This window comes from Lutibacter sp. B1 (assembly GCF_012524075.1).
In the GTDB taxonomy this organism is placed as follows: Bacteria; Bacteroidota; Bacteroidia; order Flavobacteriales; family Flavobacteriaceae; genus Lutibacter.
Genome location: NZ_JAAZUI010000014.1, coordinates 1 through 57671, shown reverse-complemented (window position 1 = coordinate 57671; position 57671 = coordinate 1). Strand labels below are relative to the sequence as shown.

Annotated in this window: 64 protein-coding genes and 1 pseudogene (1 of these 65 running past the window's edge); 30 read left to right on the top strand and 35 right to left on the bottom strand. The window is 29.6% G+C overall.

Annotation, left to right across the window (positions count from 1 at the left end; all coding sequences use genetic code 11):
* The 11 genes from HGB55_RS09645 to HGB55_RS15585 all read right to left on the bottom strand — a co-directional run.
* Positions 1–1654, bottom strand: the 5' portion of a protein-coding gene (locus HGB55_RS09645) for an efflux RND transporter permease subunit (protein ID WP_168816688.1). The gene continues 1538 nt to the left of window position 1, outside the view; 1654 of the gene's 3192 nt are visible here — the first part of the coding sequence; its start codon is at positions 1652–1654; its stop codon lies beyond the left edge, outside the window.
* A gap of 4 nt (positions 1655–1658) precedes the next feature.
* Entirely contained in the window at positions 1659–2729 is a 1071-nt protein-coding gene (locus HGB55_RS09640) for an efflux RND transporter periplasmic adaptor subunit (RefSeq protein WP_168816687.1), read from the bottom strand.
* 12 nt (positions 2730–2741) lie between these two features.
* Entirely contained in the window at positions 2742–4052 is a 1311-nt protein-coding gene (locus tag HGB55_RS09635; protein ID WP_168816686.1) for a TolC family protein, read from the bottom strand.
* A gap of 135 nt (positions 4053–4187) precedes the next feature.
* Positions 4188–5042 (bottom strand): TerC family protein, encoded by an 855-nt coding sequence (locus HGB55_RS09630; protein ID WP_168816685.1) that lies wholly within the window; start codon positions 5040–5042, stop codon positions 4188–4190.
* Positions 5043–5045: 3 nt separating this feature from the next.
* A complete protein-coding gene (locus HGB55_RS09625; protein WP_168816684.1) occupies positions 5046–5417 on the bottom strand; it encodes a hypothetical protein in 372 nt (123 codons plus the stop codon).
* Positions 5417–6760, bottom strand: coding sequence for an adenylosuccinate lyase (gene purB, locus HGB55_RS09620; RefSeq protein WP_168816683.1), 1344 nt, complete (start codon positions 6758–6760; stop codon positions 5417–5419). Before purB ends, HGB55_RS09625 begins: the two co-directional genes overlap by 1 nt.
* 57 nt (positions 6761–6817) lie before the next feature.
* Positions 6818–7387, bottom strand: coding sequence for an adenylosuccinate lyase (locus tag HGB55_RS09615; RefSeq protein ID WP_168816682.1), 570 nt, complete (start codon positions 7385–7387; stop codon positions 6818–6820).
* A gap of 48 nt (positions 7388–7435) precedes the next feature.
* Positions 7436–8329 (bottom strand): sulfite exporter TauE/SafE family protein, encoded by an 894-nt coding sequence (locus HGB55_RS09610; protein WP_168816681.1) that lies wholly within the window; start codon positions 8327–8329, stop codon positions 7436–7438.
* Between the two features lie 4 nt (positions 8330–8333).
* The gene (locus HGB55_RS09605; protein ID WP_168816680.1) at positions 8334–9053 is read right to left on the bottom strand and encodes a DUF2490 domain-containing protein; all 720 of its coding nucleotides are present in this window, start codon (positions 9051–9053) and stop codon (positions 8334–8336) included.
* Between the two features lie 79 nt (positions 9054–9132).
* A complete protein-coding gene (locus HGB55_RS09600) occupies positions 9133–9543 on the bottom strand; it encodes an Rrf2 family transcriptional regulator (RefSeq protein ID WP_168816679.1) in 411 nt (136 codons plus the stop codon).
* 126 nt (positions 9544–9669) lie between these two features.
* Entirely contained in the window at positions 9670–9795 is a 126-nt protein-coding gene (locus tag HGB55_RS15585; RefSeq protein WP_256368422.1) for a hypothetical protein, read from the bottom strand.
* Between the two features lie 66 nt (positions 9796–9861).
* Here HGB55_RS15585 and HGB55_RS09595 point away from each other — a divergent pair, with 66 nt between their 5' ends.
* The 6 genes from HGB55_RS09595 (at position 9862) to HGB55_RS09570 (ending at position 15043) form a co-directional block, all read left to right on the top strand.
* A complete protein-coding gene (locus HGB55_RS09595) occupies positions 9862–10848 on the top strand; it encodes a DUF1028 domain-containing protein (protein ID WP_168816678.1) in 987 nt (328 codons plus the stop codon).
* 3 nt (positions 10849–10851) lie between these two features.
* The gene (locus HGB55_RS09590) at positions 10852–11283 is read left to right on the top strand and encodes a heme-binding domain-containing protein (RefSeq protein WP_168816677.1); all 432 of its coding nucleotides are present in this window, start codon (positions 10852–10854) and stop codon (positions 11281–11283) included.
* Positions 11283–11936, top strand: coding sequence for a toxin-antitoxin system YwqK family antitoxin (locus HGB55_RS09585; protein ID WP_168816676.1), 654 nt, complete (start codon positions 11283–11285; stop codon positions 11934–11936). Before HGB55_RS09590 ends, HGB55_RS09585 begins: the two co-directional genes overlap by 1 nt.
* 172 nt (positions 11937–12108) lie before the next feature.
* Positions 12109–12300, top strand: a complete 192-nt coding sequence (locus tag HGB55_RS09580) for a cold-shock protein (protein ID WP_168816675.1) — start codon at positions 12109–12111, stop codon at positions 12298–12300.
* 156 nt (positions 12301–12456) lie between these two features.
* Positions 12457–13410 carry a YitT family protein gene (locus HGB55_RS09575; protein ID WP_168816674.1) on the top strand — a complete coding sequence of 318 codons (954 nt, stop codon included), beginning with the start codon at positions 12457–12459 and terminating at the stop codon, positions 13408–13410.
* A 199-nt stretch (positions 13411–13609) separates the two neighbouring features.
* On the top strand, positions 13610–15043 hold the full coding sequence (locus tag HGB55_RS09570; protein ID WP_168816673.1) for a glycosyl hydrolase family 8: 1434 nt from the start codon (positions 13610–13612) through the stop codon (positions 15041–15043).
* Between the two features lie 98 nt (positions 15044–15141).
* Here HGB55_RS09570 and HGB55_RS09565 read toward each other — a convergent pair whose 3' ends face one another.
* Entirely contained in the window at positions 15142–15810 is a 669-nt protein-coding gene (locus HGB55_RS09565; protein WP_168816672.1) for a M15 family metallopeptidase, read from the bottom strand.
* Between the two features lie 151 nt (positions 15811–15961).
* Between HGB55_RS09565 and HGB55_RS09560 the strand changes: the two genes are divergently transcribed.
* The 6 genes from HGB55_RS09560 to HGB55_RS09535 all read left to right on the top strand — a co-directional run bounded on the left by HGB55_RS09560 (position 15962) and on the right by HGB55_RS09535 (position 22626).
* Positions 15962–16861, top strand: coding sequence for a lysophospholipid acyltransferase family protein (locus tag HGB55_RS09560; protein WP_168816671.1), 900 nt, complete (start codon positions 15962–15964; stop codon positions 16859–16861).
* A 27-nt stretch (positions 16862–16888) separates the two neighbouring features.
* Entirely contained in the window at positions 16889–18112 is a 1224-nt protein-coding gene (locus HGB55_RS09555) for a DUF6051 family protein (RefSeq protein WP_168816670.1), read from the top strand.
* A 68-nt stretch (positions 18113–18180) separates the two neighbouring features.
* Positions 18181–19368 (top strand): tRNA 2-thiouridine(34) synthase MnmA, encoded by a 1188-nt coding sequence (mnmA, locus tag HGB55_RS09550; RefSeq protein WP_168816669.1) that lies wholly within the window; start codon positions 18181–18183, stop codon positions 19366–19368.
* 67 nt (positions 19369–19435) lie between these two features.
* Positions 19436–21061, top strand: a complete 1626-nt coding sequence (locus HGB55_RS09545) for a S8 family serine peptidase (protein ID WP_371807812.1) — start codon at positions 19436–19438, stop codon at positions 21059–21061.
* The gene (locus tag HGB55_RS09540; protein WP_168816668.1) at positions 21062–21997 is read left to right on the top strand and encodes a nitronate monooxygenase family protein; all 936 of its coding nucleotides are present in this window, start codon (positions 21062–21064) and stop codon (positions 21995–21997) included.
* The gene (locus HGB55_RS09535) at positions 21991–22626 is read left to right on the top strand and encodes a vancomycin high temperature exclusion protein (protein WP_168816667.1); all 636 of its coding nucleotides are present in this window, start codon (positions 21991–21993) and stop codon (positions 22624–22626) included. The genes HGB55_RS09540 and HGB55_RS09535 overlap by 7 nt, the downstream gene beginning before the upstream one ends.
* A 3-nt stretch (positions 22627–22629) precedes the next feature.
* On the opposite strand, the gene HGB55_RS09530 is transcribed toward HGB55_RS09535, so the two are convergent.
* The 7 genes from HGB55_RS09530 to mtaB form a co-directional block, all read right to left on the bottom strand.
* A complete protein-coding gene (locus HGB55_RS09530; RefSeq protein ID WP_168816666.1) occupies positions 22630–22896 on the bottom strand; it encodes a DUF1456 family protein in 267 nt (88 codons plus the stop codon).
* Between the two features lie 48 nt (positions 22897–22944).
* Positions 22945–23868, bottom strand: coding sequence for a sterol desaturase family protein (locus HGB55_RS09525; protein ID WP_168816665.1), 924 nt, complete (start codon positions 23866–23868; stop codon positions 22945–22947).
* Between the two features lie 99 nt (positions 23869–23967).
* On the bottom strand, positions 23968–24351 hold the full coding sequence (locus HGB55_RS09520) for a TSUP family transporter (RefSeq protein WP_371807811.1): 384 nt from the start codon (positions 24349–24351) through the stop codon (positions 23968–23970).
* Between the two features lie 6 nt (positions 24352–24357).
* Positions 24358–25278, bottom strand: coding sequence for a lytic transglycosylase domain-containing protein (locus tag HGB55_RS09515; protein ID WP_168816664.1), 921 nt, complete (start codon positions 25276–25278; stop codon positions 24358–24360).
* Between the two features lie 76 nt (positions 25279–25354).
* On the bottom strand, positions 25355–26014 hold the full coding sequence (locus HGB55_RS09510; protein WP_168816663.1) for an alpha/beta hydrolase: 660 nt from the start codon (positions 26012–26014) through the stop codon (positions 25355–25357).
* On the bottom strand, positions 26014–26655 hold the full coding sequence (locus HGB55_RS09505) for a MarC family protein (protein WP_168816662.1): 642 nt from the start codon (positions 26653–26655) through the stop codon (positions 26014–26016). Before HGB55_RS09505 ends, HGB55_RS09510 begins: the two co-directional genes overlap by 1 nt.
* Before the next feature lie 24 nt (positions 26656–26679).
* The gene (mtaB, locus tag HGB55_RS09500; protein WP_168816661.1) at positions 26680–28014 is read right to left on the bottom strand and encodes a tRNA (N(6)-L-threonylcarbamoyladenosine(37)-C(2))-methylthiotransferase MtaB; all 1335 of its coding nucleotides are present in this window, start codon (positions 28012–28014) and stop codon (positions 26680–26682) included.
* Positions 28015–28067: 53 nt separating this feature from the next.
* Between mtaB and HGB55_RS09495 the strand changes: the two genes are divergently transcribed.
* The 5 genes from HGB55_RS09495 (at position 28068) to HGB55_RS09475 (ending at position 32150) form a co-directional block, all read left to right on the top strand.
* Positions 28068–28574: a GNAT family N-acetyltransferase gene (locus HGB55_RS09495; protein ID WP_168816660.1), complete on the top strand. Its 507-nt coding sequence runs from the start codon at positions 28068–28070 to the stop codon at positions 28572–28574.
* Positions 28571–28888: an antibiotic biosynthesis monooxygenase gene (locus tag HGB55_RS09490; RefSeq protein ID WP_168816659.1), complete on the top strand. Its 318-nt coding sequence runs from the start codon at positions 28571–28573 to the stop codon at positions 28886–28888. The genes HGB55_RS09495 and HGB55_RS09490 overlap by 4 nt, the downstream gene beginning before the upstream one ends.
* Positions 28872–30473 carry an ABC transporter substrate-binding protein gene (locus tag HGB55_RS09485; RefSeq protein WP_168816658.1) on the top strand — a complete coding sequence of 534 codons (1602 nt, stop codon included), beginning with the start codon at positions 28872–28874 and terminating at the stop codon, positions 30471–30473. Before HGB55_RS09490 ends, HGB55_RS09485 begins: the two co-directional genes overlap by 17 nt.
* A gap of 126 nt (positions 30474–30599) precedes the next feature.
* The gene (locus tag HGB55_RS09480; protein WP_168816657.1) at positions 30600–30896 is read left to right on the top strand and encodes a hypothetical protein; all 297 of its coding nucleotides are present in this window, start codon (positions 30600–30602) and stop codon (positions 30894–30896) included.
* Between the two features lie 120 nt (positions 30897–31016).
* Positions 31017–32150 (top strand): carbohydrate-binding domain-containing protein, encoded by a 1134-nt coding sequence (locus HGB55_RS09475; protein WP_168816656.1) that lies wholly within the window; start codon positions 31017–31019, stop codon positions 32148–32150.
* A 74-nt stretch (positions 32151–32224) separates the two neighbouring features.
* Here the strand turns inward: HGB55_RS09475 and HGB55_RS09470 are convergent, their stop codons facing one another.
* Genes HGB55_RS09470 through HGB55_RS09430 form a run of 9 tightly spaced genes read right to left on the bottom strand, consistent with a single transcriptional unit; the run spans position 32225 to position 41229 of the window.
* Entirely contained in the window at positions 32225–33022 is a 798-nt protein-coding gene (locus HGB55_RS09470) for an aldose 1-epimerase (RefSeq protein ID WP_168816655.1), read from the bottom strand.
* A 4-nt stretch (positions 33023–33026) separates the two neighbouring features.
* A complete protein-coding gene (locus HGB55_RS09465; RefSeq protein WP_168816654.1) occupies positions 33027–35153 on the bottom strand; it encodes a DPP IV N-terminal domain-containing protein in 2127 nt (708 codons plus the stop codon).
* 19 nt (positions 35154–35172) lie between these two features.
* The gene (locus tag HGB55_RS09460; protein ID WP_168816653.1) at positions 35173–36186 is read right to left on the bottom strand and encodes an endonuclease/exonuclease/phosphatase family protein; all 1014 of its coding nucleotides are present in this window, start codon (positions 36184–36186) and stop codon (positions 35173–35175) included.
* Between the two features lie 17 nt (positions 36187–36203).
* On the bottom strand, positions 36204–37037 hold the full coding sequence (locus tag HGB55_RS09455) for a rhomboid family intramembrane serine protease (protein WP_168816652.1): 834 nt from the start codon (positions 37035–37037) through the stop codon (positions 36204–36206).
* 1 nt (position 37038) lies between these two features.
* Positions 37039–37773: a rhomboid family intramembrane serine protease gene (locus HGB55_RS09450; RefSeq protein ID WP_168816651.1), complete on the bottom strand. Its 735-nt coding sequence runs from the start codon at positions 37771–37773 to the stop codon at positions 37039–37041.
* Positions 37774–37797: 24 nt separating this feature from the next.
* Complete coding sequence (gene mutL / locus HGB55_RS09445; protein ID WP_168816650.1) at positions 37798–39612, bottom strand: DNA mismatch repair endonuclease MutL; 1815 nt, start codon at positions 39610–39612, stop codon at positions 37798–37800.
* Positions 39612–39929 carry a hypothetical protein gene (locus tag HGB55_RS09440; RefSeq protein WP_168816649.1) on the bottom strand — a complete coding sequence of 106 codons (318 nt, stop codon included), beginning with the start codon at positions 39927–39929 and terminating at the stop codon, positions 39612–39614. Before HGB55_RS09440 ends, mutL begins: the two co-directional genes overlap by 1 nt.
* Positions 39930–39978: 49 nt before the next feature.
* The gene (ribH, locus tag HGB55_RS09435; protein WP_168816648.1) at positions 39979–40458 is read right to left on the bottom strand and encodes a 6,7-dimethyl-8-ribityllumazine synthase; all 480 of its coding nucleotides are present in this window, start codon (positions 40456–40458) and stop codon (positions 39979–39981) included.
* A gap of 6 nt (positions 40459–40464) precedes the next feature.
* Positions 40465–41229 (bottom strand): tetratricopeptide repeat protein, encoded by a 765-nt coding sequence (locus tag HGB55_RS09430; RefSeq protein WP_168816647.1) that lies wholly within the window; start codon positions 41227–41229, stop codon positions 40465–40467.
* 111 nt (positions 41230–41340) lie between these two features.
* Here HGB55_RS09430 and HGB55_RS09425 point away from each other — a divergent pair, with 111 nt between their 5' ends.
* Entirely contained in the window at positions 41341–42420 is a 1080-nt protein-coding gene (locus HGB55_RS09425) for a DNA replication/repair protein RecF (protein ID WP_168816646.1), read from the top strand.
* Entirely contained in the window at positions 42420–42716 is a 297-nt protein-coding gene (locus HGB55_RS09420; RefSeq protein ID WP_168816645.1) for a DUF721 domain-containing protein, read from the top strand. Before HGB55_RS09425 ends, HGB55_RS09420 begins: the two co-directional genes overlap by 1 nt.
* A 52-nt stretch (positions 42717–42768) precedes the next feature.
* Here the strand turns inward: HGB55_RS09420 and HGB55_RS09415 are convergent, their stop codons facing one another.
* Together HGB55_RS09415 and HGB55_RS09410 are read right to left on the bottom strand one after the other, a co-directional pair.
* On the bottom strand, positions 42769–43188 hold the full coding sequence (locus tag HGB55_RS09415) for a nucleoside-diphosphate kinase (protein WP_168816644.1): 420 nt from the start codon (positions 43186–43188) through the stop codon (positions 42769–42771).
* A gap of 60 nt (positions 43189–43248) precedes the next feature.
* A complete protein-coding gene (locus tag HGB55_RS09410; RefSeq protein ID WP_168816643.1) occupies positions 43249–44295 on the bottom strand; it encodes an alkaline phosphatase D family protein in 1047 nt (348 codons plus the stop codon).
* A gap of 84 nt (positions 44296–44379) precedes the next feature.
* Here HGB55_RS09410 and HGB55_RS09405 point away from each other — a divergent pair, with 84 nt between their 5' ends.
* From HGB55_RS09405 to HGB55_RS09385, 5 genes are read left to right on the top strand one after another with little or no spacing between them, the layout of a single operon-like run.
* Positions 44380–45411 carry a bifunctional oligoribonuclease/PAP phosphatase NrnA gene (locus HGB55_RS09405; protein WP_168816642.1) on the top strand — a complete coding sequence of 344 codons (1032 nt, stop codon included), beginning with the start codon at positions 44380–44382 and terminating at the stop codon, positions 45409–45411.
* The gene (gldI, locus tag HGB55_RS09400; RefSeq protein ID WP_168816641.1) at positions 45401–45946 is read left to right on the top strand and encodes a gliding motility-associated peptidyl-prolyl isomerase GldI; all 546 of its coding nucleotides are present in this window, start codon (positions 45401–45403) and stop codon (positions 45944–45946) included. The genes HGB55_RS09405 and gldI overlap by 11 nt, the downstream gene beginning before the upstream one ends.
* Entirely contained in the window at positions 45933–46664 is a 732-nt protein-coding gene (locus HGB55_RS09395; RefSeq protein ID WP_168816640.1) for an FKBP-type peptidyl-prolyl cis-trans isomerase, read from the top strand. The genes gldI and HGB55_RS09395 overlap by 14 nt, the downstream gene beginning before the upstream one ends.
* Positions 46665–46692: 28 nt before the next feature.
* Positions 46693–47787: a peptidylprolyl isomerase gene (locus HGB55_RS09390; RefSeq protein WP_168816639.1), complete on the top strand. Its 1095-nt coding sequence runs from the start codon at positions 46693–46695 to the stop codon at positions 47785–47787.
* A gap of 14 nt (positions 47788–47801) precedes the next feature.
* Positions 47802–48371 carry a phosphatase PAP2 family protein gene (locus HGB55_RS09385; RefSeq protein ID WP_168816638.1) on the top strand — a complete coding sequence of 190 codons (570 nt, stop codon included), beginning with the start codon at positions 47802–47804 and terminating at the stop codon, positions 48369–48371.
* Here the strand turns inward: HGB55_RS09385 and HGB55_RS09380 are convergent.
* From HGB55_RS09380 to HGB55_RS09365, 4 genes are read right to left on the bottom strand one after another with little or no spacing between them, the layout of a single operon-like run.
* Positions 48368–49039: a hypothetical protein gene (locus HGB55_RS09380; RefSeq protein ID WP_168816637.1), complete on the bottom strand. Its 672-nt coding sequence runs from the start codon at positions 49037–49039 to the stop codon at positions 48368–48370. The genes HGB55_RS09385 and HGB55_RS09380 overlap by 4 nt on opposite strands.
* A gap of 12 nt (positions 49040–49051) precedes the next feature.
* On the bottom strand, positions 49052–50677 hold the full coding sequence (locus tag HGB55_RS09375; protein WP_168816636.1) for a glycosyltransferase family 39 protein: 1626 nt from the start codon (positions 50675–50677) through the stop codon (positions 49052–49054).
* Between the two features lie 34 nt (positions 50678–50711).
* Entirely contained in the window at positions 50712–51332 is a 621-nt protein-coding gene (locus HGB55_RS09370; RefSeq protein WP_168816635.1) for a lipid-A-disaccharide synthase N-terminal domain-containing protein, read from the bottom strand.
* Positions 51332–52045, bottom strand: a complete 714-nt coding sequence (locus HGB55_RS09365; protein WP_168816634.1) for a glycosyltransferase — start codon at positions 52043–52045, stop codon at positions 51332–51334. The genes HGB55_RS09370 and HGB55_RS09365 overlap by 1 nt, the downstream gene beginning before the upstream one ends.
* A gap of 126 nt (positions 52046–52171) precedes the next feature.
* Here HGB55_RS09365 and HGB55_RS09360 point away from each other — a divergent pair, with 126 nt between their 5' ends.
* From HGB55_RS09360 to lgt, 6 genes are all read left to right on the top strand, one after another.
* Positions 52172–52720, top strand: a complete 549-nt coding sequence (locus HGB55_RS09360) for an RNA polymerase sigma factor (RefSeq protein WP_168816633.1) — start codon at positions 52172–52174, stop codon at positions 52718–52720.
* A complete protein-coding gene (locus HGB55_RS09355; RefSeq protein ID WP_168816632.1) occupies positions 52713–53270 on the top strand; it encodes a hypothetical protein in 558 nt (185 codons plus the stop codon). Before HGB55_RS09360 ends, HGB55_RS09355 begins: the two co-directional genes overlap by 8 nt.
* The gene (locus HGB55_RS09350) at positions 53251–54675 is read left to right on the top strand and encodes a hypothetical protein (RefSeq protein WP_168816631.1); all 1425 of its coding nucleotides are present in this window, start codon (positions 53251–53253) and stop codon (positions 54673–54675) included. Before HGB55_RS09355 ends, HGB55_RS09350 begins: the two co-directional genes overlap by 20 nt.
* Before the next feature lie 107 nt (positions 54676–54782).
* Positions 54783–56261, top strand: a complete 1479-nt coding sequence (gene cysS / locus HGB55_RS09345; protein ID WP_168816630.1) for a cysteine--tRNA ligase — start codon at positions 54783–54785, stop codon at positions 56259–56261.
* 10 nt (positions 56262–56271) lie between these two features.
* Positions 56272–56520 carry a membrane protein insertion efficiency factor YidD gene (yidD, locus tag HGB55_RS09340; RefSeq protein WP_168816716.1) on the top strand — a complete coding sequence of 83 codons (249 nt, stop codon included), beginning with the start codon at positions 56272–56274 and terminating at the stop codon, positions 56518–56520.
* Positions 56521–56565: 45 nt separating this feature from the next.
* Complete coding sequence (lgt, locus tag HGB55_RS09335) at positions 56566–57375, top strand: prolipoprotein diacylglyceryl transferase (protein WP_168816629.1); 810 nt, start codon at positions 56566–56568, stop codon at positions 57373–57375.
* Between the two features lie 51 nt (positions 57376–57426).
* Here the strand turns inward: lgt and HGB55_RS09330 are convergent.
* Positions 57427–57671, bottom strand: a pseudogene (locus HGB55_RS09330) (M1 family peptidase); the annotation flags it as partial.

The window sequence follows — 57671 nt, the reverse complement described above, 5'->3', positions numbered from 1 at the left end:
TTGTAAGTCCTAAGAAAGTCCAACGTTTTGTTTTATTTTCAATTAAAGGCTTTTCAAGTTTGTTGTAGATTCTATAAATTAATGAAGTTTCTAAACCTTTTTCTTCTTTATCTTCTTGTTTGTCTTTTTCTCTTAAAATATAATATCCTAAATAAGGTGTTATAGTTAACGCTACAAATAATGAAATAATCATAGCTATTGAAGCTCCAATTGGCATCGGACTCATATAAGGTCCCATTAAACCGGATACAAACGCCATTGGCAATACTGATGCTATTACAGTAAATGTTGCCAAAATGGTTGGGTTTCCAACTTCATTTATGGCATATAAAGCTGCTTGTTTAAATGGCAATCGCTTCATTTTAAAATGCCTGTGCATATTTTCGGCAATAATAATAGAGTCATCAACTACAATACCGGTAACAAAAACTAAAGCAAAAAGTGTGATTCGGTTTAAGGTATAATCCAGCATGTAATAACTGAACAATGTCATTGCAAAAGTGATTGGTACAGATAAGAAAACTACCAAACCACCACGCCAACCCATAGCCAACATAACAACTATGGTTACTGCCAGTATTGAGCCTATTAAGTGCATTAAAAGTTCAGAAACTTTGTGTGAAGCTGTTTCACCGTAATTACGTGTTACAGTAATATGAACATCATCAGGAATTAGATTTTGTTTCAAATGCTCAACTTTATCTAATATTTTTTCTGATATTTTCATTGCATCAGCACCTTTTCTTTTACCTATTGAAATGGTTACTGCAGGATATTCTGAGTTATATGTTGAGGATAATTCATTTGCTTTTCCATAACCAAAAGAAACATATTCTTTTGGTATTTCAGGACCATCAGTAATAGCTGCAATTTGTTTAAGATATATTGGCTTATTTTGTTGTACGCCTACAACCAAGTTTTCAACGTCATCAACAGAAGTTAAAAAATTACCTGTATTTACAAGGTATTCAGTATTGTTATTATCAAAACTGCCGGAAGTTAATTGTTGGTTATTGGCTTGTATTTTTTGAGTGATACTTAACATATCTAACCCGCTTTCAGCCATTTTATCTTTATCTAAAACAACACGAACTTGTCTGTTTCTTCCACCAATTTTTTTAGTGATTGCCACATCAGTAATCTTTTCAATTTCACTGGTTAATTCACTTGCAACTTGCTTTAATTGGTAATCGTCATAATTTTCGCTCCATAATGTTAATGCTAGCATTGGAACATCATCAATAGCTCTTGTTTTTACCAATGGCATTGAAACACCTTTCGGCATTTCATCCATATGTTTCATAATTTCATTATAAAGCTTTACAAATGAGCGCTCTATATCTTCACCTACATAAAACTGAACAATAACCATAGCTTGTTCATTCATAGAGGTTGAGTACACGTATTCAACACCTTTAATATTAGAAACAATTTTTTCTAAAGGTTTAACAACTCTTGATTCTACCTCTTGAGGGCTTGCACCCGGATATCCTACAAAAATATCGGCCATTGGCACATCAATCTGAGGCTCTTCTTCTCTTGGAATTAAAAACGAACTGTACACACCAATAACCAAAAACATAATCATCAGTAAAACAGTAAGTTTAGAGTTTATAAATACTTTGGCAATACTACCGGCTAATCCTTCTTTCATAATTTTATTGAATTTGTAGTTTAGCTCCGTTAAATAATTTGCTTTCAGCAGATATTATATATTCTTCGTTTGCTGATAAACCTGATAAAACTTCTACCTGATCACCAAATTCTCTACCTAAACGCAACCAACGTAATAAAGCGGTGTTATTTTGACTTACCACATAAACACCCACTAATTCACCTCTTTTTACCAAAGCGGAGGCAGGAATTAATACTGATGTAGTTTCTGATGTTTTTTCAATAGGAAATTGTACAGAAGTATACATACCTGATAATAATTTTACATCTGTTTTATCTAAAATAACTTTCACTAAATATTGTCCTCCCGTATTTTTTGTTGAAGTACTTACTTCAGTAACTTTTCCTTTTACAATTTCATTGGTAGATTTTATTAAAACATCAACAGGAGTTCCGTTTTTAATGTTTGTAATTTCTGATTCCGGAACCATAGCTATAACTTGGAATTTATCTGGATTTTCAATACTTACCAAAGGCATTCCGGGATTGGCCATATCTCCTTTATTTACAAATTTACCTGTAACAATACCGCTAAAAGGTGCGGTAATATTTGAATAGGATAATTGTGCGTTTACCTGATTTTTCATTTGTTTTGCAGCTTCTAAACGTGCTTTAGCCATCTGGTAGTTAGCAGTTATATCATCCATTTCCTTTTGTGAAGCACTATTATCTTCAAATAAAGATTTATAGCGGTTGTAATCTTTTTCAGCACTATTAAAAGCGGCTGTAGCTTCAGTAATTGAAGCATTTGCTTGTGCTTTTTGAGCCGAAATATCAGCACTGTTTATGCTCACTAATAATTGACCTTTATAAACTTTATCGCCAACTTTTACAGGGATATTATTTACATAACCCATCATACGCGTACTTATATTTGCATTTTGTACAGCTTCAATTTTTCCGCTGGCTGTAATAAATTTACTGTTTTCTGATGATGGTGTACTAACTTTAACCGCAACAGTTGGTCTGTTATCTACAGTTTCAGTTTTATCTTTTCCACAACTTACAACAAAAACTAAAGTTGCGATTGCTAATAATTGTATAATATTTTTCATTTTCTTAGTTAATTATTTGGTTAAAAATGCTACGTAAGCTTTTGTATAATTGTAATTAAAAACTGTTTGCAGGTATTCTAATTGTTTTTGCAAAAATTGTGTTTCAGCATTTAATAAATCTGACGATTTTTCTAAGCCTTGTTTAAATCGGTTTGTTCTTATTCTTAATGCTTCTTCAGATTGTTCAACTGCTAAACTTGTTAAATTCAATGTATTTTCAGCATCTTTTAATTGGCGTTTAGCTTTACTGTATTCAAGCTGACTTTGATTTTTATATTGATCTAAGCTAATTTCTGCTTTATCTAACTCGGCTTTACTTTTTTGGGCTTTACCAAACTTTTTATAACCCTCAAAAATGTTCCAAGAAAGTTCTGCACCAAAAACATAACCTTTAGCATCGGTTCCAAATAATTTATCGTCATACAACTCGTAACTTCCAAAAGCGTTTAAACGAGGTAAAAAATTCATTTTGGAGGCTTTATACATATTGTTGTATGCTTCAGTACTTTTTTCCATTGCTTCAATGTCGGCTCTGTTATTAGAAAGTACAGAATTATAGATTGCTAAATCTACTTCAGCATTTAATTCAGATGAAGGTTTAAAAGTAGTATTTGTAGTTTCACCCATTAAAAATTGTAAATAATCTGATGCGTTATTGATATTGCTTTTGGCATTTTGCAGTTGATTTTCTACTTCAGTAACATGTACTTCAACTAATAATAAGTCAGATTTTTGCATGTAACCTTGTTTGTAGCTGTTTTCTGCAATTTTTTTATTTTCCAAAGCGGCTTCTTTTGCTTTTTCAAGAACTTCAACAGCTTTATAAGCTAATTGTAATTGCATATATGCTTTTTTTACTTCAAGATTTACATACTCTTTTGTTCTTATTGATTGAAGTTCAAATGCATTCATTTTAGATTTTGCAGCTTTACGCATATACAAACCATCGCCATTAAAAATAGGTTGTTGTACTTCTATTTTAGTAGCAAAGTTTTTAATTTCATCCGGATCATTTAAAAGTGCAGGGTTAAAATCGGCTTGCGTTAATATTTCCTGATTTAATTTAGAACCAAATGCCATTAGCGGATTTGTAGTGGCTATTCCTGTGTGTGAAATAGATATATTAGGCAGTAAAACAGCATTTGTTTGGTTAAAATCACCTTTTGCAGCATTATAGTCCTGCTCAGACATTTTAATGGTATGATTGTTTTCTTCAACCTTACTTAAAACATCATCAAGAGAAATTAAAGTTTCTTGTTGTGCATTAATAATTAACAGGTTGAAAAACAAAAAAGTAATTGATAACAAATATTTACTTTGCATAGTTTTGTTTTTTTAGTTTGAGGCAAAAATAGGCGAGGTGATATGGTTTAACAGTAATAAATATTACAGAGATATGTAACATTTATAACATAATGTTTAAAATATAAAAATCCCGTTTAACACGGGATTTTTAATTTATTTTTCTAAGAACTTATCGTCTTTTAATTTATCGTCAACAATTGTTGAATTGTGTAAATGGACGGGGTCTTTTGCTTTTTTCATTTTCAAATTTAAAAACTCAACAAATAGTGAGAAGAAAATTGCAAAATATAAATAACCTTTTGGTATGCTATGTACTGCATTTCCAAGTAATTCTACGTGTGCTAAATGAGAACCTTCTGCCAATAACATTACGCCAATTAAAATTAAGAATGAAAGTCCTAATATTTGAATTGTAGGATGTTCGTTCACAAATTTGCTTACCGGTCCTGCAAATGCCATCATAATTATGATTGAAAGCACTATTGAAATAATCATAATTATCATACCTCCGGTATATCCAAAACCGGCAGGTGGATTGTCTAAACTAACCAATCCAATTGCTGTTAAAATACTGTCGAATGAAAAAACCAAGTTTAAAATAGCAATCTGTGTTATAGCATTTGTTAAAGTTGTACTTGCTTTACCTGAAGTGCTTTCTTCTTCTCCTTCTAATTTATGGTGAATTTCCGTAACACTTTTGTATAACAAAAATAAACCACCGGCTATAATTATTAAACTTTGTCCTGTTATACCGGCTTTTATCCACGAAGTTTCAAAATGGAATAGAACATCTTGTAATTTTAATACCCAAGTTATACCAAATAATAGTAAAATTCTAAAAATCATAGCAAGTATTAAACCAATGTTTCTTGCTTTAGGCTGATCTTTTTTATCAAGTTTATTTGAAACAATAGAAATAAATACAATGTTGTCTATTCCTAAAACTATTTCTAAAAAAGTAAGTGTTAAAAGAGCAATCCACGCATCAGGTTGTAATAATATTTCCATAGGTTATTTAGATTTTTTTATAATTGTTCCTTTTTGCACAAAATTAGAATGCCCAATAACAGCTTCAAAATCGTACGAATCTTTTTTAAGATTTGTAATTTTCACATGAATAGGATCTTCATCAATAGCTGTTTTTGGATTGATCATTTTAAGGGTATAATTAAAATTGTTTTCCCAACTAATTGATAGTGTGTCAATTCTATCAACATATTTTTCAATTTGAATAGAATCTTGTCGAATAATTATTGTTTTTTCATATCCTTTACCTTCAGGAATTTCAAATGTTCCGGTTTTAAATCTGTCAGGATTCAATTCGTCACTCTTACAAGAAATTATAAGTGCAAACAGTACAAGCGTTAGGATATGTTTTTTCATTATATTCCGGTATAATTACGTGGTGTTATAGATTTTAACTCATTTTTTAGCGTATTGCTAATTTCTAAACTATCAATAAAATTTACAATAGATTTTTCAGTTATTTTTTCATTGGTTCTGGTTAAACCTTTTAAAGCTTCATACGGATTTGGATAAGCTTCTCTTCTTAAAATAGTTTGAATTGCTTCGGCAACCACAGCCCAATTATTTTCTAAATCTTCAGCAAATTTATCTTTGTTAATTAATAATTTGTTTAAACCTTTTAACGTAGAACTAAAGGCAATAATTGTGTGTGCATAAGGTACTCCAACATTTCTTAATACAGTTGAATCGGTTAAATCTCTTTGCAAACGAGATATAGGAAGTTTTGCTGAAAGATGTTCAAACAAAGCATTGGCAATACCTAAATTTCCTTCGGAATTTTCAAAATCAATAGGATTTACTTTATGCGGCATAGCCGAAGAGCCAACTTCACCCGCTTTAATTTTTTGTTTGAAATAATCCATCGAAACATAGGTCCAAATATCTCTGTCAAAATCAATTAAAATGGTATTTATACGTTTTAAGGCATCAAAAATTCCTGCTAAATGATCGTAATGTTCAATTTGTGTAGTTGGAAAAGAGTGGTATAAACCCAATACTTTTTCTACAAAATTGGTTCCAAAAGCTTTCCAGTCGATAGTTGGGTAAGCAACTTTATGCGCATTGTAATTGCCTGTTGCTCCGCCAAATTTTGCAGCATAAGGTATATTTTGAAGTTGTTTCACTTGTTGTTCAATACGTTCAATAAAAACATAAATTTCTTTACCTAATCTGGTTGGTGAGGCAGGTTGCCCGTGTGTGCGAGCTAACATTGGTATTTCAGCCCATTCGGCAGATAAAACTCTTAATTTTTCTAGAAGTGAAGCTAACTCCGGGTAATAAACAGTATCAAAAGCATCATTTATAGATAAAGGAATTGAAGTGTTATTTATGTCTTGCGAAGTTAATCCGAAGTGAATAAACTCTTTATATTTTTGTAATTGTAAGTTATCGAATTTTTCTTTGATGAAATACTCAACCGCTTTAACATCGTGGTTGGTAACTTTTTCAATATCTTTTATTTTTTGAGCATCTTCAGAAGTAAATTCAGAATAAATTTTTCGTAATTCATTGTAAATAGAAGCATTAAAATCTGCTAATTGAGGAAGCGGAATTTCGCATAAAGCGATAAAATACTCAACTTCAACTTTTACTCGGTATTTAATTAGGGCTTCTTCAGAAAAAAAAGGAGCTAAACTTTCTACTTTACTTCTATACCTGCCATCAATTGGAGATATTGCGTTTAAACTTGTTAAGGTCATTCTTTTAGTTTGTGTTGAAAGATGTAAAATTAATGAAATTAACTAAAAAGAGCAGGATTATTTTTGGTTAATCCAACTTAGAATTTTTTTGCCTCTGGCTTGATAGCCACAACTTTCGTTAATTATACTTTGTTGAATAACCAATTGCAACTCTTTGTGAACCCACTTATAATTTTTTCCAAATAAATACAGCATTTCCATAGTGTAGGCTTTAACTGCAACTTTTTGATTGCCAATTAACCAATCAAAGCCGTTTTCAATAATTATATCAATATGTTTTTTTGTAAGATGTTGTTTTATAGCACTTTCTTTTTTTGAAGTATATGCTTTGGCAATAAATTGACAAATTTTTGTAATAGGACGTACAGCACTATCAAACTTTACGTTAGCTATATTTTCAGTAAAATAATCAAGGTAAGGAGCTAACCAATCTAACTTTTCATCACAAACAAATTCTAAAACCCACGCAGCTTTTATTGAAGTTTTATTGTTAACATCAAATGTAATTTCAAGCAAATATTTAAAAAGTTCAGGTTTAGCTAAAATCAAATTAGCCACTCTTAATCTGTTTACTCGTTTGGCATTTTCAATAGAATTTAATTCCTGAATTAAATAAGCACCATTCATGTATGTGGTATTCTTTTCCTTTAAAAATACACAATTTTATAGAAAAAACTATAAAAAATAGGTTTTATACAAAGTATAGGATGATGTAATTATAATTAACAAACCAACCAACAGCATTAGTATTCTTTTATTGATTTTTGAGGCAATATATGCACCAAGCGGAGCCGCTAAAACACCTCCCAAAATAAGCCCTAAAATAATTTGCCAATGTTTTACGCCTAAAATTATAATAAAAACAATGGTTGCAAAGTAAGTAACAAAAAATTCGGCGGTATTAACGGTTCCTATTGCTTCTCTTGGATTTTTGCCTTGGCTTAAAAGGCTTGAAGTAACAATTGGTCCCCAACCACCACCTCCAATAGCATCTAAAAAACCACCAATTAAAGCTAAAAGAGGCGCTTGTTTTATGTGGTCGTTTTGTTTTATATTTTTTACTCCTTTATATAGTATGTAAAAACCTATAATTAATAAATAAATAGATACAAAAGGTTTTACAATTTTTCCTTCAAAAAAATCTGCTAAAAGGTATGCTCCTAATACAGCGCCAAGGGTTCCGGTTACAACAAGCTTGAAGAACAATTTTTTATCAATATTTTTGAACTTTATGTGAGATAAACCCGAAACTCCTGTTGTAAAAATTTCTGAAGTATGAACACTTGCAGATGCTAATTTTGCCGGAATTCCAAAATTAAGCAGTAAAGTTGTGCAACTAACACCGTAAGCCATACCCAAAGCTCCGTCAATAATTTGGGCAACAAAACCAACAAAAATAAAAATAATGAAGGTGCTGTTAAAATGCAGATTATCCATTTGGAATTCCAGAATTAACAAGTACACAAAATAGCAAATTATTATAGCTTTTAAAAATAAGATGGCGATACTAATTTGCTTGAACGTAATTTTATTAATGAATTCTTCAATTTTAATAACTAATGCTTCCATTTTTTTATTTTTTTAGATTGATACTATGATGAATTGTACATCGAATAATATGTCGGTTGTAATAATCAATACCAGAAGAGCGCTCTTGAAACCAGTTTAAATATCCTATTTCGAATCCGAAATTTTTATAAGGCATGTATTGAAAACTTAAACCGTATCTGTTTTGATCAAAGGTATTATTAACTATGTTGTGACCGAAATTCAGAAAAATCTCATCAAAAGCCTTTAAAGTCAATTTGTTGGTAGGCTTATATCTTAATTCAATTTTATAACGTGAACGGTTGTTTTTATATTCAATTTGATGATTTGATTGCTCCATAAATCTGTACTCAGACCAATATCTGTGATGAAGACTTATTTTATTTGAAATATTTTGTTTGTAAGCAAACTCTATTTGCGGACGCAGTTCTGTATTATTTTCGGTGTTTTTTATGTTGGGATTGTGTGGAAGTGTTTGAATAAAATACGTGAAACCTAAAGCTGTATTCCAATCTTTACCTAATTTTTTTTCTAAATGCGTACGCAATAAAAATTGATGTTGGCGCCAAGGAAACCAATAAGCTCTTTCTTCTATTTCCTGTCGTATTGCCCATTGTTCACTTATAGTTAGTTTTAAATAATAACGATTCCAAAATAAACTTTGAGTAGTAATTTTCTTTTGGCCATAAGCAACCAGAGTGTTGCCAATTAAAAGTAAGAAGATAAGTTTTATAACATTTTTCACAATTGGTTAGTATATTTTCATACAAATATATTAATTCATATTATTCATACCAAATTAATATGAATTAAAAATAAAAAAATTATAATTTACTTAATTCGGCAATAGATTTATTTAAAACAGGTAGCATTTTAACACGAAGGTTAACAAAAAGTTTTCTTATTTTACAGGTATTTTCATCAACACATTCAGGACATTTTTCGTAAAAATTTTCTGAAACACAAGGAATTAGCGCTATAGGGCCGTCAACAATCCTTATAATATCCGTTACAGTTATATCATTTGGGTTTTTTAAAAAATGATAACCACCATCAGCACCTCTGGCACTTCTTAAAATTTTATTCTGTCTTAATTCTCGTAAAATATTTTCAAGAAATTTATAAGGTATTTTTTCATTTTCAGAAATAACTTTTGCAGAAATAGGAGTTTTATCCTCATTTTCATATAAGAAAATAAGTGTTTTAATAGCGTATTTAGCTCTTTTTGAAAGCATATTTTTAGTTTAAAAAGTTTAGGCTAAATTACAAATAAGCCAGTAAAATTAATAGTTTATGGGTAATAATAAAAATAGCAATAATTTATACATTAGTTAAATAATTGATTTTAAAGAGAGAATAATTCATTCATTTTTTTCTTTATCTTTTTTCTTTGGAGATAATTTATAAAGTAAAAAACCAAACCCAACAATTACATGCAGTATAACTACAATCATAATTGTGTAAAACCAAAAATTTGAAATTCCCATAATCTAAAAATTTGTATAAATGTATTAAAAGAATATTATATCTTTAATTTTTAAAATTAGTAACTTATGAAGTTAAAATTTGTAATAATATTTACATTTATTTTTAGTAGTCAAATGAATTCTCAACAAGTATATTCTAAAAAGGAACCTTTTTCACATACATATTCAATTGTTGCGAGAGATACTGTAAATGGTGAAATGGGTGTTGCAGTACAATCTCACTGGTTTTCAGTAGGTAGTTTGGTTGCTTGGGGAAAAGCCGGAGTTGGAGTAGTAGCAACACAATCTTTTGTAAATCCTTCATTTGGACTAAAAGGATTGAGTTTATTAGAAAATGGACTTACACCAAAAATGGCAGTTGAAGCATTATTGAAATTGGATGAAGGCAGAGATGTTCGTCAGCTTGCAATTTTAGATTCAAAAGGAAATGTTGAAGCTTACACAGGTAAAAAATGTATTAAGGAAGCCGGACATTTTGTGGGTAATAATTTTTCAGTTCAAGCAAATTTGATGGATAAAAATACGGTTTGGCCAGCAATGGCAAAGGCTTTTCAAAGCTCTAAAGGAAGTCTAGCCGAGCGTATGTTAATTGCTATGGAGGCGGCTCAAAATGAAGGAGGTGATATTAGAGGAAAACAATCTGTAGCAATTTTAGTTGTTAAAGCAAAAGGTACAGGAAATAGTTGGGAAGATAAAGTGGTTGATTTAAGAGTTGAGGACAATGAAAACCCTTTAAAAGAAATGCGTAGATTGCTAACAATTCACACAGCATATGAATCCATGAATAAAGGAGATTTAGCTGTAGAAAAAGGAGATTTTGAGTTAGCAAAAGAACATTATAAAAATGCGCAAAAATTAAATCCGGAGAATTTAGAAATGAAATTTTGGTATGCAGTAACTTTAGCTAATAGTGGTGAATTAGATGAAGCAAAACCTATATTTAAAGAAATTTTTGAAAAAAACAGCAACTGGAAAGAACTAACACCAAGGTTGATAGCTCCACAATTATTAATAATCTCAGATAAACAATTACAAGAAATTTTAAAATTATAAGAAATGAAAAAAGTACTATTAGGCATTTTAGTTGTTATTGTTATAATACAATTTATAAGACCCGAAAAAAATGTTTCAAAAGTTAGTGAAAATGATATTTCAACAGTAGTTCAAATCCCTGAAAATGTTAATGTTATATTGCAAAATGCTTGTAACGATTGCCATTCAAATTACACAAAATATCCTTGGTATAGTGAAATTGCACCGGTTTCTTGGTTTTTGGCACATCATGTTAATGAAGGTAAAGAACATTTGAATTTTTCAGAGTGGACCGCCTACAATGAAAATCAAAAAGATCATATTATACATGATATTGAAGAAGTTTTAGAAAGCCATGAAATGCCTTTGAAAAGTTATATTATTATGCATAAAGAGGCCGATTTAACAAACGAGCAGTTTCAAACTTTATTAGACTGGGCTAAAACATTAAAATAATGAATAAGTTATTTTCAAACTTCCTTTTGCTTCTTTTTTTTGGAATTACATTTAACGTTTTTTCACAAGAAACCATTAATCAGTTTGATTTAGCAGGTAAAAGAACCGGAGTTTGGAAAAAATACTATCACAATAAACGAATCCGATACGAAGGAACTTTTAAAGCCGGTAAAGAAGTTGGAATATTCAAATTTTACAGTGAAACAAGCTCTGAACATCCTATTATAATTAAAAACTATAAGAATAACAGCGAGGTTTCTGAAGTTAAATTTTATACTGTAAAAGGAGTTCTACTTAGTGAAGGGAAAATGAAAAGAAAAGACAGAATTGGAAAGTGGATTTATTACCATGAAGACGGAAAAACAATGATGTCTGAAGAAAATTATGAGAATGGTTTGTTAAATGGAGAAGTTAAAACATATTACAAATCGGGGAAATTAACAGAAGAATTACATTATAAAAATGGAAAATTGAATGGAAGTTTAAAAAGATATTCATCAGAAGGAGTTTTATTAGATGATGTTATTTACAAAGATGATAAACTTCATGGGCCCGCAAAATATTTTAATGTTGAAGGAAAACTTATTTATTCAGGAAATTATGAAAATGATGAAAAAGTAGGTAAGTGGGAATATTTTAATAATGAAGAATAAGTATATCAAATTAAATTTTAAACTAAAATGATTAATTAACCAATTTGGGACGAAAATTTAATAACTTATTGTAAATAAAATATTTATAAAAAAAATAAATTTTAAAAAAAAAGCTCATTATAAATATAAAATAGTACCTTTGACCCTAATATAAATTTTTAATAATAAAATAATGAGTAAAGGAACAGTAAAGTTCTTCAATGAAACTAAAGGATTTGGTTTCATAAAAGAAGATGGTTCAAACAAAGAACATTTTGTACACATTTCTGGATTGATCGACGAAATTCGTGAAGGTGATGAGGTAGAATTCGATTTACAGGAAGGCAAAAAAGGATTAAACGCAGTAAATGTCAAAGTAATTTAATATATACTTATTACCTTTTTAAATGTAAGCCTATCTTTTAAGATAGGCTTTTTTTATGCTCATTTTTTATTGAATTTTAAGGTTACTTATTAAATTGTATATTCTTTTTTTGTACTTTCAGCAGGAATATTTTAATATAAAAAACAACAGTAAAGTATGAATCCGATTTTTCATTACATCATAGTTCAAGCCTTAAAGCGTAAAAGTAAAAATGAGGATTATAAAATTACTCCCAGTAAATTTAAGAAGGAAGTAAAAAATGTAAGAGTTGAACTCAATCATTTGGTACATGATAGTTTTTTAATTTTATTAGGTGTACTATCGGCAACTCTTGGACTAAGAGGTTTTTTAATTCCCAATTCTTTTATTGATGGAGGTGTAACAGGTATTTCTTTAATTATTGCTGAGATAACAGGAGTTTCATTATCCCTCTTATTAATTGCCGTAAATATTCCTTTTATGATTTTAGCCTTTTATACTATAGGGAGAAGATTTGCAGCTAAAAGTATAATCGCAATACTATTATTGGCGCTATTTGTTCATTTTATACCATTTCCTGCAATTACACACGATAAATTATTAATAGCAGTATTTGGAGGTTTCTTTTTAGGTTTGGGAATAGGATTGGCAATTAGAGGAGGTTCTGTAATTGATGGCACTGAGGTTTTAGCAGTTTTTGTTAGCAAAAAAACTTCGGTAACCATAGGAGATGTAATTTTAATCTTCAATATTCTCATTTTTGGAGTAGCAGTTTATACTTTTACAATAGAAATTTCATTATATGCAATGCTTACTTATTTGGCAGCATCTAAAACTGTAGATTTTGTGGTTTCAGGTATTGAAGAATATGTTGGTGTTACTATTATTTCTGATAAAAACGAGGAAATAAGAAATTCAATTATTAATAATGTAAAAAGAGGTTGTACAGTTTATACTGGAAAAAGAGGAAAAACTTTAAATAATGTTGATATTGTGTATACTGTTTTAACAAGGTTAGAGTTAGCTAAACTTCATACAGAAATAGATAAAATTGACAGAAATGCGTTTATTGTTATGGAAAATGTTAAAGACGTTAAAGGAGGAGTTATAAAAAAGAGACCATTAAAATAGTATTAAGCATTTATAAAATATTTAAAAAGATACTTTTGAACTTATGAAATATAATAACTAAAAATTTTAATTTGTGTGAAGAATTCTGTTCAGGATATAATGAAAAATAAAGGTTTTTTATTTAATTAACTTTCTAAAAAGTTGTAAATTTGATAGTTAGGATATTTAGGCAGTATGTATCATTTTTAAACTTTTTACAATGAAAAATCTAATTATATATTTTTTAGCATTCAATTTTATGGCAGTTAGTATTTGGAGTTGTTCAGGTAATGGTGATGATCCAAAGCCAACTAAAAATACAGTTGTAAATATTTTAGTAAAAAATACTGAAGGAAATTATGAAGCAAATACACAAGTGTATTTATTTAGCAGCTCTTCAAGTATAGACCCAAAAAATGCACTTAAAATTTTAGTGGCAGACAGTCAAGGAAAAGCATCGTTTAAAATTGATGAAATTTCAGGTGTTAGTGGAGGTAGTACTGTATATTTTAAGGTATTGGAAGAAATAAAATTGAACGAATATAACTCGTTAGGTTCTGTAAATGTTACAATTATAGAAGGTAAAACAATTGAAAGTACTATAACAATTTCTGAAAGATCTCAATACGGATATTTACCATCAACAATTACTTCAGCATTAGCTATGAGTGAATATAACCGATGGAAAAACACACAGGTTGTAACTTGTGGAGGAGGACTTCGAGTTGTGGCTGAGCCAACATCAAATACGTTGGTTGAAGCAGTTGGTTTTGGAATGCTTTTATCTGCCTATGCTGAGGATAAAGCAACGTTTGACGGTATTTTTAATTTTTATAAAAGTAAAAGAACATCAGAAGCTAATAATATGATGGCTTGGTCTGTTACCTGTGATGGTATAAATGATCCGGGAAGTGCAACTGATGGAGATATTGATGTAGCTTTTGCCTTAATTGTAGCAAGTAAACATTGGGGAAATACCTATTTAGAATCAGCAAAAGAAATAATTAATATCATTCGTAATTCATTAATAGTGTCTTGTACTGTAAATGGAGAGAGTATTTATATTTTAGCTCCCGGTTATTCAAGTGGAGCTTGGGGAGGTTGTGAAATGACAGATTTAATGTACCATACACCGGCATTTTTTAGAATTTTTGCAACAGTTACAGGTGATAGTGTTTGGAGTGAATTGGCTGATGATACTTATTCATTACTAAATACAAGTGTAAATTCAACAACTGGTTTAGTACCCGATTGGCAAACTGCAAGTGGAACTCCGGGGCCGGGAGGTAGAGTTGGTTATTTTGGATATGATGCTTGTCGGGCTCCTTGGCGTTTATCTTTAGATTATCTTTGGAATGGAAATACAAAAGCTAAAGATTGGGCAGGGAAAATTTCAGGTTGGGCAGAAGGTGTTGGTCCTTCTAATATTGTTGATGGATATGAACTCGATGGTACACCAATTGGAACTAATGGTTTAAACAGCTCTTTTTTGGGAGGATTTACAGTAGCAGCTATGACACACAGTAAGGCTAGAGTTGATAACTTTGGTTCAGTTTTAAGTGGATTGAATGATACTTACTGGTTTAACTTAAATACAAGGTGTTTGTATTTGTTTACATTATCAGGAGATTTTTATCATCCTCTTAAAAAATAGCACCATGTTAATAGTATAAAAACTTAATTCAGATTAACAACTTTCAAAACTTTTTAGACAGCCTCTTTTGTTTATAAAATACTTTCAAAATCAAATAGTTATTCAATAATAAAGTCGAAATAAATATTTCTAAAAGGTTCTCCTCTTAGCGTAAAATGCCACCACTCTTTTGGGTAACTTCTAAAACCATTTTTATTCATTATGGTTTGTAAAAACATTCTATTTTCGTTTTGTTGCTTTGTGATACCTTCATAAGAAACCCAAGATTCCGGTCCAAAATAATCGTAAGGCGTACCCATATCAAGCTCTTTGTTGGTAATTAAATCGACTATAGTTACATCAATTGTGCTTCCACTACTATGTCTGGATCGTGTTGCAATATATTCCTCTTTAAATAGATTTTTTTTAGCAACATTTGGATAATACTCTTGTTTCATTAAAGTATCATTTACATTTTTAGCCCATTTCCAAAAAGCGTTTACAGCTCGCTGAGGTCTGTACGCATCAAATATTTTAAGCGATAAATTTTGTTCTAATAATTGTTTTTGAATTTTTTTAAGTGCTTTTGTAGCTTGCTTAGTTAATATTACAACATCATCAGTATAACCATCTACAACTTTTCCTGTAAAGTTGTTAGTAGAAAAATAACGTAATTCTACTTTAATTGAAGGAATTTCATCATCTACATAAACAAAACCATAAGGTAATTGAGCTTTGGCTGATAGCCAAACCAAAGAAAATATTGAAAAAACAATTTTAAGTTTCATGTTAATTAAAGTAAGTACTAAGTTAAAAAAATAAAGTTGCGTATTTTTGGGCAATATTTAATACAAAAATACGCTTACTTTTTTATATTTGATTTTCTAAATTAAGCACTCTCTAAATATAAAATAGTAAAAATTGTTTATATAAATAATTATGAAATTTAGTACTAAAATAAAGTTTTTTCCTTTCTATGTTATTTCTCTTCTGCCAATGTTTATTTTAAACATGTTATCAGATTTGGTATATGTAATAGCATATCATATAATTAAATACAGAAGAAAAGTAGTTCGTGAAAATTTAAAAAATTCTTTTACAGATAAAAGTGAACAAGAAATAATTTTGATCGAAAAAAAGTTTTATAAACATTTTAGCGATATTGTGTTTGAGGCAGTAAAAAGTTTAACAATTAGCAAAGAAGAAATAAAAAAACGATTTAGTATTAAAAACCTTGAGTTAATTGAAAAGTATTATACAGAAGGCAGAAGTATTATATTATATACCGGGCATCATGGAAATTGGGAGTGGTTAATATTTTTAGCCTTGTTTATTCCTTATCAAACAATAACTTTCTATCAGCCACTTTCCAATAAATATTTTAATGAGTTGATGAAGACAATAAGAGAGCGAATAGGTGTAATTTGTGTTGAATCAACCAAAGGTTATAAAACTATTATCAGTTTTAAACAACAAAATATTTTAACGCTAACTTGTTTAATCGGAGACCAAAGTCCTACAAAAAAAGCTACTAAACATTGGGTACAATTCCTTAATCAAAACACTGCATTTTTAATTGGACCTGATAGGATTGCAAATAAAAGCAATCAGGTTGTTTTATTTCCTGCTTTTGAAAAAAGTAAACGTGGACACTATACTTTAGATTTTAAAGTTATAGAAGAAGAACCGGCAAAAAGAAACAATTATGAAATAATTGACAAATATGCTAAACTGTTAGAAGAAACTATAATAAAATCGCCTGAATTATGGTTATGGAGTCATAGGAGATGGAAATTGAAAATGAGTGCCACTAACGAAAATGCCATAAAATATGGTTAATAAATTTGCATTATTAAACAGTTAATTATGAGATATACCAAAAGTTATTTAAAATTAAAAGAAGCTTTTTTAACAGGAAAATCATTCTTCGAAATAGATACAGTTAGTATCCATAAATTTGATTTTTATTCCGAATCTCATAACATGCTGCCCGGAAATGAGCATTACAAATGTGAAAAGCACCGGAAAGAATTTGATAATACCATTTCTTATTATAACGATATTGGAACCATCATAAATAACGTTCAAATTAAAGATGTTGAGGTACAAGAGAATCAAAACTTTAATTATTATATTTTAAAACCAAAAGAATCTGAAAAAATTTCAAAAGTAACGTTTCTATTTCATGGGTTAAATGAAAAAACATGGGACAAATATCTTCCTTGGGGAAAGTATATTTGCGAAAAAACGCAAAGTGCCATAGTTTTTTTCCCTATTGCGTTTCACATGCAACGTGCACCATTAAGCTGGAGTGAAAAGCGTCAAATGTTTATTCTTAGTGAACAGCGTAAAAAGAAATTTCCGAATATTATAAATTCATCACTTTCAAATGTTGCTATAAGTATGCGTTTGCATTCTATGCCACAGCGTATTATTTGGTCTGGTTTACAAACGTATTATGATGTTATTCAATTTATAGAAGAATGTAAAAATGATGAACATTCTTTAATTGATAAAGATTTTACATTCAATATTTTTGCTTATTCTATTGGAGGTTTACTGGCTGAGATTTTAAAACTATCAAACTATAAAAATTACTTTAGCAATACAAAATTGTGTTTATTTTGTGCGGGAGCAGTAATAAACAGGTTTTCACCGGTTTCCAAATTTATTTTAGACAGTGAGGCTAATATAGCAATGTACTCATACCTAGCTGAGCATTTTGCAAGTTTCCTAAAAAAAGATGCTCTTTTAAATCATTATATTAATGAAGATCATTTTGAAGGAAAAGTATTTCATTCAATGCTCGAATATCAAAATATGAGAGTTTTTAGAGAAGATTTATTTAAAAAAGTTGAAGATCATATTTATGCTATTACGTTAAAAAATGACACTATTATACCTTCTTTTGAAGTGATAAATACATTACAAGGAGCCTTTAGAAATATTGATATAAAAGTTGATGATTTTGATTTTGATTATAAATATACTCACGAAAATCCTTTTCCGGTAGATACTCCAAATACAAATTTAGTTGATGAAAGCTTTGAGTATACTTTCAATAAAGTTTGTGAGTTTTTAAACAGTTAACTACTCAAAAAATTAACTTTTCCTACAAAAAAGGAATCAGTATCTTTGCAGCTTAAAATTTAAATTGAATGAAACGCGTTGTTGTTGGTCTTTCCGGAGGTGTAGATAGTAGTGTAGCTGCATACTTGTTAAAAGAACAAGGTTATGAGGTTATTGGCCTGTTTATGAAAAACTGGCACGATGATTCTGTAACCATCTCAAACGAATGCCCTTGGCTAGAAGATAGTAATGACGCTATGATTGTTGCCGATAAATTGGGAATACCATTTCAAGTAGTAGATTTAAGTGAACAGTACAAAGAACGTATTGTTGATTATATGTTCAATGAATACGAAAAAGGACGTACTCCAAATCCGGATGTCTTATGCAACAGAGAAATTAAATTTGATGTTTTTTTAAAAATAGCTTTGGATTTAGGAGCAGATTTTGTTGCTACAGGACATTATTGTCGTAAAGACGAAGAATTGATAAACGGACAAACAATCTATAAACTTTTGGCAGGTAAAGATGGCAATAAAGATCAGTCTTATTTTTTATGTCAATTATCACAAAAACAATTGTCTAAATCCTTATTTCCAATAGGTGAATTAACCAAACCTGAAGTTCGAAAAATTGCAGCTGCGCAAGATTTAATTACTGCCGAAAAGAAAGATTCTCAAGGTTTGTGTTTTATTGGTAAAGTACGTTTACCGGAATTTTTGCAGCAAAAATTGCAACCAAAAGAAGGAGTTATAGTTCAAATTCCTGAAGATTTTCAAGAATATAATAAACCACTTCCTCGATTTATTTCTAAAGAGGATGAGTTAAAATACAGGTCAAGAAAGTATGTTTACAACATAACTGACGGGAAAATTGTTGGCAAACATCAAGGTGCACATTATTTTACCAAAGGTCAACGTAAAGGGTTGGCGGTTGGAGGCACCAAAGAACCGTTATTTGTAATTGATACTGATGTAAACGAAAATGTAATTTATACCGGTGAAGGTAAAAATCATAAAGGTTTATATCGAAATGTGTTGTTTGTTTCTAATGAAGAATTACATTGGATTAGAACTGATTTGGCATTAAAAATAGGGGGAACTTTACCTGTTTTAGCACGTATTCGTTATCGTCAAAAATTAGAAAAAGCAATATTACATAAAGTAGAAAGTGGTTTGTATGTTGAGTTTGAAAACATGCAATCTGCCATTACCGAAGGGCAATTTGTAGCTTGGTACGTAAATGAAGAACTGTTAGGTTCAGGAGTGATATCCTAAATTGTATTTTACATACTTTCAATAAAATTCAGTATTTTCGGAATACTAATTATACTACTAACCAATTGTGAAAGCAAAACTGCTAACATATCTTTTATTATTTTCATTAAGCAATATAGTTGCGCAAGTTGAAGACGCATGGGTGTATTTTAAAAATAAACCCAATGAGGCTACTTTTATTCAAGCACCTTTAACTATGCTTTCTCAACGTGCTATTGATAGAAGAACACGTTTTAATATACCGATTGATTATATTGATGTTCCTATAGAAGTATCATATATAAATCAGGTAAAAAACAGCAATGGTATTGTTGTAAAAGCAACATCTAAATGGCTAAATGCGTTGCATGTACAAGGGAACCAAGAAGATATTAATAATTTGAAGAGTTTGAATTTTGTTAGTAAAATTGAATATGCTGACAGGTCTCTAAATTCTTCATCCAAAAATAGAAATAAGCAAAAAAACACTTTTAAAAATGATAAATTAAAATTTACAACCGATTTTAATTATGGCAATGCAACCAATCAGATTGAAATGTTGAAAGGAACTATATTACATCAAAATAATTTTACCGGAGAAGGAATGCAAATTGCTGTAATAGATGGTGGTTTTATAGGTGTAGATAATTTTAAGGCATTTGAGAGAATTAGAAACAACAATCAGATTTTAGGAGGTTATAATTTTGTTGAAAGAAATGATGATTTGTATGTAAGAGATTATCATGGAATGGCGGTTTTATCTACTATAGCAGGGTATTTGGAAAATGAGTTTACTGGTACTTCGCCCGATGCTCAATTTTATTTATTTATTTCTGAAGACAGTACTCAAGAAGTACCTTTAGAAGAAAGTTTATGGATTGAAGCTGCTGAAAAAGCCGATAGTTTAGGAGTAGATATTATCAATACTTCTTTGGGGTATACTACTTTTGATAATGTAAATTATAATCATCTATATGAAGATTTAGATGGAAAAACTACGTTTATAACCAGAGGTGCAGAAATTGCTTTTTCTCGTGGTATAATAGTGGTAAATTCTGCGGGAAATGAAGGCAATAGCACCTGGAATTATATAAGTGCTCCGGCCGATGCTTCATCAGTTTTAACAATTGGTGCTGTAAATTCAGAAAGTATAATTGCTAATTTTAGTTCGTATGGTCCAACCTTTGACAACAGGATAAAACCGGATGTTTGCGCACAAGGTGAAGGTGTTTATATAATTGATTCTTCAGGAAATATTGCAACTTCTAACGGAACATCTTTTTCATCACCAATTATTGCAGGAATGACTGCTTGTTTATGGCAAGCTTTTCCAACTAAAACGAATACTGAAATTATCCAATTGATAAAAGAATCAGCACATTTGTATGAAAGTCCGATCAATCAGGAAGGATATGGAATCCCAAATTTTGAAACTATTTATAGTTTACTTGAAAGTGAAGAAATTGCTAATAATGTAGATTTTGAATTTGTATATTATCCAAATCCTGCAAATGAAGAATTAAAATTTAAATTTCCTGCTGAAGTTGAAGAATTTGATGTTGAAATTTATACTATTTTAGGAGTTGAAATTCTCCAAAATAAAGTAACTAAAAATAATCCTTCAATACCAGTTTCAAATTTAACACAAGGTTTGTATTTTGTACATTTAAAGTTGAATGATAAATTGCAGAAAATTAAAATATTTAAAAATTAGATGAATACTACAATTACACGTCTTTTCAATATAAAATATCCTATTATTCAAGCAGGAATGATATGGAATAGCGGTTGGAAATTGGCTTCTGCTGTAAGTAATGCAGGAGGATTGGGTTTGATAGGTGCAGGTTCAATGTATCCTGATGTACTGCGCGAACACATTCAAAAATGTAAAAAAGCGACAACCAAACCTTTTGGAGTTAATGTGCCAATGTTGTATCCTAATATTGAAGAAATTATGCAAATAATTGTTGATGAAGGGGTTAAAGTTGTATTTACTTCTGCAGGAAATCCTAAAACTTGGACATCTTTTTTAAAAGAGAAAGAAATTATAGTGGTACATGTTGTAAGCAGTGTAAAATTTGCAATTAAAGCTGAACAAGCAGGTGTTGATGCTGTTGTTGCTGAAGGTTTTGAAGCAGGAGGACATAATGGAAGGGAAGAAACTACTACTTTTACATTGATTCCAATGGTTAGAGAGAAAATAAAAATTCCTTTAATTGCTGCCGGTGGAATTGCAACAGGAAGAGGAATGTTGGCTGCAATGGTTTTAGGTGCCGATGGTGTTCAAATTGGTAGCAGATTTGTTGCAAGTGAAGAGTCTTCGGCACATATCAATTTTAAAAATGAAGTTGTAAAAGCGCAAGATGGTGATACGCATCTAACTCTAAAAGAATTAGCTCCTGTCCGTTTAATTAAAAATAAGTTTTATAATGAGTTAAATGAGTTATATCAAAAAAATCCTTCTTCAGAACAGTTAAAAGAAAAATTAGGTAGAGGCAGAGCTAAAAAAGGAATGTTTGAAGGCGATTTGGATGAAGGTGAGCTAGAAATTGGTCAAATTGCAGGTTTGATTCACGAAATAAAACCTGCCGCAGAAATTGTAAAAGAAATTGTTAGTGAATTTGTAAAAGTAAAAAAATCTTTATGCTAAAAAAGATATCCAAAATTTTGTTGGTAATTGTTTTACTGATTTTTGGAATGGTGTTTCTATCAAATTATATTATAGAAAAATCGACCAAAGATTTGACATTCAATTCTACAGAAAATTTACCTTCAAAAAGAGTAGGTATTGTTTTGGGTACTTCAAAATACCGAGCAACCAGTGAGGTTAATTTATATTATAAATACAGATTAGATGCTGTTTATGAGCTTTTTACAAAAAGGAAAATAGAATTTATTTTAGTGAGTGGAGATAACAGTTCTGAATATTATAACGAGCCCTATACCTTTAAAAAGGATTTAATAAAATTAGGTGTGCCTGAAGAAAAAATTTATTTAGATTATGCCGGATTTAGAACATTAGATTCTATGGTTAGAGCAAAAGAAGTATTTGGTTTAACAGAATTTATTGTAATCTCGCAAAAATTTCATAACCAAAGAGCTATTTTTATTGCTAAACAAAAAGGAATAGATGCTATTGGTTTTAATGCTAAAAACGTTTCAACACAATATGGTTTAAAAACCAATTTGAGAGAAAAATTAGCTAGGGTAAAAGTTTTTATCGATTTTATATTGATGAAACAACCTAAGTTTTTAGGTGAAAAAATTGAAATTAAATAGTATTTATTTTTTTGTATAATTAGTTGGCGTTTTATTCTCTTTTTTAGGCATTGGGCCTCTTAAATGAATAATTAATCCGTTTAAAAAATTACGCAAAATTTGATCACCACACTCTTTATACTTTTCATGCTTTTCATTTCTAAAAAAAGCACCAAGTTCACTTTTTGTGATGGTAAAATCTACTAAACCACATATTTTTACAATATCTTCATCGCGTAGTTTATGAGCTACTCTAAGTTTTTTAAAAATATCATTATTTGTTAATCCCATAAGGCAAAGATAATTTTTTAAAGATCATAAATCTAAATAAAATCAGAATTAAATAGTTTCCTGTTGAAGTTCAAATTGCATTTGTTTTACAGTTTGTGTACTATTATCATGGCTCCAGCCCGGAGGCCCAAAAGTATACATAAATTTATGATACCAATTTTTTGATTTTTTTGTGTCATTCCAAATATCTTTATACTCATGCGTAAGAATTACCCATGGGTTGTATGAGTTAGGTGCATGTGTTACTCCATATTCAACTTTAATATTTTCATCTAACGCTTTCCAAGTTCCAAATATTTTATCGAAGATATTTAAAAAGCCACCATGATTTTTATCCATATACTCTACATTTTTTGCATGATGTACCTGATGCATTGTATGTGTATTAAAAATTTTCTCAATAAATCCCATTTTTGGAATATAGACTGAATGTAATTGAAATTGCCATAATGCTTCAATTCCTAAACAAACAACAACCATTTCAGATCTAAAACCTAAGGCAGGAATCCACATATAAAATAATGGTTTGTATAAAATTGTAAACCACCCATTACGTACTGCCGTGCCTAAATTAAAATTATCAGAAGAATGATGTACTATGTGTGCAGCCCAAAGTACTCTTACCATATGATTTTGTCTATGAAACCAATAATAAGTAAAATCATCTAATAATTGACAAGCCAACCAAATATACCATGCATAGCCAAAAGATTCCCATCCCATAATATTTGTTCGAACTCCATTGATTTCAGGATTAAATATTTCGAAAATGAAATTGAAAATTACAATTGCTGAAATAGTTTTAATTAACGGAGCAATGATAGCAGAACCAATTCCCATAAATAGGCTGGCTCCCAAATCTTTCCATTCATAAAGATTTTTTTTATCGTGACTTTTACTATACGTAAGTTCAAGTAGAATTAGAGCTAAGAAGCAAGGAACCCCATAGACTAATGGGTTGGTGAAATCCATTTATTGGTTTTAATTATTTAAAAAATGTAATATACGGATATTTTAAGGAAACCGGAGAGATTTACACTTTAATACTATAAAACTTTTAAAAAGAGAAAGTTATTTTGTAAAAATTAATTTAAAAGCAACTACTAACATAACTACACCAAATATTTTTTTTAGGATTCGTTGGTCTATTTGAAGTGCAATTTTAGAACCTAAAAACCCTCCAATTACAAATAATGATGAAATAATAAGTGCAACTCTCCAATCAATATTTCCACCATCACCCGATGTATGATAATTGTAAACTGCTAAAAAAGTAACAGGAGGTAACATAACAGCTAAACTTAATCCTTGAGCATTGTGTTGTGTTAAACCTAAAAAAAACACAAATAAAGGGACCATAATAATACCACCGCCAACTCCAATTAAACCACTTAAAATACCTGCTAATAATCCAATAATAATCAAAGTAATAATTGTTGTAACTGTCATTTTCATTTAAAGTTATTTAGGGATTTTAATTTGATACAATTTTCGTGATTTATTATTTAATTTATTTTCACGTAACCAAGGGTTGTGTAATTTCATTATTTTGTAGTTAATACCATATCCTTTAGCAAAACGAGCAATATCAGTAATTGCAGTATCAACTTCAATAATTCTAGTTGGTTCTAAAGTGTACAAATCTTCTTCATCAAAAATAAAACCATATTTGACCGGATTTGTTAATATTTCTTTTACAGCAACAATTCTTGGAACGTAGCGTTCGGTCTCATCTCCTAAAAGTAAATCGTAATAATCATTTACCAATTGTATATTAATTTTACTTGCAATACCAGCCTTACCTGCGTTGTATGCAGCAGCGGCTAATGTCCAATTTCCAAATTGATTTTTAGCTTCTTTTAAATAGTCACAAGCAGCTTGCGTTGCTTTTTCTAAATTGTAGCGTTCATCTACATTGGTATTTACCTCTAAACCATGTTCTCTTGCTGTAGTACTCATAATTTGCCAAAAACCTTTAGCACCGGCAGGAGAAGTTATATTTTGTAAACCACTTTCAATAAGTGCCAAATATTTAAAATCATTAGGAATACCGTTTTTTGCTAAAATTGGTTCAATAATAGGAAAGTATTTATGAGAACGTTTAAACATCAACAAACCGTTAGACTGCCAATAGGTATTAACTAGCAATTCACGATCTATGCGTTCTTTTATATCCGATTTTTCTAAAGGTACGCGTTCTCCTGCAAATTCTAAATAATCAGGAATTTTTAAAGCTTTTATTTCGTATGTTTTACTGGTGTTTTTAAGAGAGTCTTTAGCATCTTTAAAATGTTGTACTTTTTCATTTTTAGTTGAAAAGATAAATAATGACGATAAGGTTATCAGCGCAAGAAGTCCTAAAATTTTAATTGAAGTTTTCATAACAGATAGTAGTTTTATTGAGGTGAAATTACAAATAAATTTGAATATTGGTTTACTTATGAATTGATTTTAACAATTAAAGTAATTCGGCTAAAAGTTTGCTAATGGTTTTAGCTTTATTAATTATCATTACATGACTGCCTTTTTCAATTGTAATGCAATTTTTAATATGTTTAATAGGAAAAACTTGATCATCTTTACCATGAATATGGATAATGTTTTTTGGAGGTGTAACTTGATTCCAATGCAACACATTGTATACTGCCCATTGTAAATATTGTTCATTTCTTACATAAAGGTATTGTTTGTACAAATCAACACGCTTTTTTGCAAAATCTCCAAATGCATAAACAGAAAAATCTTCAATATTTGTAATGACTTTTGCAGGAAGTAGTTTGTAGACTTTAGTTTTTTGAATTAATTTTAAACGTTTTGGGAGTTCATTTTTGCTTTTAACACTTGAAATGATAACTGTTTTTTTGCAGTTAAGGTGTTTACTCATTTCTTGTACCATGATACCACCAAATGAAACGCCAATTAAAACAGGATTTTCTTCGGTAACTAAATCTGCCATTCTTTTGGCATATTCTTCAATAGGCTCATCATCAGATATTGGGAGTAACCATTCTAAAAAATGAAGTTGAAATGTTTCTTCAGGAAGTTTTATATACTCAAATATATTGCACCCGGCAGCTAATCCGGGAACAAAATAAATATGTGTTTTATTATTTTTCATTAATTATTCATCATTCCTAAAATGATAGGTTTTAATCCACTAAAGAAAAATTCAACAGCAATTACCATTACAATTAACCCCATTAAACGCATCATTACTTTGTTACCTGTTTCACCAAGTTTGTCAGTAATTTTACTGGCGCCAATTAAAATTAAATAGGTAAGAAAAAGTACAAAAGCAATTAATGAGATTAAAACAATTTTAGATTGAATATTAGGAGCACTTTCCATTAAAATTATGGCGTTTGTTATAGCTCCGGGGCCACAAATCATAGGAATTGCTAATGGTGTTACAGAAATATCATCAACATAAGCATTAATTTTAGACTCGTCATCAGTATGTTTTATATGTCCTAATCTGGCTTGTAGCATATCCCAACCCATTGCAAAAAAGATAAAACCACCAACTATTCGGAAACTGTTTACTGAAATTCCGAAGAAATTAAATAAAATTTGTCCTGAAAAAGCAAATGCAATAATTGTGAAGAAGGCTACTAAAGTGGCTTTTTTAGCTGTTTTTTTTCTTTTCTCTTTGCTCAATGATTTTGTCATAGACATAAATATTGGCATAGTTCCAAGCGGATTGATTAACGTAAAAAACGAAGTAAAAACCAATAATGCAAATGGGTATAATTCAGTCAAAATAAAAAATTTAGTTAGATACAATTATACAAAAGTAGGAACTTTTATCCAATCAAAACGCACAATACCATCTTCATCAATTTCAGTTAGTTTTATGTTATGTAAAGTATTTACCAAATCAGGATTCCAAGGAGTTTTAACTTTTACATAATTTTCGGTAAATCCGTGAATAAACCCTCCTTTGTTTTCACTTTCAAACAAAACAGTTAATTTATTACCAAGCTGACTTTCATAAAAAGATCTTCGTTTTTTAACCGATAAACCTCTAAGCATTTTACTACGTTTGTTTCTAACCTTTTGAGGAACAATTCCATCCATTTCAACAGCTTCTGTATTTGGACGTTCAGAATAGGTAAAAACGTGTAAGTATGAAATGTCTAATTCGTTTAAATAATTGTAGGTTTCTAAAAATAATTCGTCCGTTTCACCGGGAAACCCAACAATAACATCAACACCAATACAAGCATTTGGCATTACTTTTTTAATGGCTTCCACACGGTTTGTATAGGTTTCGCGCAAATACCTTCGCTTCATTAATTTAAGTAAGGTATCACTTCCACTTTGTAAAGGAATATGAAAATGAGGAACAAAACTATTAGATTGAGAAACAAAATCAATAGTTTCATTTTTTAGTAAATTTGGCTCTATGGATGAAATTCGTAAACGATGAATTCCTTCCACTTTATCTAATTCTTGCACCAATTCTAAAAAGGTATGTTCGTGTTTTTTGTTACCAAATTCACCTTTACCATAATCACCAATATTTACACCGGTAAGTACAATTTCTTTAATACCTTTTTCTGAAATTTCTTTTGCGTTTTGCAATACATTTTCTAACGTATCACTTCGTGAAATTCCTCTGGCTAAAGGAATTGTGCAATACGTACATTTATAATCACAACCATCTTGTACCTTTAAAAATGCACGCGTTCTGTCTCCAATAGAATAAGACCCTACATAAAAATCAGCTTCTTCAATTTCACACGAGTGCACTTCGCCCATATCATTTTTGGAAAGATTATTGATGTAATCAGTCACTTTAAATTTTTCTGTAGCACCTAAAACTAAGTCAACTCCATCAACAGCAGCCAATTCTTCGGGTTTTAATTGGGCGTAACAACCTATGGCAATTAAAAATGCTTGTTCGTTTTGTTTTAAAGCCGATTTAACAATCGTTTTAAATCGTTTATCAGCATTATCGGTAACAGAACAGGTATTAATTACGTATATATCAGCTTTTTCCTCAAATTCAACACGCTCAAAACCTTCATTTTGAAAGCTTCGTGCAATGGTAGAAGTTTCAGAAAAATTCAATTTACATCCCAGCGTATAAAATGCTACTTTTTTTTGTGCGCTCATTCTTGTACATTTATCGGGTGCAAATTTACAATAATATTGCAATTTTAACCCAGATGAAAATTATTTTTGAAACTGAGCGCTTAACAGCTAGAAATTTGATATATGCTGATTTAGAGGAATTTCATAAAATGCAAAGCAATATTAATGTGATGAAGTATACAAAAGGTGTTGCAATGACTTTTGAAGAAAATGAAACTGAATTAAAAAAGTTAATTGATTTTTATAAAAAACCTAATAATGGTTTTTGGGTTTATGCTGTTGAACGAAAAAAAGATAACGTATTTTTGGGTACTGTTGCTTTGATTGAAAATGATTTAGGTGAATATGAAATTGGGTTTCGGTTTTTAGAAAAGTATTGGGGTAATGGTTATGGAACTGAAATAGTTAAAGGGTTAATTGAGTATAGCAAAAAGAAAGGTTTTAAACAACTAACAGCTTTTGTAGTACATAAAAATACGGCTTCAACAAAAATTATTGAAAAGTATGGTTTTGAGTTTGTTGAAGACTTGGTTAGTGACGATTTAAAATTACCTGAACGAAAATATATGTTAGAATTATGATTTCAAACACTCCCAAACCACCGTATTATGCTGTAATTTTTACTTCAATTAGAACAGAAGTTGATAAAGGCTACAATGAAATGTCAGACAAAATGGTTCAATTGGCTTTTAAACAAGAAGGCTTTTTAGGAGTGGAATCTGCTAGAAATGAACTGGGAATAACGGTTAGTTATTGGGATAGTTTGGAAGCAATTAAAAAATGGAAATACAATATTGAACATACTGAAGCACGTGAAAAGGGCAGAGATGAGTGGTATCAACAATTTAAAGTAAGAATTTGTAAAGTAGAGTACGAGTATGGTTTTGAGAAATAGTTATTGGTTGTTGGTTATTGGTTGTTGGTTGCTGGTTTCCTGTTCAATAGATAAAGAAAAAGAAAAAAATAATTTGGTTTTTAGGTATAATGAGCATTCCAATATTTCGTCGTTAGATCCTGCTTTTGCAAAAAATCAAGCTAATATTTGGGTTGTAAATCAGTTATTTACAGGATTGGTTCAATTAAATGATAGTTTACTTGTAAAACCGGATATAGCTAAAGGCTGGACCATTTCTAAAGATGGTAAGACCTATACTTTTTTATTGCGGAATGATGTTAAATTCCATAAACATCAACTTTTTGGAACCGATAGTACAAGAGCCGTAAAAGCTTCCGATTTTGAGTATAGTTTTAACAGATTGTTAGATGCTAACTTAGCTGCTCCAGGTGGTTGGGTTCTGCAAAATGTAGCCGATTTTAAAGCCAAAAACGATTCTGTTTTTGTAATCAATTTAAAGCAACCTTTTCCGCCTTTTTTAGGTTTGTTAAGTATGAAGTATTGCTCTGTTGTTCCAAAAGAAATAGTAGAATATTATGGAAGTGAATTTCGATCAAATCCGATAGGAACCGGACCATTTAAATTTAAACTTTGGGTTGAAAATACCAAGTTGGTATTACGTAAAAATGAAAATTATTACGAAAAACAAAACGGAATACAGTTACCTTTTTTAGAAGCAGTTGCTATTACTTTTTTGCCTGATAAACAAAGCGAATTTTTACAGTTTGTGCAAGGAAATTTAGATTTGCTAAATAGTATTGATCCTTCTTATAAAGATGATATTTTAACCACAAAAGGAACGTTGCAGCCAAGATATGCCGATAAAGTGAAAATGCAATCGGGAGCGTATCTAAATACAGAATATTTAGGTATTTTGATGGATGGAGATGCAACACTTGTACATTCTAAATTAATTAGACAGGCAGTTAATTATGGTTTTGACAGAGTAAAAATGATTCAGTATTTAAGAAATGGCATTGGAACTCCGGCAATCAATGGTTTTATTCCTAAAGGATTACCTTCATTTAATAATTTAAAAGGATACACATATCAACCTGAAAAAGCTAAAAATTTAATTAAAACTTATAAATTAGAAACAGGAAATACACAACCAGCAATAACTATTTCAACCAATAGTCAATATGTAGATTTATGCGAATATATGCAGCGCGAATTGCAAAATATCGGTTTAGAAGTTATTATTGATGTGATTCCGCCTTCAACCTTAAAACAAAGTAAAGCGAGTGGTAAGTTGAGTATTTTTAGAGCAAGCTGGATTGCCGATTATCCTGATGCTGAAAATTATTTATCGCTCTTTTATAGTAGAAATTTTGCACCAAACGGGCCAAATTATATGCATTTTAGCAATCCTCAGTTTGATGCTTGGTATGAAGAATCTATAACAACTACAGTTGATGAAAAACGATATATGTTATATCAAAAAATGGATAGTTTGGTAATGGCAGAAGCACCGGTAATTCCTTTGTATTATGATGAAGCAATACGTTTTACTCAAAAAAATATAACCGGTTTAGGGATTAATCCAATCAATTTATTGAGTTTAAAAAGAGTTCGAAAGGAATGAAACAATAACTTTTTAATAACATTTTTTGTGAAAAAAGTTAAATATTTTTTATATAAATGATAGGATAGTATTATAAAAGGGCATTTAAATATTCTAAATTTATTACTTAACCTAAAATAAATAATTATGATATTTAAAACAAAACCCCTACAGACTTTAAAAATGAGTTTTATTTTTAGTCTGACTGTTTTTTTAACCATTTTAAGTTGTTCATCAGAGGATGATAAAATTTTTGAAAACACAGCCTCTTCAAAGGACGTCCATCAAGAGTTAGCATCCAAAACTGTTGGTCTTGGAAATGGCGTAAATCTTCAACCCTCTTATTATAATAGTGGAAATGTTACAATAGGGTGGGACTTAATGAAAACGTATCCCGGAATAGAAACTGTGCGAATTGAAATTGAGCCAGATAAAGTTAGTTAGGCTCAGACATGGATAAATGAAGCCCATAAGAATGGTTATCAAGTAATTGCAACCTATCATGATGCTAATAACCTAGGAGTAGACGATACAAGTGTTTTAAATTCTGCAGCCAGTTGGTGGGTGCAAAATTATGCTTCATTATCTTCAAGCGGTTCTATCACTATTAATTTAGCAAATGAATGGGGAAGCCATGATATTAGTTCAAGCGCTTATGCATCAGCATACAATACTGCAATTTCTACAGTAAGACAAGTGTATAGTGGAACTATTATAGTAGATATTCCAGGATGGGGGCAAGAAACTCATACTGCTGCGGATGCTTCAAGTAGTATTAATGATAATAATATTGCATTTTCAGTGCATATTTATCCAAGTGCTTATAACCAAGGTGGCGGTCATTATTTAAATACTTCAGATTTGGATTATTTAGGGAATTCCGGAAGAGATTGTATAGTTGGTGAATTTGGAAGTGGAAATTCTGGTGATGCAGATTGGTCAGGCTTGGTTGATCATGCAAAATCTAAAGGGTGGACAATTCTTGGATGGTGTTGGAATGGAGATGGAGGAGAAATGAATATGGTAACACCAAGTTGGGCAACGAATGCTACAGCAACATCGTTTAGTGCAGGTTCTTATATGAATACAATAATTGATAAATTAGGAGGAGGTACTTCAACAACTCCACCAGATAATACAACACCTGTTGGAAGTGGTAATATTACTGTAAAAGCAAAAGGTGTTGTAGGTGATGAGATAATGGAAATAAGAATAAATGGTAATGCAGTAGCGTCATATACACTTTTAACAAGCTATAATGAATACTCTGTTGAAGGAAATGGTACAGTTCAAGTTGTTTTTACAAACGATGAAGGAGATAGAGATGTACAAGTTGATTATGTAATTATTGATGGGACAATCTATCAGGCAGAAGATCAAGAAGTAAATACAGGAGTTTGGCAAGATGGTGATTGTGGTGGATCTTATAGTGAATGGTTACATTGTGGTGGTTATATTGAATTTAATGGATCAACAACTACAAATCCGGATGATACAACCACACCACCTGATGATACATCATCGGGAAATTGTTCAGATATTCAAACTTGGACAGCTTCTACTGTTTATTCAGAAGCTGGAACACAAGTAAGTTACAATGGAAATATTTATGAAAATAATTGGTATTCTCAAAATCAAAATCCAGAAGAAAATTCTGGTCAATGGCAAGTATGGACTTTAATAGGTACTTGTAATTAATTTCTAAATTAAATAAAAAAAGACGCTTAATAGCGTCTTTTTTTATATTTATAGTTAGGTTTACGAAAGGGATTTTAAAATGGTTTTATAACAGTCTTAAACTCTTCTATTCCACTTGATATAGTAAACATATCTTCCGTAAGCTCTTTATTTCCCGTGTACGGATATTTTGTAATGGGTTCAATACACAACATATTTGGAACTTCAGTCCATAACATAAAATTGTTAAATCCTTCAGTAATTAGTTTAATATTAGTTCCACTTTCTTTTGCTAACATAATTTCGTTGGCATTTAAAATAGGATAAGCTGTAGAGCCTCCTTTTATAATTTTAGGAATATCAATCTCTTCATTTATAGTTTTACATAATTCTGTTTTATCACCCGAAAGCATAAATGCCGGATGATATCCTAGCATAAAAGGCATCCCTTTTTCAGCTTCTATTTCAAAGTTTATGGTTAAAAAATCATTGGTTAACTCGTAGCTTTTTTTGAATGAAAAAGAATATGGCCAAAAAACGTCAGCTTCAGTAGATTTCCCGGGATATTTTGAGTTTTTTACTTTAGTATTGGCAGTATATTCTTTTAAATAAACACAAAAATTTTCATCTTTTTCAGTAATTGTATATTTAAGTTCTCGTAAAAGTCCATGTTGATCTTGAATACAAGTTCCTTTAGGTGTTGAAACTCTAAAGTTATTGGTTTCGGTTGGTCCAATTATAGGAAACATCTCTGTATCGGAATTTCTCCATCCCGGATTTCCTTTTTGATGAATTAATTCTTCATCATCTTTTAAATAACTAACTAACTCTCCATTAATTATTTTTACGGTTGACTTGGTATCCGGACTAATTAAAATGATATGCTCTTTCATAGTTTTATTTATTGTTTTCAACAATGTAATCAAGCATTTTTTTAACTAAATGAATTCTATCAATTCCTCTTACATTATGCTCATGCATTGGATACGTAAAAAAATCTATTTGAACTTTATTATCAACAGCTTCTTTTAAGAGCGTCATACTGTGTTGAGGTACAACAACAGGATCAACACTACCATGAATTAATAATAATTTTCCATCTAAATTTTTAATATAATTGTGAACTCTGGCTTTTTTATAACCTTCCGGATTTTCTTGTGGTGTATCCATATAACGTTCGCCATACATTACTTCATAATATTTCCAATCGGTTACAGGACCTCCGGCAACAGCAGTGGTAAATACTCCGGGATTGCGAAGCATTAAACTTGTTGTCATAAAACCACCAAAGCTCCATCCGTTTACGGCAATTCTGGTACTATCTACATAAGGTAACGATTTTAAATACTCAATTCCGGTTAATTGATCCTCAATTTCGGCATCTCCTAATTTTCGATGAACAATACTTTCAAAAGCAAAACCTCTGTTGGCTGAACCTCTGTTATCTAATGTAAAAATGATATAATTTTCAAGCGTTGCAAAAGCAGGCATCCATAAACTTGAACCTGCTAACCAAGAATTGGTAACTAATTGTGCGTGTGGGCCACCATAAACATACACCAAAACAGGGTATTTTTTTGTTGAATCAAAATCGGCAGGTTTGGTTATTTTACCATACAAATCAGTGCCATCATTCCCTTTTAAAGTTACAAATTCAGTTACTCCCATTTTATATTCTTTTAAAGGATCTTCAGCAGAAAAAACAAAAGATGATTTCCCTTTTTCAGTATCAATAATTTCGGTTATTTCAGGAATAGTTACGCTATTGTATGAATCGATTAAAAACTTACCATTTGAACTTAGTTGAGACGTATGCGTACCATTTATGTTTGTAATTTTTTTGTATTTACCTGATTTTAAATTTATTTTAAAAGTATGTGATTCTCTTGGGTCATTTCCGGTACCGCTAATAAATACATTTTTTCCTTTTTCATCAAAACCTAAAATACTGTTTACAACCCAATTAAATTTGGTTAGTTGTTTTACCAATTTACCATCTGTAGTATAGTGGTAAAGGTTCATAAAACCATTACGTTCACTAAACCATAAAAAATCCGTTGTACTGTTTGGTAAAAAAACGGCATCGTGTTCAGGTTCAGTCCATTTATCATTGGTTTCTTCAAATAAAGTATTTACTTTTTCTCCAGTTTCAACACTGTAACGGTTATACCAAACATGATTTTGACCTCGATTAATTTCGGCTACCAAAACATATTTTTCATCTGGAGTCCACGATAAATTTGTTAAATAATGCTCATCAGAAGTATCTATATTTAAATAGGTAGTTGTTTGATTTTTTAGATTGAAAATACCAATTTTAGCCTTTTCGCTTCCTTGTCCTGCCATTGGATATTTAATGTTTTTAAGCGATGCAGGATAGGTGGTTATATCAACTAAAGGATAATTGGTTACATTGCTTTCGTCTTTTTGGTAAAACGCTAAATAATTGCCTTCAGGACTCCAAAAGGTTCCTTTGGTAATACCAAATTCGCTTCTATGAATTGCTTGTCCGGAAACTATATTTTTATCTTCATTATTGGTTACTTCAATTTTTGGATTTGAAGTTGTTGCTACATATAAATTAGTATCAATTGTATAAGCTACAGCTTTAGATTTTGAGTTGTAATCTACATTTTCGGCTTCTTTTTCAAAGGGAATTGCATTGTTTTTAGTGTTTGCAGTATAGTTGAAAATTTCAATACTATTAGAATTTCTAAAAGTGATATCTGTAGTTGAAATTTCCATAATTCTCGGAAATCTTTTTAATTCAGGATATACCGTTTGTAGTTGGGTTAAAGCAATTTTATGTACTTCTTTATTGGTTTTTGCATCAGTAAAAATTAAATTACTATCTTTTAAATATGCGTAATTAGTTGAGTTTTTAACCCATTGTAAATTTTGTAAAGAAGCAGGGTATAGGCCTTTGTAATAGCCCATTACAGCATCGTCAATAGTTAATTCTTTTTGTTGTGAATATCCTATCAGCGAAACAAAAAATAACAGATATAATACTATTTTTTTCATGTATTAATTTTTTAGATTTTTAATTAAATGACACTCTTGCCATTATTGGATTATGGTCAGAGTATGGGATGTTGTATGTTTTAAAATTATGAATTTCCATTTGTTTATCGGTTAAAATAAAATCGATTCTAAACGGAAATTTAAGATCGTATGTTTTTCCAAAATTATTTCCGGCTTCTTCAAAAGCATCATTTTTATTTTCTTTCAATTGATGGTATGCCCACGAGAAAGCTGTATTGTTAAAATCACCACAAATTATAGTTTTGTAATTTATTTTTTCTTGATGCAGTTTAATTAATGTTACTTGGTTAGCTTGTTTTTTAAAAGCATTTTCTAAACGAAAACGTAATTTTTCAGAATTTTCTTTGTTAAATGTTTCCTCTTTTGGGTTGATTTTTAACGATTCCAAATGAACATTATAAACGCGAATGGTATCATTATTTTTTACAATATCAGCAAAAATGGCATTGTTGGTTGTATTTTCAAAGTTTAAGGAGCCTGAATTTATTATTTTGTATTTAGAAAAAATTGCATCGCCAAATTTTCTGTTACGTTTTCCAACATTAATATACTTATATGGATAATTGAATTTTATATTTTTATCTGAATGAAATTCTTGAATGCATAAAATATCTGGGCTTTTACTTTCAATAAAATCAAATATTTTTTCATCTACATTTTCTTTATCAATCCATTTGTAGATGTTAAACATTCTAACATTGTAACTCATAATTTTAACATCATTGGTATACATCACTTTTTTTTCGCTAAATCTGTAAAATTTTGTGATATGATAAAAACTTAGCAGAAGCACTATTGCTGAAAGAAAAAATTGACGCTTTAATTTTAACAACCAATAAATTCCAAAAATAACATTGATAATAATTAAAAAAGGTACTAAAAGGCTTATTAAAGATAGAAAGGAAATTGTGTTAGGCGAAATGTATAATCCGGAAAAAGAAAGTAATAAAAGTGTTGCTACAATTGAATTGATAAAAAATAATAATTTATCTATTAATGATAGGTTTTTCAATTCTTTTATTTTTTAAATTATTTTTTTCCGGCACTAAATAAAAAATCCTTTTCATCTTGAGATAAACTTTCATAACCGGATTTACTTATTTTATCAAGAATATCATCTATTTTTTTTTGTTTGGATTTTGAAATTTCTTTACCAGAAGTTTTTTTAGTTGATTTATAAACTGTTTTTAATGGTTGTTTATTTTTTGGCTTAAAAAGATTTGTAAAATAGTTGATTAAATTTTCAAACCATTTTCCAATATCGTTTCCTTTTTCTAACTGTTTTGAATACATAAAACCAAATACTGCGCCACCCAAATGTGCAATTGCACCACCATTATTTGGATTGCTTAATTGTAAAATACTTAAACCAACCCAAATAGCTGCCAACACCCATAATTCAACACTGCCAATAAAACGTAGCCGAAGCGCATAACGTGGTATTTTTGTTGCAATAGCTACAAAAATTGTTGTTACAGCAGCTGAAGCTCCTCCTAAAGGAGATCCTGTTTTTCCGGTTACATAATAGTATGTTAAAAATACCAAGGCACCCACAATTACTCCTAAAAAATAAAAATTTACGAACTGTTTTTTGGTGTAAAAATCTAAAAATAAATTACCGATATAGTACAGAATAAGAAGATTTGAAAGCACATGAATTAATCTTTCATGTATAAAAGCATAACTAATTAGCGTCCAAGGCTTTTCTAAAAAAGCATTTAAGTTGGCAGGTAAAGCAAACCATTCAATGGTAAATTGATTGAAAATAGCTGTAATTAAAAATAATGCTACATTGATGTAAATTATCTTTTCAACTATGGTTGCTTTATTAAAAGCATGTTTTATGTCGTCTAATATATTCAACTTAATTCCAACGGTTAAATTGATTTTTTTTCCAATACCAAGCAATAATAAATCCTATAATTGCTCCACCTACATGCGCAAAATGCGCTACATTTCCAACAGAGTATTTTGTTATTCCAAAGAATAAATCACTTAAAATAATTAATGGTATAAAATATTTTGCCGAGATTGGAACAGGGAAAAATATCAATGCCAGTTTTGCATTTGGAAATGCCATTCCAAAGGCTACTAAAATACCATAAATAGCTCCTGAAGCACCAACAGCAGGTGTATGATAGGTTGCGTATAATTGTGATAAATCGCTTTCTGATATATGCTCTAAAATTTGAGTATTATAATTACCCGATTCTAAAATATTTTGAATATCACTAGCTGATAAACCTATGCTAATCAACTGATCGTACACCGAATTAAACTGATAATAATTTACCAATGTATATATAATACCTGCTCCCAGACCTGCGGATAAGTAGAAAAATAAAAATTTATTTCTACCCCACATTTGTTCTAAAGGTGTACCAAAAGCCCATAAACCATACATATTGAATAATATATGAGCAAAACCACCATGCATAAACATGTGGGTTAAAAATTGCCAAAACCCAAAATTTGGATTTTTAGGGAAATAAAGTGCAAATAAACTTTGCAAATCAAACCCCTGAATAAGTTGAGGCGCAATAAAAAATAGTACGTTTAATATAATTAAATGCTTTACAGCTTCAGTAATTCTTCCCATAATTTACTAAGTTAACAAAGGTTTTTAGTTGTTAAACTTTTTATCAATTTCGTCTAAATTAATTGTAACAAACGTGGTTTTACCAAAAGGAGATAAATCCGGTTGTTTGCATAAAAATAATTTATTTACCAATTCTTCTTGTTCTTTTAGGTCAAGTTTTGTGCCAGTTTTAATAGCTAAACTTTTCGCTAAACTTTTTGCCATAATATCAAGTTGGCTAAAACTTGTTTCAGGCACATCATTTTTAATATCTTCCAGCAGTTGTTCAATAATAATGGTTATTTGACTTTCAGTTATATTAACAGGAATACCTTTAACAACAATGGTATCGTCTAAAATTTTATCAAATAAAAAACCAATACTCTCCAAATCTTCTTTTATTTCTTTAATTAAATGAATATCAGACTTATTAAATGAAATTTCTAAAGGAAACAAAAGTTGCTGGCTCATAGCTTCCTTTACAGTTATATTCTCTAAAAACTCTTCATATAAAATACGTTGATGTGCTAAATTCTGATTGATATATACAATACCTGATTTTATACTGCTTACTAAATATTTATTATGAATTTGATACGTTTTGCTATTTGATTTAGTTTCAGAAAATAATGACGAATTGACAGTTTCTGATTCAACTTCAATATTTTCAATAGTTAGTCCTGTGTATAAACTTTCCCATTTTTCCTTTGTTTCTTTTTTAAAAGGAGATTTAACCGATTTTTGTTCACCTGTTTTAAATGGATTAAAGTCTGGATTTACAGTTACTTTAGGAGTATCAACTTTTTTACTTTTATATTGATACGGAGTATCAAAAGATGAATTCCGATTAAAATCTAATACCGGAGTTACATTATATTGCCCTAAACTATGTTTAATTGTTGAACGTAAAATAGCATACAATGTTTTTTCGTCATCAAATTTAATTTCAGTTTTTGTAGGATGAATATTGATATCAATACTTTTAGCAGGTACTTTTAAATATAAAAAGTATGTTGGATAAAAATTATTTGAAATCAATCCGTCAAAAGCACTGGAAACGGCATGGTTTAAATAAGCATTTTTAATAAATCTGTCATTCACAAAAAAGAATTGTTCTCCTCTTTTTTTCTTGGAAAATTCAGGTTTAGCTACAAAACCGGTAATTTCAACTATTTCTGTTTTTTCGTTGATAGGGACTAATTTTTCATTCGTTTTTTTTCCGAAAATAGCAACTATACGTTGGCGCAAATTACTCGAAATTAAATTGTAAATTTCACTATCATTGTGATAAAATGAAAATGAGATATTTGGATGTGCCAGCGTAACACGTTGAAATTCATTAACAATATGACGTGTTTCTATGCTATTCGATTTTAAGAAATTTCTTCGAGCAGGAATATTATAAAATAAATTTTTGACTGCTACCGATGTTCCTTTTGGTGTTGTAGTATTTTCTTGAGCAACAACGGTGCTTCCTTCAATTTTGATAAGCGTACCTAGTTCTTTACCTTCTTGTTTTGTTTTTAAATCTACATGTGCAATAGCAGCAATAGATGCCAATGCCTCACCTCTAAAACCTTTAGTGTGTAAGTTAAATAGATCTTCTGCTTTTTTTATTTTAGAAGTTGCGTGGCGTTCAAAACTAAGTCTTGCATCGGTTTGACTCATGCCAATACCGTTATCAATTACTTGAATTAGAGTTTTACCTGCCTCTTTAATAATTAGTTTGATATTATCAGCTCCGGCATCAATAGCATTTTCCAATAATTCTTTAACAACAGATGATGGTCTTTGAACAACCTCACCTGCAGCAATTTGGTTTGCAACATGATCGGGTAATAGCTGAATAATATCTGGCATTAGAATAATTTATGTAATTCAAATAAATAGGCTACAATTCCAACTAATATTGCAATTATTATTGCTAATCTTAAATTTGAAGCTCTATCTGTAGCACTTCTTTTATTTCTTACCCATTCATTCTTTAAATTATTTTTGGAAAGCCTGATTTTAAGAGTTTCACTATCAGTATCTTTATTTGCATTATATTGTTCTTCTAATCTTTGCATACGTTCTTTACGCTCGTCGTAATAGCGAGGTTTATAATCAAAAACATAATGCGCTCTCGGCTTAAATAATCTATCAAACATAAATATAGTATAATCAGTATATGACAAAAATACTGAATTATAAAGTTGTGGTCAAGTTTTGTGAATAATAAGGGTGTTAAAACTCTCTTAAAGCCGCCATTTTAATTGCAGCAATAGCGCATTCAATACCTTTGTTTCCGTGTTTTCCTCCAGATCGTTCAATTGATTGTTCTTTTGTATTATCAGTTAAAACACAAAAAATGGTAGGCACATCGTATTTAATATTGAGGTCTTTAATACCTTGAGTAACACCTTCACAAACAAAATCGAAATGTTTTGTTTCACCTTGTATTACATTTCCAATAGCTATAACTGCATTTATATTTTGAGTTTCCAGCATTTTTTTACAACCGTAAATAAGCTCAAAACTTCCAGGAACATTCCAACGGATGATATTTTGTTTTATAGCTCCGTTTTCTAAAAGTGCTTGTTCTGCACCTTTATATAAGCTTTCAGTAATTTCAGGATTCCATTCAGAAACAACAATCCCAAATCGAAAATTTTTCGCATTTGGGATTGTAGCTTTATCGTAATGTGATAAATTAGTTGTAGCCATTACATCTTAATTTTTTGATGCAAATGTTGCTCGGTTTATATAAACTTCAATGTTTTTAGCTTCATCAGAATTCGGATATTCTTTCTCAATTCTTTTAAATAATTCTAATGCTTTTGAATATTTTTCTAATTCCATTGCGGTAGTTCCAGCTTTGAAAAGGAAAAGTGGAGTAGAAAAATTATTGTCTTGTAAATTAGCAGCTTTTAAATAGTATTCTAGAGCATCTTCAGGTTGGTTAATATCTGCAAAGGCATCACCAATTGCTCCTTTGGCAGTAGGGCCTAAAAGTGCATCTTTTGATGAGAATTTTTCTAGGTATTCAATAGCTTCTTTATAGTTTTTCAATTTTAAATAAGAAATACCGGCGTAATAGTTTGCTAAATTACCGGCTTTAGTATTACTGTATTTATCAGCAATATCAATAAAACCATATTTTCCATCAGCACCTTCTAAACCCAAATTTAATAAAGAATCTACAGCAACAGTATTACTTAAAGCATCTTCAAAATATGTTTTAGGAAAAGCTAACTCGTTTGCAGCTTCTTTTTCTTTTGGTGTTTTAATATATTTTTGATAAGCTAAATAGCCTAAAATAACAACTACAACAGTTGCTAATAATACAAAAATTGCCTTTTGATATTTAATTACAAATTGCTCTGATCTTGAAGCGGTTTCATCTAAAGTGTTAAAAACTTCAGCAGTAGTTGATTTATCTTCAATGTTATTTTGAGCTTTTTTTACTTTACTTCCAGTCTTTTTATATGTTGCCATTTATTGTAAAATTTGTAGCCGCAAAAATAGAATTTTTAATTGGAAAGTAAAAATCCAAATTAATCTAAATTTCATTTATTTTCAATATTTTTAGACTTTCAAAAAAAATACATGTATTTACAAAAAATAACACTCGTAAATTTTAAAAATTTCGAATCTCAATCATTTAATTTTGAAGATAAAATAAATTGTTTTGTGGGTAATAACGGAGTTGGAAAAACCAATGTTTTAGATGCTATTTATTACTTGTCGTTTGCAAAAAGTTACTTTAATTCTGTTGCTACTCAAAATATTAAACATGATGAGGATTTTTTTATGATTGAAGGAGAATATCAGATAAATGATAAAATTGATACCATTGTTTGCAGTTTAAAAAGAGGAAATAAAAAGGTTGTAAAAAGAAATGGTAAGATTTATGAAAAATTTTCTGAACATATTGGGCATTTACCTTTAGTTATAATTTCTCCGGCTGATAGAGATTTAATTGTTGAAGGTAGCGAAACACGCAGAAAATTTGTAGATAATGTAATTTCACAGTCCAATAAACAATATCTGCAAACAGTTATTAAATACAATAAAGTTTTAGCTCAGCGAAATTCATTATTAAAATACTTTGCTGCTAACAGAACATTTGATGCCGTTAATTTAAAGGTTTATAATGAGCAATTGAGTTTGTACGGAAGCATAATTTTTGAAAAACGAAAAGAATTTTTGGAATCTTTTATTCCAATCTTTAAAAAAAGATATAAATCAATTTCAAATAGTAAAGAAGATGTAAATTTGGTGTATAAATCTCAATTGAATGAAAGTGATTTTGAAACTTTGTTTGAGTTAAGTTTAGCAAGGGATAAAATATTACAGTTTACCAGTGCCGGTGTGCATAAAGATGATTTGATTTTTGAGATTGACGGTTATCCGGTTAAAAAATTTGGTTCTCAAGGGCAGCAAAAATCGTATTTAATAGCTTTAAAACTGGCCCAATTCGATTTTATTAAAGAACAATCAAAAGTAAAACCTATATTATTGTTAGATGACATTTTTGATAAGTTAGATGATTTAAGAGTAGAACAACTTATTAATTTGGTAAATAGAGATGAATTTGGTCAATTATTTATAAGTGATACACATAAAGAACGTACTGAAGAAGTTGTAAAAAAAACAGAACAATCATATAAAATATTTCAATTGTAATGGCAAAACGACAGAATGAATTTCATTCTATTCAAGATTTGATGAAGGATGTTATTAAAGAAAACAATTTAAGTAAAGGGATGCAAAAAATATCTGTTGAGGAAGCATGGATTAAATTGATGGGTAGCGGTGTAGTTTCTTATACAGATAAAGTTGAATTGAATGGAAAAACTTTAATTGTTCGATTAAAATCTTCTGTTTTAAGAGAAGAATTAAGCTATGGTAAAGATAAAATAATTAAAATGATGAATGAAGAATTGGGTGAGAGCCTTATTTCTAAAATTATGCTTACTTAAAAAAATCCGCTGCATTACAACGGATTTTTTAGATGATTTTATATTGAATTTACTAAAACATTTCTCTGCCCGAGAAGTGAAATGCGCTTTCAATTGCTGCATTTTCGTTACTGTCAGAACCATGAATAGCATTTTCTCCCATTGATGTAGCGTAAAGTTTACGAATGGTTCCTTCTGCTGCATCAGCAGGATTTGTAGAGCCAATTAACGCTCTAAAGTCTTCAACTGCATTTTCTTTTTCTAAAATAGCGGCTACTATTGGTCCGCGTGTCATAAATTCAACTAATTCTCCAAAAAACGGACGTTCTTTATGAATATCGTAAAACTCTTTCGCATCTGCAACAGTCATTTGAGTCATTTTCATAGCAACAATTCTAAAACCTGCAGCATTTATTTTTTCTAAAATCGCTCCAATGTATCCTTTTTCTACTGAATCAGGTTTAAGCATTGTAAATGTTCTGTTTGTTGTCATTCTAAGTTTTTTAAATTTTTAAAATTGCCGCAAAGATACTATTTTAAAAATAAAATTATGTTACTTATGGTATCTTTGGGTATAGGTTTGGTAGGTTATATTATTTTCACCTATAATTTTCATAATAACATTATTGTTTTCAAAATCGAATTGTAATAAACCGAAACTTTTTTTGGGAACTACATTGCTAACTCTATATTTATTTGGTTCTCCTTTATAACTTGTATAAGCATGTGTTAATCCGCTGGAAGTAAAATCAATTAATGGGTATGACAAGCCTTCAACTTCTTTTTTTGAAATTTCTGATATATGTCTGTCTCCCGATATAATAATTGTATTTTTTGCGTTGGTTTCTTTTAAAATAGTTTCGAGTTTATCTACTTCGTGAGGCATATTTCCCCAAGTTTCAAAACCATGTTCACATGATAAGAATTGAATACTGCTTACAATGATGTTGTATGAAGCTTTAGAGTTTTTTAATTGATCTTTTAGCCAGTTCCATTGGGTTTCTCCAAGCATGGTTCCTTCACCATACTTATTAGGTTTAAAACGTTTACCTGTTTTAGTATCAGGAGTTAATGATGTTCTAAAATAGCGAGTATCTAAAATAATAGCTTTTATATTTTCATTACCTATAGTGTAATCTTTAGCATAGTATACACCTTCTTGTTTTCTCCTTTTATCTGTTGCAGGAATATCAAAAAAATCTAAAAATAATTGTTGGGCCTCAGCTTTTTTACTGTATTCAGCACCACCATCATTTACGCCATAATCATGATCATCCCAAGTGGCAAGAACATCAATATTCTTAATGAAATCACTATAATCAGCATTGTTTTTTTGTTTTTGGTAATTCTGTTTCATATAATCCATATCTTCAGTATCAGTATAAATTATATCTCCACCCCAAATCCAAACATCAGGATTGTTTTTTTTAATTTCTTTCCATAAATTGTTGGGTAAATTTTGATTGTTACATGAACCAAAAGCAATTACAAATTCTTTTTTGGGACTATTAACAGTACCTATTTCTTTCTCTTTTTTTTCTTTGATTTTACACGAAGTAATTATTAAGAAAATGAATAGTAGTATCTTTAAATAATTCATTTTTGTATTTTTAATGTTGTTTTAACAAATATACGCTGGTTAATCCATTAAAAATACATCATTAAATTGTATATTCGCACACTTATGAATAGAAATGATATTAAGGAAATAAAAGAGCTATTTTCAACTCCTAAAAATATTGTAATAGTACCTCATAAAAATCCAGATGGTGATGCAATAGGTGCATGTTTGGCAATGTACCATTATTTAAATGATAAGGGGCATAATGCTATTGTAGTTGCTCCAAATGATTATCCGGATTTTTTAAAATGGTTGCCGGGTTCTAAAGATGTGTATAAGTTTGATATGCAAAACAGACAGGCTAAAAGTGCTTTGGACAAGTCTTCTATTGTATTTTTATTGGATTTCAACTCTTTGCAAAGAGTTGGAGATGATATGATGAGTACTTTAGAAGATTTTATAGGTACTTTTATTATGATAGACCATCATCAACAACCTGATAATGTTGCAAAATATTTATATTCGGATATTAGTATTTGTTCAACATGTCAAATGATTTATCATTTTTTAGAAAAGTTAGAGGATGTTAAAGCAATTACACCCGAAATTGCAACTTGTTTGTATACGGGAATTATGACAGATACAGGCTCATTTAGATTTCCTTCAACAACAAGTACAACGCATAAAATTATTGCCGATTTAATTGATAAAGGTGCTAATAATGCTAAAATTCACAACAATGTGTACGACACAAATTCGTACGGAAGTTTGCAATTGCTTGGTAGAGCATTAAGTAATTTAATTGTTGTTGATAAACTAAAAACAGCATATATTACGTTAACTCAGAGTGATTTAGATGAGTTTAATTATCAAAAAGGAGATACTGAAGGTATTGTAAATTATGCCTTATCTCTTGAAGGAATAATTTTTGCAGTAATTTTTATTGAAGATGTTGAGCAGCAGATAGTTAAAGTTTCATTTAGATCTAAAGGAAGTTTTTCAGTAAATAAATTTGCAAGAGAACATTTTGATGGAGGAGGGCATGATAATGCTGCCGGTGGAAAATCAAAAATTTCATTAGATGCAACTGTTTCAAAATTTTTACATTTACTGTCAAGTTACAAAAAAGAACTTTTAAACTCTTATGAAGAATAGTTTTATACTTTTCAGTTTATTTTTAATATTGGTTTCGTGTATAAATCCGGTACCACGAAAACCGGTAGCAAGAAAAACGTCTTCATTTATGAAAGAATCGGTTTCGTTTAATAAATCGTTAAATGCCGCCGAAGAAAAAGACTTTTTATTGTTGATAAAGAATGATTCTGTTAGTAATTATATAACTTCACCCAATGGCTTTTGGTATAAGTATAATTTGAAAGGAAATAAAGTATACTATCCTAAATTTGGAGATAAGGTTTTATATACTTACGAAGTATACGATATCAACGGAAATATTATTTACGATTTTAATGAAATAGGCGAAAAATCGTATGTAATAGACCAACAAGAAATTATAGAAGGATTACGCAATGGATTAAAACTTATGAATGAAGGAGAAGTGGTTACTTTTTTATTTCCTTCGCATAAAGTATATGGTTATTTGGGAGATAACAATAAAATAAATATAAATCAACCGTTAATTTATAAAGTTCAATTAAATCAAATAAATAAAAAAAATGAAAGTAATTAAGTTTATATCAGTAGTTACAATTGCCTTAGTAATGGTTTCTTGTAATAATCAAAGAGTTACAAAAAAATCGTTAGAAACCGAATTAGATTCAGTAAGTTACGCTTTAGGGCTTGATATTGGAGAAAAAATAAAAGATAATTTTGGTGAAATTGATGAGGATTTATATATCCAAGGAGTTTTAAATGGAATAGACTCTACAAATCTTTTGTTAGAAAGTAAAGATGTTACTAAAGTTATAAATACATACTTTAGAAAAAAACAAGAAGAACAAAGAGAGAAAGCTCAAAAAATAAAATTAGAAAAAGCTGAAAAAGAATTTGCTGATGTTAAGGCTGAAGGAATTAAATTTTTAGAAGAAAACAAATCTAAAGAAGGCGTTCAGGTTACTGAAAGTGGTTTACAATATGTTGTAATTAAAGAAGGTACCGGAGACAAGCCTACAGCAGCGTCTAAAGTAAAAGTACACTATCACGGTACTTTAATTGACGGAACTGTTTTTGATAGTTCAGTTGAAAGAAATAAACCATCGGAATTTTTTGTAAACAGAGTTATAAAAGGATGGACAGAAGGTTTACAGCTTATGAGTGTAGGTTCAAAATATAAATTTTTTATTCCTCAAGAATTAGCTTACGGTGCATTTCCAAGACAAGGAGGTAAAATAAAACCATTTTCACCTTTAGTTTTTGAAGTTGAATTATTAGAGATTGTAAAAAAATAATTCTTTTAAGTAATTAAAAAATATTTAAATGAGAATATATAAATTTATAATCTTAATTTTTTCAATAACAATTATTTCATGTAAGTCTACTAAATATACCGATTTAGATGATGGCTTGTATGCAGATATGGAAACCAATAAAGGAACAATATTATTGAAACTTGAGTTTGAAAAAACACCTGTAACTGTTGCAAACTTTGTTTCCTTAGCTAAAGGAACAAATAAACATGTTACCGATTCTTTAAACGGAATACCTTATTATAATGGTGTAGTTTTCCATAGGGTTATAAAAGGTTTTATGATTCAAGGGGGTGATCGAACAGCTACAGGTGAAGGAGATCCCGGTTATAAATTTATAGATGAATTCCCAAAAGATAAGGATGGTAAGTTATTGTTAAAACATGATAAGGCAGGAATTTTATCAATGGCCAATGGTGGTCCGGCAACAAATGGAAGCCAGTTTTTTATCACACAAAATGAAGCTCCATGGTTAGATGGTAAGCATACTGTTTTTGGAAACGTTGTTAAAGGACAAGCTGTTGTTGATTCTATTATTCAGAATGACACCATAAAAAAAGTTGAAATAATTAAAGTTGGTAAAGCTGCTAAAGGATTTAATGCTGTTAAAGTATTCGATAAGTATGTAAAAAAACAACTAAAAGAGCAGAAGGAAATTGAGAAGATTGCCAATGCTACTTTAAAAAGGTTTAACGAATTTTCTAAAGAAGCAATTGAATTGCCTTCAGGTTTAAAAATAGCTATTACTGAAACAAAAAATGGTGAGTTTCCTTTAAACGGACAAAAAGTAAAAGTGAATTACGCCGGTTATTTTACTGATGGAATGTTGTTTGATACCAGCTATAAAGAAATTGCCAAAACATATCATAAATATGATGTAGCAAGAGATAAACACAATAAATATGGTCCTTTTACTACAATTTACGGTCCTGATGCCAGATTAATTGCCGGTTTTAAAGAAGGCTTACAAAAAATGAGAGTAGGAGACAAGGCTTTACTTTTTATACCTTCTCATTTAGGTTACGGAGCACAAGGAGGCGGAGATGTGATTCCGCCTGATACCGATTTGATTTTTGAATTAGAATTGGTTGAGGTTGTAAATTAAAACATTAGTAATCAATGTTAGATTCACTAATTGATAAAGATATTGAATTGTTTTTGTTTCTAAATAATTTAGGAACAGCACAGTGGGATGGCTTTTGGCTTTTTTTAACAAATAAGTTAAGTGCCATCCCATTATATCTGTTATTGCTTTATTTTACCTATAAACATTTTGGTTTAAAAAAAACTGCAATTGTAGTACTGTTTATTATACTATTAATTGCAATTTCAGACCAAACAAGTAATTTATTCAAATATGGTTTCAAAAGGCTAAGACCATGTCACGATGAAAATATTGCACATTTAGTCCGGTTAGTAAAAGAGCGTTGCGGAGGTAAATTTTCTTATTTTTCGGCACATGCAGCAAATACAATGGCTATTGCAGTATTTTTCAGTTTACTATTCAAAAAAACATACAAATACTTCCCTTTTATATTAATTGTTTGGGCATTATTTGTCTCTTACAGCAGAATTTATATAGGAGTACATTTTCCTTTAGATGTAATTACAGGTATTATTTTTGGTATTTTTTATGCAATCATATTTTACAAGTTGTATCAGCTTTTTATTAAAAAGTGGGTGATTTAAACTTCGTATATTTTTTTATTGAAAGGATTTAAAAATATTAAAAAGAAGATAACTGCAAATGCCAATTCGTATAATTCCCATTTTCTATTTGAAGAAATAAAAACCAATATTCCGGTTGCTACTAAAAACGCAATGGTTTGATGCCATTTAACAATAGGCACAGCAAAAGAATCAACCAAATTTTTAAAACCTTTGAATTTCCTGTATATAAAAGGAAAAATCAATAAATAAATTACCAAAACAATAGTTAAAAGCTGACTGAAAACAATTTTATTTACTTTTTTTCCGTCAACAACCAAATTGTGTAAATTGGTTTCGCCTTGAGCATTATGCTCAATAAAATATTCTGAAGATTGAACATTAAAAATACGTTGACCCCAAGAAATTTCTTCACCTGCACCAAAGAAAAACACTAAAGCCATTCCTAAAATACCAATTTTCCATAATGTTTTTTTATGTTTATATAGTTTAAAGAAACGAAAAAGCAATAATATACTCGAACAAAAAAGCAATATTGCAGTTCCATATTCAACCATACCATCTTCTTTTGTGTAAACTTCATCAAAATATTGAAGGTTAGTGTTTGCATAATATATTCCTAATCCAAATACAAGAATTAAAAATAGATAAGCCAATTTATCGGTTTGTGTAAGAGTTTTTATTTTCATATATCAAAAGTACTATTTTTTTGAAACTAAATAAAGATGTCTTATAAGTCTTTCTTTACTTTTTGCTCCAAAATTTATATTAAAAGTTTCAATTAAAGTTAGGGTATAATTATTACTTAATTTAGATTTTACAGTTTCTATATCTTCAGCCATAACTAAAATACCAAAATTTGAATCCGATGGTACTGTCAACTCTTCATTTTTGTAGATATTTTTTAAGTATCCATTGTATTGCCAAAGAAATTCCGGTGCAATTTCACCTATAGAATAAGTTGAAATATTATTTTTTACTTCAAATTGGTGAAGCGTATTTATTGATTTATACTCTTTATTTTTATTGATACTTTTTGAAAGAGGTAATCCAAAAGTTAAAATTGACATCATAAAAAATATTGAAAAATAAAAAACGTGTTTCATTTTCTTTTGGAATAGGTATTTGAAAATTAATAGTCCAATTATTAAAGTTACCACCGACGTAGCTACATAATTTATTATAAAATTTTGCAAATTATCCTTCAATAAAAAATACAATACAACAGGTAAAGCAATACTCAAAGTTGCTATTAACCCAAAATTAAAATACACAGGAATTGTTTCTTTCTTCGATTTTAGTTTTGAAAAACTCTGAATTAAGTATTCAATGTAAAATCCGGTATTTAATGCTAAAGGAATTAATACCGGTACTAAATAGCGTGCTTTTTTTTCAGGTATTAAAGAGAGTAAAATAAGAGCAATGATTGTCCACCAAAAAGTAAATTTATACGCTTTTTTATTTTGAACCTTTTTTATCAAATAAGGGTAAAATAAACCTATTAAGGCAGGTATTGTCCATAAACCAGATTGTGTAAAGAAACTCCAATAATAATAAAAAGGTTTAATATTATAACTACTCCAGTTACCGGTTTCTTTAGTTGTAATTTCTAAAAATGCTTGTGGATCTGCCATTCGAACATATACAAACCACCATAAACCTATTAAAAGAAATAAAATTATGAAACTTATAAAAGGAATTATTTTGGGTTTAAATTTTTTAAATCTAAAAATAAAACCATACGAAATTATAAAAGGTAAAAATACAGCGTAGAGCGATACAGGACCTTTACTCATAAAAGACAAACCAATAAAAAAAGCTGAAATTACAGCATTTTTCCAAAGAGATTCCTTTTCTTCAAAAAATCTAAATAAAAAATATAAACCTGCAAGCATAAACCCATGAGTAAAAATATCCCAAGGTGCTTCATTTATAATGGCAAAAATATAGAAAGACGTTACTAAAATTAAACTGTTTTGTAAACTTTGAGTTTTAGAAAGGTTTAATTTTAAAGATAAAAAATACCCAAATAAACCGGTAAATAACACCATTAAAGCACCTGGTAAACGCAAAGCAAAAAGACTATTTATTCCAAATAGTAAACCGGATATAGCTGTAAACCACGTAGGTAATGGAGGTTTTTGATATCGGGCTTCTCCGTTCATTGTTGTTAATAGCCAATTATTATTGTTAACCATTTCACGAGCTGTAATAAAATTACGAGCTTCCATAATAGTTACATTTGGAACATCCAATTGTATAAGTAACATTAATAAAACCACCACACTTAATGTTATAACAGGGTGTTTTTCAATAATTTTAATCATTTATAAATAGTTGTGTACATGTAATTATACAAGTTTAATCCTGTTTTTTTAGGATTATAATATTTCTGATATAAATAATGGAACCCATAAAATGCCCAATTAAAAGTACGGGATCTTTTCTTAAAACAGCATAAAATAAAATCATTAAAGAACCGATTAAACTTAATAACCAAAAGCCAAATGGTAATGACGATTCTTTATTTTTTTCTGAATAAATCCATTGATAAACAAAACGAAGTGTAAAAATTATTTGCGCAATACTTCCCCAAACAAGTAACCAGGCAGGTATGGCTTCATTTCTAAAAAGTTTATCAATATCATAAGAGTTGTTGTTATAAGAATAAATAACCAACAATATTGGGAATATCCATAAAAACCAACGTGAAATTTTGGATACTTTTTGCCATTCTCCCTGTAATTGTAAATTTCTGATATAAATAAAATAAGTGAGTGATTGGCCTAGCATTATGGCAAAATCTTCTCTTAAATAACCATATATAAATAATAGAAAAGAAGCTAATAAACTTAACCACCAAAATAATGTTGGAGTTAATACTTTTTTATTTTTTTCAGATAAAATCCATTGTAAAATAAGTCTTCCTGAAAATAAAAGCTGTGCAAAAAAACCGATAGTATATACAATCCAGCTACTCATTACCCTTTTTTTGCTATGTTATAATTGATATATTTTTTTTTCATCCATAAATAAGCAAAACAATCCATTAACGGACCTAACAGCCTATTCCATAAACCATATTTTGCCTCACCGGCAATTCTAGGAAAATGTTGAACAGGAATTTGTTTTATACTACCATTTTGCAATAAAATCATGGCAGGTAAAAAACGGTGTAAACCATTAAACATCGGAATTTTTTTAGCGTATTCGGTTTTTATTATTTTTAAAGGGCAACCGGTATCGTCCATTCCGTCATGCGTAAAAGTACGTCTAATTCCATTTGCTATGGTTGAAGACATATTTTTTACAAAAGAATCTTTTCTGTTTGCTCTAACGCCTGTAACTAAATCATATTCAGTTATATGTTCTAATAAAAGATTAAAGTCTTCCGGTGCAGTTTGAAGATCAGAATCAATATAGCCAACCAATTCGGTATCAACATTATTAAAACCGGCTGCAATTGCAGCACTTAAACCACAATTTTTTTCAAACTGAATAAAAGTAAAATCGGCATTATTAGCACAAATTTCTTCGATTAATAGTTGACTTTTATCTTTACTTCCGTCATTTACAAAAAGGACTTTGGTTTTTTTTGCAGCAATTTTAATATATTTAGAAAGTTCTTGTTCTACACGTTTTAAATTATCTTCTTCATTATAAACAGGAACAACAATTGTAAATTCGTAATTCATTAGTTATCAATTATTTTTTTAGAATTTTTTAGAAGCTTTTAAAGTTTGTAAATTTAAAATATTTATTTAGATAAATGCAACATGTAAAACATTGTTTCGTCTTTAACAATAGAAGTAACCAACTTAATGAGCAAGACTGTTTATTTACACAATAAAATAATTGAAGGTTGTAAGCAAAACAAGGCAAAATCACAAATGCAATTGTATGATAAGTATTGCAATGCAATGTATATAATTGCACAACGCTATGTAAAAGATAATTTTATTGCCGAAGATGTGATGCAAGATGCCTTTATTAAAGTGTTTAAAAACATTCAAAACTTTAAAGGTGAAGTTACCATAGGCGCCTGGATTAAAAAAATTGTGATCAATCAGTGTATTGATTATTTGAAAAAGAAAAAAATTGAGTTGGTTTCTCTTGAAAACAGTAAAATTGAAATTGTTGAAGAAAATAATTGGACTGTAACTGAAGATGTTACTTTTGAAATTGTGAATAATGCAATTAATAATTTACCTGATAAATACAAGGTTGTATTGAATTTGTATTTATTAGAAGGATACGATCATCAAGAAATTGCACAAATTTTAAATATAACAGAAGTAGCTTCAAGGTCGCAATTAATGAGAGGTAAAAACAAGTTAAAAAGTCAATTAAAAAAGTATAATTATGTCTAGTGATATAAAAAAAATACTACAAAATAAGCAAGTTGAAAAGGTTGAACTTTCAAAAGATCATAGAAAGAAATTTGAAGCAAAACTTCAAACAGAACTTCATCATTATAAAAAGAGAAGCAACCGATTTTTAAAGATTGCAGCTTCATTTTTAATACTTGTAGGTTTAGGAACAACAGTATATTATTATGCACCAAAAACTAATAATACACCGGTTCAAATTTCAAAAATTGAAAGTTTGGGAAGCATATCACCTGAACTGAAAAAAATTGAAAATTATTATTTAGTGAGTATAAATGCTGAAATTTTAAATCTAAATGAAACGCCTGAAAATAAAGAGTTATTAGATGGTTATTTAGAGAAAATTGATGAATTGTCGAAAGATTATAAAATGCTTACAAACGAATTAAATTCTGAAGGATTAAATGAAAAAACCATCAATGCTTTAATTGATAATTTACAATTACGTTTAAAATTGCTATACCAACTTAAAGAACAATTGAACGAATTAAAAAAAAATAACGTAAAACAAAATGAAAATATACAAGTATAAAATAGTAAGTTTAATAGTGTTATTTACTTTTAGTGTAAACGCCCAAAAGTTTGATAAAAAAATAACAGAAGAGTTTAAAGTAAATTCTGATGTAACTATTGCAATTAATGCTTCACATACTGATATTGATGTTGAAACTTGGAACAAGGATCAGGTACTGGTTGAAGCTACTATTGAGGTTGAAGGTGTAAGTAAAAAAGAAGCTGAGGCTATTTTTAAAAAATGGAAGTTTGAAGCATTAGGAAATAAAAGCAAAGTTAAAATAACGTCTCCATCTCAATTTATACATTTTGAATTTAAAGGGGATTATGATTTTGATTTTAAAGAAATTGATGTAGATATACCTCATTTTGAAATGCCGGAAATGCCGGAAATGCCTGAGATGCCGGAAATGTTTATAATGCCTAATGTTGATTTTCCTGAAATGAATATTGAATTTTTTGAGTTTGATTACGATAAATATAAAAACGATTCAACCTATTTAAAAAAGTATAAAAGCAGAATTTCTAAAGAAGTTGAAAAATATGAAAAAAGCGATTGGAAAAAGAAAATAGATTCTCTTAGAAATTCTAATGATTTCAGAAAAAGTATAGAAGAATATAAAAAAGAAGCTGACAAAGCCAGACAAGAAATGCTTCAAAATAGAGATAAAATTCTTGAAGAAGTTAAAAGAGCAAAAGAAGAATCTAAAAAAGCAATGGCTGAATATAAAAAGCTAAAAGAAAAAGGTAAATTAGATTCTATACATAATTATAAAAAAAGCTACTATTTTGAATTTAGAGATGATAGCAATTCAAAAGTGAAAATAAAAAAAGAAATTAAAATTAAAGTTCCTAAAGATGCCACATTCGATCTAAATGTTAAACACGGTAAATTAAATATTCCAAAATCTAATACTAAAATGTCTGCAACATTATCATACGGAGATTTTATTGGAGGAATAATTGAGGGTACTAACAATTTAAACATCTCGAATTCTCCTGTAATTATTAATACGGTGAGTTCAGGAAATATTACACTAAAAAATGTTCCAAATGCTACATTTGGAACATTTTCAAATGGAAATTTATTTTCAAATTCATCAGATGTAATTATAAAAACAGTAGGAAAAAACGTTGCTTTGAGTCAAAAATTCGGAAACCTTGAAGTTTTAAAAATTGTGCCCGATTTTAATAACTTAAATATAATTTTAGATTATGCAAAAGGGAATTTGATTTTATCGAATACCGATTTTATTTATGATTTGAATGGGAAAAAATCAACTTTCAAAGTAAAAGATGTTGTAAACCATTCAACTAATTACGAAAAAAATGGTGTTGATGCCATTAAAGGGTTTTTTAAAAACAAAACATCACCAAACAAACTAAATATTACAGGAGTTTACAGTACCGTTTGGCTACATTAAACATCAATTTTACCTTCATATTTAAACTTTCAAAATACCTGGAAGTATAAATTTTTCCATTAGGGATTTGTTATTATCTTTACAACTTCAATTTCAAGCAAATTTTAATGGAATTATACAAAACAAATCAAATAAAAATTTATAACTCTTTAAGTAAATCTAAAGAAATTTTTAAACCCTTAGTAGAAGGAAAAGTAGGAATGTATGTGTGTGGACCTACAGTATATAGTAATGTGCATTTAGGAAATGTTAGAACCTTTACGTCATTTGATTTGGTTTTTCGTTATTTAAAACATTTAGGCTTTAAGGTGCGTTATGTGCGTAATATTACCGATGCCGGACATTTAGAAAATGATGCTGATGAAGGTGAGGACAGAATTGCAAAAAAAGCTCGTTTAGAGCAAATTGAACCAATGGAAGTAGTGCAACGTTACACCGTTGATTTTCATGATACCTTACAAAAAATAAATAATTTACCACCAAGTATAGAGCCAACAGCAACGGGTCATATTATTGAACAGATTGAAATTATTAAAGATATTTTAGACAAAGGGTTGGCGTACGAAATTAATGGTTCTGTTTATTTTGATGTTTTAAAATATAATGAATCTCAGCATTATGGAATTCTTTCAGGAAGAAATATTGAAGAATCTATTCATAATACGCGAGAGTTAGATGGTCAATCTGAAAAGAAAAATCCACAAGATTTTGCACTTTGGAAAAAAGCGGATGATAAGCACATTATGCGTTGGCCTTCACCTTGGAGTGATGGTTTTCCGGGTTGGCATTTGGAATGTACAGCAATGAGTACTAAATATTTAGGTGAAACTTTTGATATTCATGGTGGTGGGATGGACTTAAAATTTCCACATCATGAATGTGAAATAGCACAATCACAAGCTAAAAATAATGTAAAACCTGTAAATTATTGGATGCATGCCAATATGCTAATTTTGAACGGACAAAAAATGGCGAAATCTACCGGAAATTATATTTTACCTAATGAGATTTTTACCGGTGAAAATAAAATTTTAAGCAAGCCGTTTACGCCAAGTGCAACACGCTTTTTTATGATGCAAGCTCATTACAGAAGTATTTTAGATTTTACAAGTACCGGTTTAGAAGCTTCCGAAAAAGGATATATTAAATTAATGGAAGCTATACATAGTATAGATAAAATTGTTACAACTAAAGAATCTTCAATAGATATACAAGCATGGAAACAAAAATGTTATGATGCTATGAATGACGATTTTAACAGTCCGATTTTAATTGCAAATTTATTTGAGGCTGTTAAATACATTAATCTTCTAATTGATAAAAAAGAATCTATTTCAGAAAGCGATTTGACCGATTTTAAAAACACAATTAATGCTTTTGTTTTTGATGTTTTAGGTTTGCAGAACGATATACAACAAGATAGTTCTAATAAATTATCAGGAGTTGTAGAAATGCTTATAAACATGCGTAAAGAAGCAAGAGACAATAAAGATTGGGCGTTATCAGATAAAATTCGTGATGAGTTGGCAACTTTAGGAATTCAGTTAAAAGACGGAAAGGAAGGAACTACTTTTTCAATCAATTAATTTGAAAAGTATAACTAAAATATTAGCATTCCCTTTTATATGGTTGGTTAAATTTTATCAAATAGCCATTTCGCCGTATACACCTTCTAGTTGCAGGTATACGCCAACTTGTTCAAGTTATACTTTAGAGGCTTTAAAAAAACATGGTATTTTTTGGGGAGGTTGGCTGTCAATTAAACGCATTGTAAGTTGTAATCCTTGGGGAGGCAGTGGTTATGATCCTGTTCCTGAGCCGAAACATAAAAAAGGAAAACAATAAAAAAGGTTTCATAAATACTTTTATATTTACATAAAAATAAATTAAATGACATTACTTCAAATAAATTGGAATCCATCACCGGAAATATTTAAAATTGGAATTATTTCAATTCGTTATTACAGTTTAATGTTTGTTATAGCATTTATGTTAGGCTTACATTTAATGAAAAAGATATTTATAAATGATAAAATTCCTTTAGAAAAGTTGGATTCATTATTTATTTATGTTGTTATATCTACATTGGTAGGAGCCAGACTAGGACATTTTTTATTTTACGATCCTCAATTTTTAATTGAAAAACCTTTAGAAGTATTGTTGCCTTTTAGGTTTTCTCCAAAGTTTGAAATTACAGGTTATGCCGGTTTAGCCAGTCATGGTGCTGTTATAGGTATTATTTTGGCTATGTATTATTTTAGCAAAAAAATACTTAAAAAACCTTTATTATTTATTTTAGACAGGCTTACAATTCCTGTTGCTATTGGAGGTGCTTTTGTAAGAATTGGGAATTTAATGAATTCTGAAATTATAGGTAAACCTACAAATTCTAATTACGGTTTTGTTTTTCAGAAATTGGGAGAAGATTTTCCTCGTCATCCAGCACAATTGTATGAAGCTTTTTGTTATGTAATAATTTTTGTTGTTTTATGGTATGTGTATTGGAAAACTAACAAAAAAGAAAAATTGGGTTACATATTTGGACTGTTTTTTGTGTTGCTTTGGACAGCAAGATTTATAGTAGAATTTTTTAAAGAGGCACAAGTTGACGAACGAGCTACATGGGCACTTAATACAGGACAATGGTTAAGTATTCCTCTAATTCTTGTCGGATTTTACTTTATGTTTAGGAAGAAATAAATAAAAAAGCCACTCAAACTGAGTGGCTTTTTTTTAACATCTAATTTTTGATTAGCTTTTAATTTGATTTTTTTTAAATTGCTCAAATTTAGTTTCGGTATTTTTTGGCCAGCTATTGTTTGTTAAATCAACATCAGCTGTTTGTTCATCAGGGTCAACGGTAATTTTAGTAATTGCTTTACTGCTATGAAAAACTTTAGTTACTTCATCATCATTAAGTCTCCAAATTTGAGCAGGATATTGTTTTCGTTCTTTTGTGCCATCTTCATATTCAAATTCAACAATAATTGGCATTA

Excerpts from the sequence above, each read along its gene's own strand:
- HGB55_RS09640 (WP_168816687.1), bottom strand. The coding sequence starts at position 2,729 with ATGAAAAATATTATACAATTATTAGCAATCGCAACTTTAGTTTTTGTT.
- HGB55_RS09635 (WP_168816686.1), bottom strand. The coding sequence starts at position 4,052 with ATGCAAAGTAAATATTTGTTATCAATTACTTTTTTGTTTTTCAACCTG.
- HGB55_RS09630 (WP_168816685.1), bottom strand. The coding sequence starts at position 5,042 with ATGGAAATATTATTACAACCTGATGCGTGGATTGCTCTTTTAACACTT.
- HGB55_RS09625 (WP_168816684.1), bottom strand. The coding sequence starts at position 5,417 with ATGAAAAAACATATCCTAACGCTTGTACTGTTTGCACTTATAATTTCT.
- purB (WP_168816683.1), bottom strand. The coding sequence starts at position 6,760 with ATGACCTTAACAAGTTTAAACGCAATATCTCCAATTGATGGCAGGTAT.
- HGB55_RS09615 (WP_168816682.1), bottom strand. The coding sequence starts at position 7,387 with ATGAATGGTGCTTATTTAATTCAGGAATTAAATTCTATTGAAAATGCC.
- HGB55_RS09610 (WP_168816681.1), bottom strand. The coding sequence starts at position 8,329 with ATGGAAGCATTAGTTATTAAAATTGAAGAATTCATTAATAAAATTACG.
- HGB55_RS09600 (WP_168816679.1), bottom strand. The coding sequence starts at position 9,543 with ATGCTTTCAAAAAGAGCTAAATACGCTATTAAAACACTTATTTTCTTA.
- HGB55_RS15585 (WP_256368422.1), bottom strand. The coding sequence starts at position 9,795 with ATGGGAATTTCAAATTTTTGGTTTTACACAATTATGATTGTAGTTATA.
- HGB55_RS09595 (WP_168816678.1), top strand. The coding sequence starts at position 9,862 with ATGAAGTTAAAATTTGTAATAATATTTACATTTATTTTTAGTAGTCAA.
- HGB55_RS09590 (WP_168816677.1), top strand. The coding sequence starts at position 10,852 with ATGAAAAAAGTACTATTAGGCATTTTAGTTGTTATTGTTATAATACAA.
- HGB55_RS09585 (WP_168816676.1), top strand. The coding sequence starts at position 11,283 with ATGAATAAGTTATTTTCAAACTTCCTTTTGCTTCTTTTTTTTGGAATT.
- HGB55_RS09580 (WP_168816675.1), top strand. The coding sequence starts at position 12,109 with ATGAGTAAAGGAACAGTAAAGTTCTTCAATGAAACTAAAGGATTTGGT.
- HGB55_RS09575 (WP_168816674.1), top strand. The coding sequence starts at position 12,457 with ATGAATCCGATTTTTCATTACATCATAGTTCAAGCCTTAAAGCGTAAA.
- HGB55_RS09570 (WP_168816673.1), top strand. The coding sequence starts at position 13,610 with ATGAAAAATCTAATTATATATTTTTTAGCATTCAATTTTATGGCAGTT.
- HGB55_RS09565 (WP_168816672.1), bottom strand. The coding sequence starts at position 15,810 with ATGAAACTTAAAATTGTTTTTTCAATATTTTCTTTGGTTTGGCTATCA.
- HGB55_RS09560 (WP_168816671.1), top strand. The coding sequence starts at position 15,962 with ATGAAATTTAGTACTAAAATAAAGTTTTTTCCTTTCTATGTTATTTCT.
- HGB55_RS09555 (WP_168816670.1), top strand. The coding sequence starts at position 16,889 with ATGAGATATACCAAAAGTTATTTAAAATTAAAAGAAGCTTTTTTAACA.
- mnmA (WP_168816669.1), top strand. The coding sequence starts at position 18,181 with ATGAAACGCGTTGTTGTTGGTCTTTCCGGAGGTGTAGATAGTAGTGTA.
- HGB55_RS09540 (WP_168816668.1), top strand. The coding sequence starts at position 21,062 with ATGAATACTACAATTACACGTCTTTTCAATATAAAATATCCTATTATT.
- HGB55_RS09535 (WP_168816667.1), top strand. The coding sequence starts at position 21,991 with ATGCTAAAAAAGATATCCAAAATTTTGTTGGTAATTGTTTTACTGATT.
- HGB55_RS09530 (WP_168816666.1), bottom strand. The coding sequence starts at position 22,896 with ATGGGATTAACAAATAATGATATTTTTAAAAAACTTAGAGTAGCTCAT.
- HGB55_RS09525 (WP_168816665.1), bottom strand. The coding sequence starts at position 23,868 with ATGGATTTCACCAACCCATTAGTCTATGGGGTTCCTTGCTTCTTAGCT.
- HGB55_RS09520 (WP_371807811.1), bottom strand. The coding sequence starts at position 24,351 with ATGAAAATGACAGTTACAACAATTATTACTTTGATTATTATTGGATTA.
- HGB55_RS09515 (WP_168816664.1), bottom strand. The coding sequence starts at position 25,278 with ATGAAAACTTCAATTAAAATTTTAGGACTTCTTGCGCTGATAACCTTA.
- HGB55_RS09510 (WP_168816663.1), bottom strand. The coding sequence starts at position 26,014 with ATGAAAAATAATAAAACACATATTTATTTTGTTCCCGGATTAGCTGCC.
- mtaB (WP_168816661.1), bottom strand. The coding sequence starts at position 28,014 with ATGAGCGCACAAAAAAAAGTAGCATTTTATACGCTGGGATGTAAATTG.
- HGB55_RS09495 (WP_168816660.1), top strand. The coding sequence starts at position 28,068 with ATGAAAATTATTTTTGAAACTGAGCGCTTAACAGCTAGAAATTTGATA.
- HGB55_RS09490 (WP_168816659.1), top strand. The coding sequence starts at position 28,571 with ATGATTTCAAACACTCCCAAACCACCGTATTATGCTGTAATTTTTACT.
- HGB55_RS09485 (WP_168816658.1), top strand. The coding sequence starts at position 28,872 with ATGGTTTTGAGAAATAGTTATTGGTTGTTGGTTATTGGTTGTTGGTTG.
- HGB55_RS09480 (WP_168816657.1), top strand. The coding sequence starts at position 30,600 with ATGATATTTAAAACAAAACCCCTACAGACTTTAAAAATGAGTTTTATT.
- HGB55_RS09470 (WP_168816655.1), bottom strand. The coding sequence starts at position 33,022 with ATGAAAGAGCATATCATTTTAATTAGTCCGGATACCAAGTCAACCGTA.
- HGB55_RS09465 (WP_168816654.1), bottom strand. The coding sequence starts at position 35,153 with ATGAAAAAAATAGTATTATATCTGTTATTTTTTGTTTCGCTGATAGGA.
- HGB55_RS09450 (WP_168816651.1), bottom strand. The coding sequence starts at position 37,773 with ATGGGAAGAATTACTGAAGCTGTAAAGCATTTAATTATATTAAACGTA.
- mutL (WP_168816650.1), bottom strand. The coding sequence starts at position 39,612 with ATGCCAGATATTATTCAGCTATTACCCGATCATGTTGCAAACCAAATT.
- ribH (WP_168816648.1), bottom strand. The coding sequence starts at position 40,458 with ATGGCTACAACTAATTTATCACATTACGATAAAGCTACAATCCCAAAT.
- HGB55_RS09430 (WP_168816647.1), bottom strand. The coding sequence starts at position 41,229 with ATGGCAACATATAAAAAGACTGGAAGTAAAGTAAAAAAAGCTCAAAAT.
- HGB55_RS09425 (WP_168816646.1), top strand. The coding sequence starts at position 41,341 with ATGTATTTACAAAAAATAACACTCGTAAATTTTAAAAATTTCGAATCT.
- HGB55_RS09420 (WP_168816645.1), top strand. The coding sequence starts at position 42,420 with ATGGCAAAACGACAGAATGAATTTCATTCTATTCAAGATTTGATGAAG.
- HGB55_RS09415 (WP_168816644.1), bottom strand. The coding sequence starts at position 43,188 with ATGACAACAAACAGAACATTTACAATGCTTAAACCTGATTCAGTAGAA.
- HGB55_RS09410 (WP_168816643.1), bottom strand. The coding sequence starts at position 44,295 with ATGAATTATTTAAAGATACTACTATTCATTTTCTTAATAATTACTTCG.
- HGB55_RS09405 (WP_168816642.1), top strand. The coding sequence starts at position 44,380 with ATGAATAGAAATGATATTAAGGAAATAAAAGAGCTATTTTCAACTCCT.
- gldI (WP_168816641.1), top strand. The coding sequence starts at position 45,401 with ATGAAGAATAGTTTTATACTTTTCAGTTTATTTTTAATATTGGTTTCG.
- HGB55_RS09395 (WP_168816640.1), top strand. The coding sequence starts at position 45,933 with ATGAAAGTAATTAAGTTTATATCAGTAGTTACAATTGCCTTAGTAATG.
- HGB55_RS09390 (WP_168816639.1), top strand. The coding sequence starts at position 46,693 with ATGAGAATATATAAATTTATAATCTTAATTTTTTCAATAACAATTATT.
- HGB55_RS09385 (WP_168816638.1), top strand. The coding sequence starts at position 47,802 with ATGTTAGATTCACTAATTGATAAAGATATTGAATTGTTTTTGTTTCTA.
- HGB55_RS09380 (WP_168816637.1), bottom strand. The coding sequence starts at position 49,039 with ATGAAAATAAAAACTCTTACACAAACCGATAAATTGGCTTATCTATTT.
- HGB55_RS09375 (WP_168816636.1), bottom strand. The coding sequence starts at position 50,677 with ATGATTAAAATTATTGAAAAACACCCTGTTATAACATTAAGTGTGGTG.
- HGB55_RS09370 (WP_168816635.1), bottom strand. The coding sequence starts at position 51,332 with ATGAGTAGCTGGATTGTATATACTATCGGTTTTTTTGCACAGCTTTTA.
- HGB55_RS09365 (WP_168816634.1), bottom strand. The coding sequence starts at position 52,045 with ATGAATTACGAATTTACAATTGTTGTTCCTGTTTATAATGAAGAAGAT.
- HGB55_RS09360 (WP_168816633.1), top strand. The coding sequence starts at position 52,172 with ATGAGCAAGACTGTTTATTTACACAATAAAATAATTGAAGGTTGTAAG.
- HGB55_RS09355 (WP_168816632.1), top strand. The coding sequence starts at position 52,713 with ATGTCTAGTGATATAAAAAAAATACTACAAAATAAGCAAGTTGAAAAG.
- HGB55_RS09350 (WP_168816631.1), top strand. The coding sequence starts at position 53,251 with ATGAAAATATACAAGTATAAAATAGTAAGTTTAATAGTGTTATTTACT.
- cysS (WP_168816630.1), top strand. The coding sequence starts at position 54,783 with ATGGAATTATACAAAACAAATCAAATAAAAATTTATAACTCTTTAAGT.
- lgt (WP_168816629.1), top strand. The coding sequence starts at position 56,566 with ATGACATTACTTCAAATAAATTGGAATCCATCACCGGAAATATTTAAA.